At 57.7% G+C, this 43,628-nt stretch carries 39 protein-coding genes, 1 rRNA gene and 1 pseudogene (1 of these 41 cut by a window edge); 35 read left to right on the top strand and 6 right to left on the bottom strand.

Annotated elements, in window-relative coordinates; translation table 11 throughout:
• Positions 1-116 precede the first annotated feature (116 nt).
• A 5S ribosomal RNA gene (gene rrf, locus G439_RS0105030) occupies positions 117-235 on the top strand.
• Positions 236-393: 158 nt separating this feature from the next.
• On the opposite strand, the pseudogene G439_RS12750 reads toward rrf, so the two are convergent.
• Positions 394-686, bottom strand: a pseudogene (locus tag G439_RS12750) (IS3 family transposase); the annotation flags it as partial.
• Positions 687-861: 175 nt separating this feature from the next.
• Here G439_RS12750 and G439_RS0105020 point away from each other — a divergent pair.
• Positions 862-1,389: a DUF6591 domain-containing protein gene (locus G439_RS0105020; protein ID WP_022868095.1), complete on the top strand. Its 528-nt coding sequence runs from the start codon at positions 862-864 to the stop codon at positions 1,387-1,389.
• A gap of 197 nt (positions 1,390-1,586) precedes the next feature.
• On the opposite strand, the gene G439_RS0105015 is transcribed toward G439_RS0105020, so the two are convergent.
• Positions 1,587-3,179, bottom strand: coding sequence for an aspartate:alanine exchanger family transporter (locus G439_RS0105015; protein WP_022868094.1), 1,593 nt, complete (start codon positions 3,177-3,179; stop codon positions 1,587-1,589).
• A gap of 365 nt (positions 3,180-3,544) precedes the next feature.
• Between G439_RS0105015 and G439_RS0105010 the strand changes: the two genes are divergently transcribed.
• The 4 genes from G439_RS0105010 to G439_RS0104995 all read left to right on the top strand — a co-directional run bounded on the left by G439_RS0105010 (position 3,545) and on the right by G439_RS0104995 (position 8,117).
• Positions 3,545-5,311, top strand: a complete 1,767-nt coding sequence (locus tag G439_RS0105010) for an acetolactate synthase large subunit (RefSeq protein ID WP_022868093.1) — start codon at positions 3,545-3,547, stop codon at positions 5,309-5,311.
• 2 nt (positions 5,312-5,313) lie between these two features.
• Positions 5,314-5,826: an acetolactate synthase small subunit gene (gene ilvN / locus G439_RS0105005; RefSeq protein WP_022868092.1), complete on the top strand. Its 513-nt coding sequence runs from the start codon at positions 5,314-5,316 to the stop codon at positions 5,824-5,826.
• A gap of 2 nt (positions 5,827-5,828) precedes the next feature.
• Positions 5,829-6,857, top strand: coding sequence for a ketol-acid reductoisomerase (ilvC, locus tag G439_RS0105000; RefSeq protein ID WP_026459408.1), 1,029 nt, complete (start codon positions 5,829-5,831; stop codon positions 6,855-6,857).
• Between the two features lie 201 nt (positions 6,858-7,058).
• Positions 7,059-8,117, top strand: a complete 1,059-nt coding sequence (locus G439_RS0104995) for a 3-isopropylmalate dehydrogenase (RefSeq protein ID WP_022868090.1) — start codon at positions 7,059-7,061, stop codon at positions 8,115-8,117.
• 78 nt (positions 8,118-8,195) lie between these two features.
• Here G439_RS0104995 and G439_RS11195 read toward each other — a convergent pair whose 3' ends face one another.
• A complete protein-coding gene (locus G439_RS11195; protein ID WP_022868089.1) occupies positions 8,196-9,287 on the bottom strand; it encodes a hypothetical protein in 1,092 nt (363 codons plus the stop codon).
• An 82-nt stretch (positions 9,288-9,369) separates the two neighbouring features.
• Here G439_RS11195 and G439_RS0104985 point away from each other — a divergent pair, with 82 nt between their 5' ends.
• The 26 genes from G439_RS0104985 (at position 9,370) to miaB (ending at position 37,349) form a co-directional block, all read left to right on the top strand.
• Entirely contained in the window at positions 9,370-9,840 is a 471-nt protein-coding gene (locus tag G439_RS0104985) for a ribosome maturation factor RimP (protein ID WP_022868088.1), read from the top strand.
• A gap of 7 nt (positions 9,841-9,847) precedes the next feature.
• The gene (nusA, locus tag G439_RS0104980) at positions 9,848-10,909 is read left to right on the top strand and encodes a transcription termination factor NusA (RefSeq protein WP_022868087.1); all 1,062 of its coding nucleotides are present in this window, start codon (positions 9,848-9,850) and stop codon (positions 10,907-10,909) included.
• A gap of 11 nt (positions 10,910-10,920) precedes the next feature.
• Positions 10,921-11,247 carry a DUF448 domain-containing protein gene (locus G439_RS0104975; RefSeq protein WP_022868086.1) on the top strand — a complete coding sequence of 109 codons (327 nt, stop codon included), beginning with the start codon at positions 10,921-10,923 and terminating at the stop codon, positions 11,245-11,247.
• Between the two features lie 108 nt (positions 11,248-11,355).
• Entirely contained in the window at positions 11,356-14,157 is a 2,802-nt protein-coding gene (gene infB, locus G439_RS0104970) for a translation initiation factor IF-2 (protein ID WP_022868085.1), read from the top strand.
• 216 nt (positions 14,158-14,373) lie between these two features.
• Positions 14,374-14,853 carry a 30S ribosome-binding factor RbfA gene (gene rbfA / locus G439_RS0104965; RefSeq protein WP_022868084.1) on the top strand — a complete coding sequence of 160 codons (480 nt, stop codon included), beginning with the start codon at positions 14,374-14,376 and terminating at the stop codon, positions 14,851-14,853.
• Between the two features lie 2 nt (positions 14,854-14,855).
• The gene (gene truB / locus G439_RS0104960; protein WP_022868083.1) at positions 14,856-15,890 is read left to right on the top strand and encodes a tRNA pseudouridine(55) synthase TruB; all 1,035 of its coding nucleotides are present in this window, start codon (positions 14,856-14,858) and stop codon (positions 15,888-15,890) included.
• Positions 15,890-16,879 (top strand): bifunctional riboflavin kinase/FAD synthetase, encoded by a 990-nt coding sequence (locus tag G439_RS0104955; protein ID WP_022868082.1) that lies wholly within the window; start codon positions 15,890-15,892, stop codon positions 16,877-16,879. Before truB ends, G439_RS0104955 begins: the two co-directional genes overlap by 1 nt.
• Positions 16,880-16,988: 109 nt before the next feature.
• A complete protein-coding gene (locus G439_RS0104950; protein ID WP_022868081.1) occupies positions 16,989-17,297 on the top strand; it encodes a hypothetical protein in 309 nt (102 codons plus the stop codon).
• A complete protein-coding gene (locus G439_RS0104945) occupies positions 17,294-18,655 on the top strand; it encodes a hypothetical protein (RefSeq protein ID WP_022868080.1) in 1,362 nt (453 codons plus the stop codon). Before G439_RS0104950 ends, G439_RS0104945 begins: the two co-directional genes overlap by 4 nt.
• Before the next feature lie 17 nt (positions 18,656-18,672).
• A complete protein-coding gene (locus G439_RS0104940) occupies positions 18,673-18,999 on the top strand; it encodes a hypothetical protein (RefSeq protein WP_022868079.1) in 327 nt (108 codons plus the stop codon).
• A gap of 243 nt (positions 19,000-19,242) precedes the next feature.
• Complete coding sequence (rpsO, locus tag G439_RS0104935; RefSeq protein WP_022868078.1) at positions 19,243-19,512, top strand: 30S ribosomal protein S15; 270 nt, start codon at positions 19,243-19,245, stop codon at positions 19,510-19,512.
• Positions 19,513-19,757: 245 nt separating this feature from the next.
• Positions 19,758-22,124, top strand: a complete 2,367-nt coding sequence (locus tag G439_RS0104930) for a polyribonucleotide nucleotidyltransferase (RefSeq protein ID WP_022868077.1) — start codon at positions 19,758-19,760, stop codon at positions 22,122-22,124.
• 147 nt (positions 22,125-22,271) lie between these two features.
• Positions 22,272-23,591 (top strand): M16 family metallopeptidase, encoded by a 1,320-nt coding sequence (locus G439_RS0104925; protein WP_022868076.1) that lies wholly within the window; start codon positions 22,272-22,274, stop codon positions 23,589-23,591.
• Positions 23,592-23,686: 95 nt separating this feature from the next.
• Positions 23,687-24,427, top strand: a complete 741-nt coding sequence (dapB, locus tag G439_RS0104920; RefSeq protein WP_022868075.1) for a 4-hydroxy-tetrahydrodipicolinate reductase — start codon at positions 23,687-23,689, stop codon at positions 24,425-24,427.
• Positions 24,424-25,023: a GNAT family N-acetyltransferase gene (locus G439_RS0104915; RefSeq protein ID WP_083940788.1), complete on the top strand. Its 600-nt coding sequence runs from the start codon at positions 24,424-24,426 to the stop codon at positions 25,021-25,023. Before dapB ends, G439_RS0104915 begins: the two co-directional genes overlap by 4 nt.
• 84 nt (positions 25,024-25,107) lie before the next feature.
• Complete coding sequence (dapA, locus tag G439_RS0104910; RefSeq protein WP_026459406.1) at positions 25,108-26,004, top strand: 4-hydroxy-tetrahydrodipicolinate synthase; 897 nt, start codon at positions 25,108-25,110, stop codon at positions 26,002-26,004.
• A 75-nt stretch (positions 26,005-26,079) separates the two neighbouring features.
• Positions 26,080-27,771, top strand: a complete 1,692-nt coding sequence (locus tag G439_RS0104905; RefSeq protein WP_022868072.1) for a ribonuclease J — start codon at positions 26,080-26,082, stop codon at positions 27,769-27,771.
• A gap of 49 nt (positions 27,772-27,820) precedes the next feature.
• Positions 27,821-28,765, top strand: coding sequence for a PfkB family carbohydrate kinase (locus G439_RS0104900; protein WP_022868071.1), 945 nt, complete (start codon positions 27,821-27,823; stop codon positions 28,763-28,765).
• Positions 28,766-28,832: 67 nt separating this feature from the next.
• Entirely contained in the window at positions 28,833-31,631 is a 2,799-nt protein-coding gene (locus G439_RS0104895) for an FtsK/SpoIIIE family DNA translocase (RefSeq protein WP_022868070.1), read from the top strand.
• A 30-nt stretch (positions 31,632-31,661) separates the two neighbouring features.
• Complete coding sequence (gene pgsA, locus G439_RS11190) at positions 31,662-32,438, top strand: CDP-diacylglycerol--glycerol-3-phosphate 3-phosphatidyltransferase (protein ID WP_022868069.1); 777 nt, start codon at positions 31,662-31,664, stop codon at positions 32,436-32,438.
• Positions 32,439-32,632: 194 nt separating this feature from the next.
• Positions 32,633-32,947: a helix-turn-helix domain-containing protein gene (locus G439_RS0104885; protein ID WP_022868068.1), complete on the top strand. Its 315-nt coding sequence runs from the start codon at positions 32,633-32,635 to the stop codon at positions 32,945-32,947.
• Between the two features lie 19 nt (positions 32,948-32,966).
• Positions 32,967-33,188, top strand: coding sequence for a DUF3046 domain-containing protein (locus G439_RS0104880; protein WP_022868067.1), 222 nt, complete (start codon positions 32,967-32,969; stop codon positions 33,186-33,188).
• A gap of 283 nt (positions 33,189-33,471) precedes the next feature.
• Complete coding sequence (gene recA, locus G439_RS0104875) at positions 33,472-34,578, top strand: recombinase RecA (protein ID WP_022868066.1); 1,107 nt, start codon at positions 33,472-33,474, stop codon at positions 34,576-34,578.
• A 9-nt stretch (positions 34,579-34,587) separates the two neighbouring features.
• Complete coding sequence (locus tag G439_RS0104870) at positions 34,588-35,199, top strand: regulatory protein RecX (protein ID WP_022868065.1); 612 nt, start codon at positions 34,588-34,590, stop codon at positions 35,197-35,199.
• A 98-nt stretch (positions 35,200-35,297) separates the two neighbouring features.
• Positions 35,298-35,786 carry a CinA family protein gene (locus G439_RS0104865; RefSeq protein ID WP_022868064.1) on the top strand — a complete coding sequence of 163 codons (489 nt, stop codon included), beginning with the start codon at positions 35,298-35,300 and terminating at the stop codon, positions 35,784-35,786.
• 15 nt (positions 35,787-35,801) lie between these two features.
• The gene (gene miaB / locus G439_RS0104860; RefSeq protein ID WP_022868063.1) at positions 35,802-37,349 is read left to right on the top strand and encodes a tRNA (N6-isopentenyl adenosine(37)-C2)-methylthiotransferase MiaB; all 1,548 of its coding nucleotides are present in this window, start codon (positions 35,802-35,804) and stop codon (positions 37,347-37,349) included.
• A gap of 300 nt (positions 37,350-37,649) precedes the next feature.
• Here miaB and G439_RS0104855 read toward each other — a convergent pair whose 3' ends face one another.
• Both G439_RS0104855 and G439_RS0104850 read right to left on the bottom strand, forming a co-directional pair.
• A complete protein-coding gene (locus G439_RS0104855; RefSeq protein ID WP_022868062.1) occupies positions 37,650-38,243 on the bottom strand; it encodes a type III secretion system chaperone family protein in 594 nt (197 codons plus the stop codon).
• A gap of 3 nt (positions 38,244-38,246) precedes the next feature.
• Positions 38,247-38,684 carry a histidine kinase gene (locus G439_RS0104850; RefSeq protein WP_022868061.1) on the bottom strand — a complete coding sequence of 146 codons (438 nt, stop codon included), beginning with the start codon at positions 38,682-38,684 and terminating at the stop codon, positions 38,247-38,249.
• Positions 38,685-38,744: 60 nt separating this feature from the next.
• Between G439_RS0104850 and miaA the strand changes: the two genes are divergently transcribed.
• Complete coding sequence (gene miaA / locus G439_RS0104845) at positions 38,745-39,815, top strand: tRNA (adenosine(37)-N6)-dimethylallyltransferase MiaA (RefSeq protein WP_083940787.1); 1,071 nt, start codon at positions 38,745-38,747, stop codon at positions 39,813-39,815.
• Between the two features lie 11 nt (positions 39,816-39,826).
• Here the strand turns inward: miaA and G439_RS0104840 are convergent, their stop codons facing one another.
• On the bottom strand, positions 39,827-40,444 hold the full coding sequence (locus G439_RS0104840) for a class I SAM-dependent methyltransferase (protein WP_022868059.1): 618 nt from the start codon (positions 40,442-40,444) through the stop codon (positions 39,827-39,829).
• A gap of 127 nt (positions 40,445-40,571) precedes the next feature.
• Between G439_RS0104840 and hflX the strand changes: the two genes are divergently transcribed.
• Positions 40,572-42,092 (top strand): GTPase HflX, encoded by a 1,521-nt coding sequence (gene hflX, locus G439_RS0104835; RefSeq protein ID WP_022868058.1) that lies wholly within the window; start codon positions 40,572-40,574, stop codon positions 42,090-42,092.
• Positions 42,085-43,628, top strand: the 5' portion of a protein-coding gene (locus G439_RS0104830) for an ATP-dependent DNA helicase (protein WP_022868057.1). 412 nt of this gene lie beyond the right edge of the window; 1,544 of the gene's 1,956 nt are visible here — the first part of the coding sequence; the start codon lies at positions 42,085-42,087; its stop codon lies beyond the right edge, outside the window. The genes hflX and G439_RS0104830 overlap by 8 nt, the downstream gene beginning before the upstream one ends.

Raw genomic sequence — 43,628 nt, 5'->3', positions numbered from 1 at the left:
CCACTTATTGTGGGGACACAAACAAGCAAACAATGCTCGTTAACCACTATACGAATCACCACCAACCCACACAGCAAAACCCCGGCAACGGTAAACGGTGTGTGGACACATAGTTTTGTGGTGGTCATAGCGTAGGGGAAACGCCCAGCATCCCTTTCCGAACCTGGAAGCTAAGCCCTACAGCGCCGATGGTACTGCACCTGGGAGGGTGTGGGAGAGTAGGACACCGCCACAACCAAACCAAAATAACCAAGGGGGGGGCCGCAACCCGTCAACACAATGAACGACAAGTTGCGACCCCCCCTTGCTTTTGTTTCCAAAACACCCACAACAAACAACACAAAGCACACGAATCACGACAAGGGTTTGCTGCGAGTTTGGGTGACACGGGTTTTAGCCGCCAGTTACCTCCTGTTGGGATTGAATCATCTCGTACTCGATGGCTGTCAAGCGTCCGAGGTGGACTTGTCTGCGTCGGCGGTGGTAGGTCCGTTCGATCCAAGTCACGATCGCGCCCCTCAGCTGGTTGAAACAAGCCCAGCGGCAGCGGTTGAGGACTTTCTTTTGCAGTAGGGAGAAGAGGGACTCCATGGCGGCGTTGTCACCGGCCGCGCTGGCCCGGCTAGACCGTCCACGCGGATGGACTCCACGAAGCTACGCGACCAGAACTGTGAGTTTCGTTTCGATTGCGCACCAGCCAGCCACGTTCTGTCGCCCACCGCGCCTGGTGACAGCCTTCTGCAGCGCATCGACGGCCAGCCGAGGGCCACGACAGGAGACGCCACCCACACAGCACGCTATCGCTCCCAAAACCACACTATGCACCAATAACAAGCTGTGCGAATCACGCTGGCCACGTAGTTGACAAAAATAGCGGGGGGGGGGCACCTGCATCTTGAGCTGAAAAGTTCATTCATCAATGCAGAGAGGACACGCCATCGTGTTGAAGAAGCTAGCATCGTCATCGCAACAGCCGCACTTGCACTGTCACTGGCAGCCTGCGGAGGCTCGGACAAGAACAAAAGCGTAGAAGATACCAAACCAGTGCAGCCCACCGAGAGTCAGAGCGTTGAGGTCGCGCCCACAGAGGAAACCGAGCCCACACCGGAGGCGAACAGCTCTGAGGTACGTGAGTTCCTTGAATCCTACGAAGGATTTGTCGACGAGTACGTCGCTTTCAGCGAGAAGTATAAGTCGAGTGATGACCTGATATCGATGGCGCAGGAACTCACACAGGTACAGGCCAAGGCTGCAGAACTTGCTCGGGAGGCTGAGCAGTGGGAAAATGAGCAACTTGCTGCTGATGAGCTAGCGCTGTACACAGAAGTTATGGCCCGCTGCAATGAAAAGCTGGCGACAGCAATTCAAAACATTAGTGAAGCTGCATAAAGTTCATCGGCTGATACATTCACTGCTGTGGACGGTTCTCCCAGGGTAATTAATGTGCCAGCCACAGGAATTATGGTGTGACACATACTCGTATTAGATTGCAGTAGGGGAGAGAAAAATGTGGTTGGGACCTAGGCTCACTGAGCCTCGGTCCCAACCACATTCAGATGAACATTGCGAAAGAGCGTTTCAGTTGCTCACAGACCACCAAGGATCTGTGCGACGAAAATCTTGCCGATCATGGCAACCGGATAAACCAGCGCATATCCCAGTGCCACACGCGGATCCTGACCGGTACGACCGTTGGCGAAAGCCAAGACTGCGGGCTGCGTCTGAGCACCTGCGAGCAGACCGGAAAGCTGGGTGCCGCCCATCTTGAAGATCCAACGCATCGTGACATACAGGCCAACGGCCATGATCGAAGTGATGATGACACCAAGGATGAAGATATTGATCCAGGCGCCCGAGGTGAAAGCCTTCGAGATCTGACCACCGGCTGCTGTTCCTGCGCGAGCCAAGAACATCAGCAGACCCAATTCCTGCATCACCGATGCCGCCGTGAAAGGCAGAGCAGTCACCACCGGGCCCACGCGTCCAACGCGACCAAAAATCAAGCCAACGATCAGGGTTCCCGCAGCACCACCAATTGAGAAGGTCGAGCCGCCACCCATCGGAATCTGGATATGACCGATGAACAGGCCCAGAGCCATACCGATACCCAAAGCGATGGGGTTGATGTCCGACAGGCCGCGAGCGGAGTCACCGAAGAACTTTGTGATCTCACGCATTTTCGACGTCGGAGCAACGACGCGGACGCGGTCGCCTTGCTGAAGAACCAGACCAGGTTCGGCGATCATATCCGTGTCGCCTCGGCGCACGCGAGAAATAGTGGCGGAGAAACGCTTCGCCATATTCAGTTCGCCCACGGTGCGGCCAGCGATGTGAGGATCGGAGATCGTCATACGGCGGAAGTCCAAGTAGGAACGGTCCTGCATCAGCGAGTGAGAAGAGGCGTGGCCCAATTCGGTTGCTGCGCGAACGACGAGTTCGCGAGGTCCAACTACCGTCACGAGATCGCCCTTGTCTAAAGTGTCAGACATGGAAGGACGCGAAATGGGTCCTGTTTCGCCGCGACGTAGACGCGAGAAAGTGACCTTAGAACCGAGCTTCTCGTACAGGTCGCCAACGAAGGGGTGATCGTCGCGCTCAACGCGGATCGTACGGTTAGCCAACGGCGAAGGAGTGTCCTTGTCGCTCTTCGAGTAGGACAGGGCTGCCATTGCGGCAATGAGCATCCCGATGACACCAAAGAGGTACGCAATCGAGTAGCCGACCGTGGCGGTTGCCGGATCTCCGGAGGAATCGCTGGCGGCAGCCAGTGCGGGCGTATTGGTTGTTGCGCCGGCGAAAGTACCAGCGATCATCGCGATGTCCATGTTCATCGCCTTGCCGACACCCAGGCCGACACTGGCAGCGACGACGTAGAGCAGCACCATGGTGATCATGGGGCCAATGGCCGTCCTCAAGTTATGGAAGAACGAGGCGCCGGAGTTCACTCCGATAGCGAATGTGAAGAGGGCCAAGCCTAAAGCACTGATCTCTTCGGGGACTTCGATGGTTACGCCCGAGGCCGTCGACCATGCGGCGACGATAATGGCGATGAATAGGACGGCTGCGGCGCCTAGGCCGATCCCCTTGATCTTGACGTGGCCGAACATCATGCCAATGCCGATCATCAGGAAGACGAAAAGCACCGGCTGACCAGCCAGGTATTCGAATACTGCTTCCACAGTGGAAACTCCGTAAAATTCGTCGGATAGTGAATGAGACGGGACAAAGTATCTCAGCCTTAACAGGCCGATCGTCAGTCCATCGTCCCGACTGTGGCAAGACACTCTTTCGTGGGGACCAGAGTCTCCCGTTTCTCTTCGAAGTTTCGGAGTATGAGACAACGAGGGCCAATCAGCAAACTGCGCCTACCGTAGGACACGTGCTCAACATTCACATTCTCGGAATCGACGTCCTGGTCCTCGTACCCGGGCGTGCGACTCCTGCCATGTGAACCCTGGATGGATCGCACGCCTTATCCCCAACGCTCAATAGCGACGGGGATTTTTTCATGCGATGTCTCCAAACGAAGTGAGAGGACCCTGCGGTGAAGACCACTGCTGAAACCCAAACGATGACCGGCGCTCAAGCAATCGTTGCGAGCCTCGAAGCGCTTGGCGTCACCGATGTCTTCGGTATGCCTGGCGGCGCTATTCTCCATCTCTACGATCCCCTAATGGCTTCGACGAAGATTCGTCACATCCTCGTGCGCCACGAGCAGGGGGCAGGGCATGCCGCCGAAGGCTACGCCCTGGCTACCGGCAAAGTTGGCTGCGCAATCGTCACCTCCGGTCCAGGAGCCACCAACATCCTGACCGCTCTAGCAGACGCAAATATGGATTCCGTACCGATGGTTGTGATCTCGGGTCAGGTGGGAGCCTCCCTTATTGGCACCGATGCTTTCCAGGAAGCCGACATTGTCGGAGCTTCCATGCCGCTGACAAAGCACGCTTTCCTCGTGACGGATCCTCAGGAAATTCCCGCTCGCATTGCCGAAGCCTTCCACTTGGCCCAAACCGGCCGTCCGGGGCCCGTCCTCGTTGATATTACGAAGTCTGCCCAGGGGGCGGAGATGGAGTTCTCTTGGCCGCCCAAGATGGAACTTCCCGGGTATCGACCCGCAGCCAAGCCACATAAGAAGCAGATCAAGACTGCGGCTACAACCATTCTCGAGGCCGAAGCTCCAGTGCTGTACGTCGGTGGTGGCATGATCCGTTCGAATGCCACTGCTGAACTTGCCAAACTTGTCGAGCTCACAGACGCCCCCGTGGTCACCACATTGACGGCCCGCGGTGCTTTCCCAGACTCTGACCGCCACAATCTGGGCATGCCGGGTATGCACGGCACCGTGCCGGCAGTTGGGGCCCTGCAACGCGCTGATGTCATCGTTGCCCTCGGTGCACGTTTCGATGACCGCGTCACCGGCCGCGTGGATTCATTCGCCCCCAGGGCGCGTGTTGTCCATATTGACATTGACGCCGTTGAGATTTCGAAGATCCGGTATGCGGATGTGCCGATCGTGGGTGATCTTGCCCAAGCTCTGCCAATGCTCAACCGAGAGATCAACGAGCAACTCAAAGATGTCAGCACCAGAAACCTGGCGGGCTGGTGGCGATACCTGAACCGCCTGCGTGACAAATACCCGATGGGGTGGCCAGAACCTGAAGATTCCATGATGGCTCCCCAAGATGTGCTCCAACGCCTCTCGAAGATCGCAGGGCCCGAAGCCGTGTACGTCACCGGCGTGGGTCAACACCAAATGTGGGCCGCCCAATTTATCCAACATGACAATCCCCGTCACTTCCTGTCCTCATCGGGCCTGGGAACCATGGGCTACTGTATTCCCTCTGCAATGGGTGCAAAGGTCGGAGCCCCCGACAAAGTCGTGTGGGCGATTGACGGCGACGGCTCCTTCCAAATGACCAATCAGGAGTTGGCTACCTGCACGATCAACAACATTCCGATCAAGGTCTGTCTGATTAACAACTCCGTGTTGGGAATGGTGCGCCAGTGGCAGTCCCTCTTCTACGGAAAGCGGTACTCAAATACCACTCTCAATCCTGTTGATGGTGAGCAGATCCCCAACTTCGAGATGCTGGCCAATGCCTACGGGGCAGCCGCGCGAACAGTTCGCTCAATTGACGAGGTCGACGAGGCCATCGAATGGGCAATGTCGATTAACGACCGTCCGGTGCTCATTGACTTTAGGGTCTCCAAAGACTCGATGGTTTGGCCCATGGTTGCCGCGGGCGTGTCCAACGATGAAATCAACTACGCCAGGGGAATGGCGCCCGACTGGGATGTGGAGGACTGATCATGGCTCAATTGCATACCCTTGCGGTGCTCGTTGAAAATAAGCCGGGCGTTCTGACTCGCGTGGCAGCCCTTTTTGCCCGCCGCGCGTTCAATATCAAGTCACTGACTGTGGGTGAAACTGAGCATCCCGAGGTCTCGCGGATGACCATCATTGTTGAGGCAGATGAACAGCCTTTCGAACAGATCACCAAACAGCTCAATAAGTTGGTCAACGTTCTCAAGATCGTTGAGCTCACGGCGCAGGATTCGGTGGAACGCCGACTCTTGCTGCTCAAAGTCCAGGCCGATGAAACACGTCGCACAGGGGTCCTGCAGGTCGTTGACCTTTTCCGCGCCCACGTCGTCGATGTGCAACCCGAATCGGTCGTCATTGAGTCAATCGGCTCTTTGTCCAAGTTGGAAGCACTGCTTAAGGCCATCGAGCCTTACGGTGTCACAGAAATCGTCCAGTCGGGCGCCGTGGCGATCGGCCGCGGATCGCGTTCGATCACCGATCAATTGAAGGAGAAATGACAATGGCAGCAGAAATCATCTACGACGACGGCGCTGATCTGTCGATCATCCAGTCGAAGACTGTGGCCATCATCGGCTACGGCTCGCAGGGACACGCTCATGCTCTTAACCTCAAGGACTCCGGCGTCAATGTCGTCGTGGGTCTGCGCCCGGGCTCATCCTCGTGGGAGAAAGCCGAATCCGCTGGGCTGACCGTCAAGGACGTTCCCGAGGCCGTTCGCGAGGGTGACGTCGTTATGATTCTGGTTCCCGACCAGGTCCAGCGCACCGTCTACTCCGAGCAGATCGCCCCTAACCTCAAGGACGATGCAGCACTGTTCTTCTCTCACGGATTCAATATCCGTTACGGCTACATCACTCCCGAAGCTGGCCACGATATCTGCATGGTTGCCCCCAAGGGCCCCGGTCATACGGTGCGTCGCCAGTACCAGGAAGGCAAGGGTGTCCCCGCCCTCGTCTGTGTTGAGCAGGATGCTTCGGGTTCTGCCCTTGACCTCGCTCTGTCCTACGCGAAGGGTATCGGTGGAACGCGAGCAGGTGTCATCAAGACCACCTTCACCGAGGAAACCGAAACCGACCTCTTCGGTGAGCAGGCTGTTTTGTGCGGTGGCGTCTCCAAGCTGATCCAGTACGGATACGAAACTTTGACTGAAGCTGGCTATATGCCGGAGATGGCTTACTTCGAGGTGTGCCATGAACTCAAGCTCATTGTCGATCTCATCAACGAGGGTGGCCTGACCAAGCAGCGTTGGTCCTGCTCTGACACGGCCGAATACGGCGACTACGTCTCTGGCCCCCGTGTCATTGGTCCTGAGGTCAAGGAGCACATGAAGGAGGTCCTGGCTGATATTCAGGACGGAACCTTTGCCAAGCGCTTCATTGCCGATCAGGACAATGGAGGCCTCGAATTCAAGGCTCTGCGCGCTGAAAATGAGTCGCACCCAATCGAGAAGACCGGTCAGAAGCTGCGTGCTGCCTTCGGCTGGACCTCGGTTGACTCCGACTACACGGATGGTTCTGCCGCTCGCTGAGTGAGAGTACGCCTGTCTGAGCGTGCATCACCTAGGCGTGCTGTTCATTGAGACATTTGCCGCCCTCGTTTTGCTTATTTGCAGACGAGGGCGGCCGTGTGTCGGCCGAGAACATTGTTGTCATGCGGCATGCTTCGACCATTGTGACCGTTTTACGAGACAATCCGTCCCAGAATGACTGCAGGTCATAGCCTCATTCCTATGGAAACCCTCAATCTCGCAGTGATTCCCGGTGACGGAATCGGTCAAGAAATTATCCCCGAAGGCCTTAAGGCGCTTCACGCCGCTTTGAATGATTCGGGCATGGAAGTTTCGACCACCACCTTTGACTTAGGTGCTCAACGTTGGCATCGCACGGGCGAGACTTTAACCGATGAGGATCTTGATGTAATCAAGAAACATGACGCCATTCTGCTGGGAGCCGTAGGGGACCCATCCGTTCCCTCTGGAGTTTTAGAACGCGGGCTGCTGCTCAAGCTGCGCTTCGCCCTCGATCACTATGTCAATCTTCGTCCCTCTAAGCTCTATCCAGGAGTTCCAAGTCCTCTGGCCAATCCCGGTCAGATCGACTTTGTCGTCGTGCGTGAAGGAACGGAAGGCCTGTACTGCGGAAATGGGGGAGCCGTTCGCACCGGAACCCCCCACGAGATCGCCACCGAAGTATCGGTCAACACTGCCTATGGAGTCGAGCGCGTCGTCCGATACGCATTCGAGCAAGCCCAGGGGCGAAAAAAGCACCTGACGCTGGTTCACAAACACAATGTTTTAGTCCATGCCGGCCACATGTGGCGGCGAATCGTCGACCAAGTTGGTCGCGAATACCCTGAGGTTGAGGTCGACTACTGTCACATCGACGCAGCCACGATTTACATGGTGACCGATCCTGGCCGCTTCGACGTCATCGTCACCGACAACCTCTTCGGGGATATATTGACAGACGAGGCCGGTGCCATCACCGGAGGCATCGGACTGTCGGCTTCTGGAAACCTCAACCCGTCAGGCGATTTTCCCTCTATGTTTGAGCCTGTCCACGGGTCTGCGCCAGATATTGCTGGGCAAGGAAAGGCCGACCCGACGGCGACGATCTTAGCGGTCGCACTTTTGCTGGAAAACGTTGGTTTAGTCGACGCAGCCCGCAGGATTACGCGCGCGGTGGAAGAGGACATGGTTGCCAGAGCCGAAGAGGCTGCTCGAGGAGAATCATTGGCACGGTCAACCAGCCAAATCGGTGACGATATCGTCGCCAAGATCCGTGCCTGAAAAGAGGGGGCTCATAGACTCGCAGGTGCCTGTGGCAACGAAGCTGCAGGCACCTGCGACATGAGTGGGGGAGATTGGCTAGCCGGCTTGAGTCACGCCAACGAGGGCGCCGAAAGCCTGGGGTGAGATCGTTTGGTAGTCAGAGATGTCTTCAAGTGCCGCATGCAGTCCCGTCAATCGAACAGCAGCGGATTCTGAATTGAGTAAAGAAATATCGGCGGCGATAAGGTTGCGGGCTAACTCTTCGACTTGCCTGGATTCAAGGGAGCATCGGGGGATCCGTTGATCGGCAACGCCCGTGTCAAGTATACGGTCGACCCGAACCATGAGACGGTCCGAACGAACTGTTGCATCTAAAGGCTGTCCGTCAAGAACTTCGGTGCGTGGCAGAGTCTGGGCCACGCAGTCCCACACGACGATTGCTTCAGCCAGTTCGGCCGAACCGCTCACACTTGAGTCACCTTCGACGTACTCAACAGCAGGCAGCGACTGATTGGATAAGAGATCGTCAGAACTTAAAGACCAAGTGCCAACATTGGTCTGTGCGATAAGTTCGGCTTCTTGCCGGCCGACAAGTCGCGAGTTAGCCGTGTTCAATGCCGCAGATCCGGCGAAAAGATCAACTCCATAGGCCTCTGATAATGCTCGGGCGTCGGCATACCGTCCCAGGGCTGTTGAAGCCAAAACAAGAGAGTCTTGCGAGTGTGTGACGGACGGATCGGCTGCCACGGCTAGGTCGCGCTGCGCGCCGGCAACCAGCCAGGAAATGAAGCTTTCGACGGTCATTGGCGCATCGGCTACAGCCGGGGGACGTTCAACATCCTCGTTGACATTGTCCTCCCAGGGTTGCCACACTCCGCCGAGCGTAGTGAGGCGCTGGGCAGAGTTCGTAGAAATTTCTTGCAGTGCGGTTGCGCACTGTGGGCACCGGTCATTGGTGAGTGCTTGAGCCAGGGAATCTGCTCGCTCAATTGCTGCGACTTCGGTGCGCACGGCCTCATCACGAATTTTGTCAATGCCGGTCAGGGCGGGCAAAACTCCGGGTTCGTTCGAGAAGTGGATGGTGCTCGAGTCGCATGCTGTTGTCAGTGCTGCAACGCTGAGAAAGAGGCTGAGACCAAGAGCTGTTCGGCGACGTGGAGGCCGTGACGTAGCGGATATGACATGCACCTGCGCATCATCCCACGCGGTGACACGGGTACGATGGGAGGACAGATGCCGTGTCGCACACCATTTTCATACAGGAGGTCCCGTGCCCAACCCCAAGCACTCCGACGAGCTCCAGGCTCTTCTTGAGCCGATCGTCCAGGAATCGGGGCTCGACCTTGATGACGTTCTTGTGACGAACCAATCCGGCACACCATTGGTTCGTGTCATTGTGGACGCTCCCGTTGGCATGGATGGGATTGACGCTGACACTCTGGCTGATGTTTCGCGAGCGATCTCCAAAGCAATGGATCAGGCTGACCCTATTGACTCTGAGTACCTGTTAGAAGTGTCGACGCCAGGTGCCGAGCGTGAACTGACACTGCCCAAACATTGGGCCAAGCAGGCCGGTCGTCTCGCTCAGGTCAAACTACGCGATGGGGATACGGTCGTGGGAAGGGTGCAAACAGCCAACGACGAGGCAGCCACCCTGGACATTGATGGTAAAGAAACGACGATTGCATACGCACAGATGAAGAAGGCGCGGGCACGCGTCGAATTCGGATCTATGGACTGAGGTCATTATGGAAATCGATATGACAGCACTGCGCATGGTGGAGACCGAAAAGGGAGTGTCTCTGGACACCCTGGTCGACGCCATCGAAGAAGCCCTCCTCAAGGCGTACCACAATATTCCTGGCGCAATCTCGCAGGCCCGAATCGAGATTGATAAGAAGACCGGTCGTGTCACCGTCATGGCGATGGACGAGGACGAGGACGGCAACCCGATCGGCGAATTCGATGACACCCCGAAGAACTTCGGGCGTATCGCACAGTCGACGGCTCGGTCCGTCATTATGCAGCGTCTACGTGATGCCGACGATCAGAAAGTCTTAGGTGACTTCGCTGATCGAGCCGGTCAGGTCATTACTGGAACCGTTCAGCAGTCGCGCGATGGACGCATCACGATTGTCCAAGTTTCTGATGATTTTGAAGCTGTCCTACCCGATTCTGAAAAGGCGCCGGGGGAGCAGTATCGCCACGGCGATCGCATTCGGGCTTTCGTCGTCAACGTCGAGCGTACCGACAAGGGGCCCCGGATCACGCTGTCACGGACCCACCCCGGCCTGGTCATGGGACTGTTCGAACGTGAAGTTCCCGAGATTCAACAGGGTCTGGTCAAAATCAAGGCTGTTGCACGCGAAGCCGGCCACCGCACGAAAATTGCGGTTGTGGCCACGCGGGAAGGAATCAACGCCAAGGGGGCATGTATCGGCCCGATGGGTTCGCGCGTGCGCGGCGTTATGACCGAACTTGGCGGAGAAAAGATTGACATTGTTGATTGGTCGGATGATCCCGGTCGTTTCGTGGCCAATTCACTGTCGCCGGCTCGTGTCACCAGGGTTGTTGTCCACTCCGTTGACAATAAGACTGCAACGGCGATTGTCCCCGATTTCCAACTCTCTCTCGCCATTGGCAAAGAAGGGCAGAATGCTCGACTTGCGGCGCGTTTAACCGGTTATCACATTGATATTCACTCCGATACGGAAACGGGAGATGACGCTACAGCCTCCAGATCGTCTATGCCTGATGACGTGACCAGTCGCTCACGTTCTGAGGTTCGGGACGAGCTGGAGCTCGACTAAACTGAATAATCGTGCCGCATCCTGCGCGTCTGCTGACCGACCCCGCTTCAGGGGAGGGCCCTATTCGGACGTGTGTTGGTTGCGGGAAGCGCCAGGCGCGCGCGGACCTGATTCGCGTGGTCGCCACACACGAGGGATCTGTCTCGATAGATTCCCGGCGCGATCTTCCTGGGCGCGGAGCGTGGCTACACCCCGACTCCGTGTGCGTTGAGAAGGCCCGTCACAGACGGAGCTTCCAGCGGGCCCTGCGCATACGCGCCGACATCGGCGAGGACGCGTGGGACAACCTAGAAAAGATCGCTCAGCAAGCGACGGCTAAGACGTCGACCATCGATTAGTGGAAGCGGGTTGGAAGCTGATGGGCACCCGATGAGTACCCAGCGATGAGCTGCCAGCAGTACAAGTAACGCGTCTCCGGTCCGGAGGCGCTTCCGGACAGGAGAAAAGTGGCTAAGTTGCGCGTCTCCGAGCTTGCCAAAGAGCTCGGCATCAAGAGTAAGGAACTCCTGGAGTTCCTGAACAACAACGGAGAGTATGTCAAAGCGGCATCCTCCGGTCTTGAATCACCCGTCGTCAGGAAGGTGCGCGAGCATTACGGCTCGTCGGCTTCCGCGGCACCCCAAAGTCAGCCTGCGGCCAAGAAGCCCACACCGAGTAAACCGGCTGCCCCCAAGCCGTCGGCAAGGAAGCCGGCTGCGCCTAAACCTACTAGCGTCCAATCGACGCAAGCCGCTGAGCAGCCTGAACAGCCATCGGCTCAACAACCACAGGAGACCACTCCTGCCAAACCGACCCCCGCAGCCAAACCGGCTCCGCGTTCAGCATCTAAGGACGCTACGGATGCTCCCCGACCCGGCGGCACCGGTGGGCCTCGCCCCGGTCCGCGTCCCTCGGGCCCACGGCCTGGCAATAACCCATATGCTTCAAGCCAGGGCATGCCTCGTCCGGGTGGTTCGGGCGGAGCACGCCCTGGACCTCGTCCGGGTGGACGCGGTGGTCAGGGCGAACGTCCGGCTCGTCCGGGCGCCGCGTCGGGCTCTCCTCGTCCCGGCGGTTCAGGTTCGTCCCCTCGTCCCGGCGGTCGTGGAGCTCAGGGAGGAAACCATCCTAACCCCGGCATGATGCCCGGTCAGGCGAACTTTGCTCGTCCCGGCGCTCCCGCTGGTGGCGAACGCGGCGGACGTGGTGGTGCTGGCGGCGGTCGAGGCCGCGGCTCGCGTCCCGGTGGTGGCGGTGGCGCAGGCGCACCAGGTACTCAGCCTGGCGGTGGCTTTGGTCCGCCTCGTGGAGGTGCTGGTGGCGGCCGCGGCGGACGCGGTTCAACCCCGGGCGCATTCGGTCGAGGTGGCGGCCGTAACCAGCGAGGCCGTAAGTCCAAGCGCGCCAAACGTCAAGAGTTCGAGCAGCAGAATGCACCCGTCATTGGCGGCGTTTCGATCCCTCGTGGCAACGGCCAGGAGATTCGGATCCGCCAGGGTGCATCCCTTGCCGACTTCGCGGAGAAGATCGAAGTCAATCCCGCGGCACTGGTCACCGTCCTGTTCCACTTGGGTGAAATGGCCACCGCCACTCAGTCCCTTGACCAGGACACCTTCGAAGCCCTGGGCGCTGAACTTGGCTACGACGTCAAGGTTGTTTCCCCCGAGGACGAAGACCGCGAGCTCCTCGAGTCCTTCGACATCGACCTTGAGGCCGAAGAACTCGATGACATTGAGAACATGGAGGCCCGTCCTCCGGTCGTCACCGTCATGGGTCACGTTGACCACGGTAAGACTAAGCTGCTGGACGCGATCCGTCACACCGATGTCGTTGACACCGAGCACGGTGGCATCACCCAGCATATTGGCGCCTACCAGGTCAAGGTTGAGCACGAGGGTAAGAAGCGTCCCATGACCTTCATCGATACCCCCGGTCACGAGGCCTTCACCGCCATGCGTGCCCGTGGTGCGCAGGTCACTGATATTGCGATTCTCGTGGTCGCTGCCGATGACGGCGTCATGCCTCAGACCGTTGAGGCGATCAACCACGCTCAGGCTGCAAATGTGCCGATCGTGGTTGCCGTCAACAAGGTCGATAAGGAAGATGCGAATCCGGCCAAGATTCGTTCGCAGCTCACCGAATACGGGCTGGTTGCTGAAGAATATGGCGGCGACGTCATGTTCGTCGACATTTCCGCCAAGCAGCGTCAGGGCATTCATGAACTCCTTGAAGCTGTCCTGCTGACAGCGGATGCGGCTCTCACTCTGGAAGCCAACCCGAACACTGCAGCTCGCGGTGTTGCCATCGAAGCCAACCTCGACAAGGGACGCGGCGCCGTGGCCACCATGCTGGTTCAGCGCGGCACCCTGCGCGTGGGCGACGCCCTCGTTGTGGGATCTTCCTACGGCCGCGTGCGTGCCATGTTCGACGACTCCGGTAACGATGTGGCAGAGGCCGGCCCCTCGCGTCCCGTCGCAGTGCTCGGCCTGAGCTCTGTACCGCGAGCAGGCGACGCCTTCCTCATTGCCTCCGACGACCGCACAGCCCGTCAAATCGCTGACAAACGTGAGGCCGCGGAACGTCAAGCAATGCTGGCTAAGCGCCGCAAGCGCGTTTCCCTGGAGGACTTTGACAAGGTCCTGGCCGAGGGCGAAGTTGACACCCTTAACCTCATCATCAAGGGTGACGTCTCCGGTGCCGTTGAGGCCCTGGAAGATTCGCTACTGCGCATCGAGGTCGGAGACGAGGTTGCTTTGCGCATCATTCACCGCGGTGTTGGTGCAATCACGCAGAACGACGTCAACCTTGCGACCATCGACAAGGCCGTCATCATCGGCTTCAACGTTCGTCCCGCCGAACGCGTTGCCGAGATGGCCGATGCCGAGGGCGTCGACATCAAGTACTACAACGTCATCTACTCTGCGATTGACGATGTTGAGGCGGCTCTTAAGGGCATGCTCAAGCCGATCTACGAAGAGGTCCAGCTGGGCAGCGCCGAGATTCGCCTGGTCTTCCGTTCTGGCAAGTTCGGAAACATCGCCGGTTCGATCATCCGTTCGGGCACGATCAAGCGAGGCACTAAGGCTCGCCTGGTCCGCGATGGCATCGTCGTTGCCGACAACCTCGAAATCGCCTCCTTGCGCCGTGAGAAGGACGACGTTACCGAGGTCCGCGAAGGCTACGAATGCGGTATTACGCTGGGTTACAAGGACATCGCCGAGGGCGACATCATTGAAACCTGGGAGATGCGCGAGAAGCCTCGCGACTGATCGAAGGATGAAAATCCACGACGTCGGCGCCTGGAGCTTGCGAGCTTCGGGCGCCGCCCTCCGTTTTCGGCCTAACCAATGCGAGCTTAGAGATGAAGACGGCTCAACCCTGACCTCGACTTCAAGTACGCCGGAGGCATGGCGACCTCGTAAGATAAGGCTAGACAAGACGAATGGCTGCCCGTTGGGTGCCGAACAGAAGTGCGGGAGGTATCGATGGCAGACGAAGCTCGCCAACGTAAGGTTCAGGATCGTATCCACCAGACGGTCGCCAGCATGCTTGGACGCAGGGTGAAAGATCCTCGCTTGAGTTTCGTAACCATTACCGATGTGCGCGTCACCGGTGACCTCCAGCATGCTTCGGTGTTCTACACGGTTCTCGGCGATGATGATGACCGTGCCGCAGCCGGACGAGCCTTCGAGTCAGCTAAGGGCATTATTCGCTCCGAGGTGGGTAAAGCCTTGGGTATCCGTTTGACTCCGACGCTGGAGTTCCTCCTTGATGGGCTTCCTGAATCTGCGGCCGCCCTCGAAGATGCCCTTGCCGCAGCCAAAGCCCGGGACGCTCAAATCGCCCAAGCGGCAGTGGGCGCCTCGTATGCAGGCGAAGAAGACCCGTATCGGCGTGACGACGAGGACGCAGAACTTGACGACGCGCAAGACGAAGATGACAGCGAAGAAGAGAACGCTCACTGACAATGGCTGCGCGCGTGGACAATCCGGTCCCTGGCCTCGTTGTCATTGATAAACCACAAGGCATCACAAGCCACGATGTCGTGTCGAAAGTTCGTAGGCTTGCCGCCACACGTAAGGTCGGCCATGCCGGCACCCTGGACCCCATGGCAACGGGTCTGCTGGTGTTAGGAATCGGCAAAGCAACAAAGCTGCTGACCTGGGTGACAGGGGATTCGAAAAGTTACCAGGCCACCATCCGGCTAGGTGCCACGACAACCACCGATGACGCCGAGGGCGAATACGCCCATATGGCCGGATGCCTCCAACTGGGCGAGCGAGAACTGGAAACAGCGATAGCGAAATTACGCGGAACAATACAGCAGGTTCCGTCCACGGTCTCCGCCATTAAAGTCAATGGCAAACGTGCCTACGCTTTGGCACGCGCAGGCCAAGAAGTCCATCTCAAAGCGCGCACCGTCACCATCGACCGTTTCGAGGTGGTCGGGCCGATCCTCCACACAACAGCACAACTGAGTGACGATGCAGATGCCGAGGCTATCCCCGTCGTCGATGTGCAGGTTGAAGTCGATTGCTCATCTGGAACGTATATTCGAGCTTTGGCTCGCGACCTCGGCCAGGACTTGGGGTGCGGTGCTCATCTGACGGCTTTGCGGCGCACGCGTGTTGGCCAATTTTGTATCGAAGACGCCCTCACCCTGGAGGAATTGGAAGAACGCTCCGCCCCAATTCTTGAGCGTGGACACCAGCCCGATCCCAGCGAAGCCGGGCATTCGCGCGTGCCGATTATCGACCTGGCAGACGCGGTCACCGCCATGTTCCCGATCCTTGAACTTGACGCCGATGAGGCTGGTCGATTCGTCCATGGGCAGGCACCGCGGCGTAGCCGCGCCCACATCGAAGCCCTCCAACAACCTAACGACAAGGGGAATGTGGCGACCCGCTACGCGGCTGTCGGCCCGAACTCCCAGGTCCTTGGCCTTGTCGAGATCGATAACGGACGATTGAAAACCACACTTGTCTTCCAAGGAGATCACTAATGCTCACATGGACTGACTGCTCTGAGGTCCCAGGAGCCCTGAAATCTGTAGTGACCATTGGCAACTTCGATGGGATGCACAACGGACACAAAAAGGTCATCGCCACCTGTGTTGATCGAGCCAAACGTCAGCATGTATCGGCCGTTGCCGTCACTTTCGATCCGCACCCCAGGCAGGTACACCGTCCTGAGGACGGTCTCCAATTGATCTGTGCCCTCCAAGATCGTCTTGACGCAATGGCAGCCTCAGGACTGGAGGCTACGCTGGTGGTCCACTATGACGCTTCGGTCTATTCCTTAGAACCCGAAGAGTTTGTCGTTGAGTACCTCGTTGACCGTCTGGGAGCGGTCGAGGTGGTGGTGGGAGAAGACTTCCGCTTTGGGCGAGGAAATTCCGGAACAGTCGAAACTTTGCGCGCCCTAGGTCGTGCCCACGGCTTCGACGTCGTCATGGTCACCGACATTGAAGCCGCTGAAGGCCGACGCTGGTCGTCCTCGTGGGTCAGGGAGTTACTGGAGCTGGGTGATGTGGCGGGAGCTGCGCGGGTACTGGGACATCTGCACAGGATTCACGGCGTTGTCGAACATGGTTTCAAGCGTGGACGTCAGCTGGGTTTTCCCACAGCAAACCTTGGCCAAGACATTGAAGGAGTCGTACCTGGCGACGGCGTGTACGCGGGATGGGTTGTGCGCCAGGTTCCCGGTACGGCATCGACGGAGTTTCTTCCCGCTGCAATCTCAGTGGGTACGAATCCGCACTTTGAAGGCAAGAATCGAACTGTCGAAGCGCATGTGCTCGGCCGATCAGACTTAAATCTCTACGGCGAGAAAATCGCTGTGACATTCGTGTCACGAATTCGCCCCATGCTGAGCTTTGATTCCTTAGATGGGTTGCTCGAGCAAATGGACGATGACCTGCGCAGGACGGCCTCGGTGCTGGGCGTGGCAGTGGCAGGTCGTGTTGATCCTCAGTCGGTCACTGCTCACTAGAACCCACCGAATACCGCGTGAATCACCATTTCCCGCCCTGATTCACAGGGAGTGGCCGTGTGAAACAGGTATAGTAACTGAGCAACGTGATTCGATCGAAAAGGAAGCGATGAGCGGGTTCTCACTCGATTCAGGCGAAATGGCTGAGCTGGCTAAACGCTTGGATGACATCAGTGCAGCAGCTCTTAATGAGCCAATTCCTGACGCTGCCGTTGCCGGTGTTTTTGGCAACGATCTGTTGGATGCGGCCTATGGGCGTTTTCTTGGATCAGTAGTTGAACGGACTCAGCTTGCTGCACAGTGGAGCGAGAACATCGCATCTTTCGTGCGCCACTCGGTGCGCGCCTCGACCGGCAACGAGGAAGACTTGGAAGCCTCCTTCAAGAAAACTGTGGCTCGGCTATCGGGGGAGCAGTGAGCAAGACCAACCTGATCGGCACCTACGTCGACGCGCTGCCAGGTATTCCTGGATCTTCGAGCAAAGTATTCGGTATTGAAGCCGAAGTGCAGGCACTTAAGGAAGCGCTTTCCGAAGAAGAAACGCGGATCCAAGATCTACCGCGGGTCGCTCAGTCCCTTGACGGTGCGGTCGCCGACTCCTTTTCTCAGCAGCACGAAACGATGCGGAAAGCGTGGATTGAGCTCGTCGACGGTGTAGATGCCGGAGCACAAGCCATTAACCGCTACGGATGGACACTGGAAGATCTTGAACGTCGTGCCAGCCAGCTAGAAGACCAGATGCTGGCCTACGACGCGCGGCTGACAGGGCTGCCGGTCGGTGAACGCATCGAACAGCTCCTCGACTGTTCTAACGAGGTTACGGCCATCCGAGCTGCCTACTTAGAACTCATTGAAAAAGCTAAAGAGGCGTCGCATGATTGCGCGAGGGAACTCGGAAAAGCTCTCGATCCAGACGATGTGATTGAAGAGCGCCAAGCCATGAGCATGGCGAATCGGACCGTTGCACTGACGTCTTCGGACTTCGAACGGATTAATACTGAGCTGGTGGCTCCCGACTACACCTCGGTGAGACAAGGGGGTATTGGTGACTGTCACCTGGTGTCGGTCGTCCAGGCCCTCATGGCTTCCAAGGTGGGACGTCGACACATCCGTTCGATTATGCGCCCACATTTCGATGCTCGCGGCGCTCAGGATGGATATACGGTGACGCTGCGCGATACGTCGTCTCGATCAGAATCCTCCTTCGAATACGACATCTTGGTCACCGAGGTTTACGCCAATGGTGTCCAAGGAAATGGTATCGGCGGGGCGAATGTTGCTGGCGTCCTCGAAGCGGCTGTCGGGCAGTACCATTCCTCAGGCGAAGCTGCATCCACGGGCAACTATGCCGGTTATGTGTGCGCAGTCTCTGACCTTCTGGTGGGCAGGTCGCAAGTCGTCTATGCAGGTGACGAAGACAGCGCGGGTGAGGCAGTGTACGGTGTGGATGCGCGCCAAGCGATCATCGAGGCCGTCCGATCCGGACAATGCGTGACTGCCTCGATGGGGCAATTTGGTTTTGGTGGGTCCCAGTCCAATGGGGGAGTTGGCATAGCCCATGTCCGCATTGATGGCAAGCCAGTCGCAGTTGAAATTGAGTCCATGCATTCATACGCAATTTTGGATGCCACCGCATCTGCGCTGACTTTGCACAACCCCTGGGGTGAGAACTGTCCGGTTGCCGGCAATACCGTCCTTGGTGGCACCTTCAGCATTGGGTGGGACGAATTCGGGCGCAACGCCGCAATGGCAGTCCTTGCGGACTGTAGGTTGTGATGGGTGGGCGAATATCCATGGACCACAGCAACGACAGAATCATTGTGATTGAAGTTTCCGGCCGATACTCACCGTCTCCGTCCGGATTCCCGTCCTACACCGTAAGCCGCACCTGGGTTCAAAATGGTGAGCTCGTCGCATCCGTTAGGGGTGTGGATCTCGATGGGGTCGGCGGTTTTCCTCGAACGATTTTGAGACTGGGCGATACCGTTGCCGATCCGAAAGCTGGAAGTTTCACGTTGATTGACGTGGTGCCATCGGTCATGCTTCCCGGCGAGGTTGGATCCGGTGGAGGATCCGCTACCTTCCGATACCAGCCGGCCGCAGAGTTCGACGCCATCTAATTTTGCCCGACGTTCCCCAGGGTCTAGTCAGAGCACTGGCATTGACTCGGCGAGTCAATGCAGGTGGAGCGACTCACGTTTGAGTGTGCGATCCCACAGTCGATGGTGACCGGAGCAACTGTCCAGCACAGAATTGCCGCGTCGGTGCCGTGTTAGCCTAGGGAGGCCGTCAGATCGGCCGCGGAATGTCCGCCTCGGGGAGTGGCCCCGGAGCCCCGCGCAACGAGTTATAAGGAGAAGCCTGTGCCGCTGAGCAAGGAAGTCAAGGACCAGATCATCGCCGAGTACGCGACTCACGAGGGCGACACTGGTTCTCCCGAGGTCCAGATTGCGCTGCTGTCGCGCCGCATCAAGGACCTGACCGAGCACTTCAAGACCCACAAGCATGACCACCACTCCCGTCGTGGCCTGCTTCTGCTGGTCGGACGACGCCGTCGTCTCCTCGGCTACCTGGCCGACATCGATATTGAGCGTTACCGCTCCCTCATCGAGCGTCTGGGCCTGCGCCGCTGACCCATTGCCGGCCCGATCCCTTCAAGGGACCGGGCCGGTTCGCTACGTCCGGCAAACGCCTTCACGGGCTCGATCCCTGCAGGGACATCTTTTGCCAGGACCCGAATCACAGTTCAAACCGCGCGTGGAAGCCGCCGGTTTTCGACAGTGGTTCACGGACAATCCGAAAAGGAATCGACGCCGTGGACTTCGATCGAAGGCCGAAGCAGAGCGCGCATTCGTTCGAAACAAGGAGAGATGCCACCATGATGGAAGGCACAGACATCGTCGCCGCAGAGGCGACTATTGACAATGGCAAGTTCGGCAAGCGCACAGTGCGCTTCGAGACCGGACGCCTCGCCAAGCAGGCCGCAGGTGCAGCCCTGGCGTACCTCGATGATGAGACCACCGTTCTGTCAGCTACGACAGTTGGCAAGAACCCCAAGGATCAATTCGATTTCTTCCCGCTGACCGTGGACGTTGAAGAACGTCAGTATGCGGCTGGCCGCATCCCCGGATCGTTCTTCCGCCGTGAAGGCCGCGCTGGAACCGAAGCTATTCTGGCAGCCCGCCTCATCGACCGACCCCTGCGCCCCGGATTCGTCAAGGGCCTGCGCAATGAGGTTCAGGTCGTTGAAACCGTTCTGACGATCCACCCCGACGACGCATACGACGTCCTGGCTATTAATGCCGCATCCATGTCCACTCAGATCGCAGGTCTGCCTTTCACCGGGCCGATCGGTGGCACCCGCCTGGCGCTCATCGATGACCAGTGGGTTGCTTTCCCGCGTTGGTCTGAGCTGGAGCGCTCCGTCTTCAACATTGTCGTCGCAGGCCGCGTCGTCACTAAGGAAGACGGCTCTGAAGACGTCGCCATCATGATGGTCGAGGCCGGCGGTGGCGCCAACGAGGTCGACCTCATTGAAGCGGGCGCCAAGGCCCCCACCGAAGAGGTTGTCGCAGACGGTCTTGAAGCCGCTAAGCCTTTCATTAAGGCCCTGTGTGAAGCTCAGATGCAGGTTGCTGCCAAGGCTTCGAAGGAAACTGTTGACTTCCCGCTCTTCCTTGACTACACCGACGAGCAGTACGCGGCCGTCGAGGACTACGTCGGCGATAAGCTCGCCAAGGCTCTGCTGACCGAAGGCAAGCTGGCTCGGGACGAGGCCTGCGATGCCGTCAAGCATGAAATGCTCGGTGCTTTGGACGAACGCTTCCCCGACTCGGAAAAGGAACTCAAGGCCGCCTTCCGTTCCCTCGAAAAGCAGACGATTCGCCAGCGCACTCTGCGCGAAGAAATCCGTATGGATGGACGCACCCCGCGTCAGATCCGCTCCCTGTCCGCTGAGGTTGAGGTCCTGCCGCGCGTCCACGGTTCGGCCCTGTTCCAGCGCGGTGAAACCCAGATTCTGGGTGTGACGACTCTGGCCATGCTGCGCATGGAGCAGCAGATCGACAACCTGTCGCCGGTCAACTCCAAACGCTACATGCACCAGTACAACTTCGCGCCCTTCTCCACCGGTGAGGTGGGCCGCGTGGGTTCGCCCAAGCGCCGCGAAATCGGTCACGGTGACCTGGCAGAGCGCGCCCTCGTGCCCGTCCTGCCTTCACGTGAAGACTTCCCCTACGCCATCCGTCAGGTCTCCGAAACTATGGGATCTAACGGCTCGTCCTCGATGGGATCGGTTTGCGCCTCGACCCTGTCGATGCTGCAAGCTGGCGTGCCGCTGCGCGCTCCCGTCGCAGGCATCGCAATGGGTCTGATGACCGGCGAGATTGACGGCGTCCAGAAGTCCGTCACTCTGACTGACATCCTGGGTGCTGAAGACGGCTTTGGCGACATGGACTTCAAGGTCGCCGGCACCAAGGACTTCATTACCGCCCTTCAGCTGGACACCAAGCTCGACGGCATTGACTCCCAGGTACTGCGCGCCGCGTTGGCCCAAGCCCGCGACGCCCGCCTGGCAATCCTCGATCTCATCAACCAAGCAATCGATGGTCCCGATGAGATGAGCGCCCACGCTCCTCGCATCATCACCGTCAAGGTGCCCGTCGACAAGATTGGCGAGGTCATTGGCCCCAAGGGCAAGATGATCAACCAGATCCAGGAAGACACTGGCGCTGACGTCACCATTGAAGACGACGGCACCGTCTACATCGCATCCGCCAACGGTGAATCCGCCGAGGCTGCTCGTGCGATGGTCAACCAGATCGCCAACCCGCAGATGCCTGAGGTGGGCGAACGCTTCGTGGGAACCGTCGTCAAGACGACCTCTTTCGGAGCCTTCGTTTCCTTGACCCCCGGCAAGGACGGCCTGCTGCACATTTCGCAGGTTCGTCGCCTAGTGGGCGGCAACCGCATCGAGTCGGTGGACGAGGTCCTCCAGGTCGGTCAGCAGGTCGAGGTTGAGATCGCCGAGATCGGTGACCGTGGAAAGCTCAGCTTGCACGCTGTTATCGAAGGTGAGGCCGCCGAGGCTGAGGCCGCTGCTCAAGAGAACAACGGTGGTGAACGCCGCGAACGTCGTGAACGCCGTGACCGTTCTGAGCGTCGTGAGCGTCGCCCCCGTACGCGTACCCGCCGTAAGCGCGAAGACTCCGATGAGTCGTCGCAGGGCGCTGACGACGCAGAGTGAGCGCCACATAAGGTGGTAGACCGCCTCGGAATTCAGGTGTAGGGGAGAGCCGTTGAGGCTCACCCCTACACCTGTCTATATACGCTGGCGAAATTGTGTGGCCTGCTTTATCAGCACAAGTGAAACAATCTTGGAGAACCCCCGAAAATGACACCTCCTATTGGATTACCGCTTGACCAGGGGCCGTCCTCGTCCTCCTTCGAAGACGCCGGAACCCGAGTCAAACGCACTGTTACCCTCGGTGGTACCCGGATCGTCACTCAGCGAGTGCCGGCAATGCAATCCGTGAGCCTGGGACTGTGGGTTCCGGTGGGGTCTCGTGATGAGACTAACGAGGGCGCTGGATCCACCCATTTCCTTGAACACTTGTTGTTCAAGGGGACTTCTCGACGTAGTGCTTTAGATATTGCGGTGGCATTTGACTGTGTCGGAGGCGAATCAAACGCGGAGACGGCCCGCGAGCACACTGCATATTGGGCACGTGTCCTGGGTGAAGACTTGCCGATGGCTATTGATGTCATTACCGATATGGTGGCTGATTCGCTGATCACTCCGGTGGACTTTGACATGGAAAAAGGGGTGATTCTTGACGAGTTAGCAATGTCGCAGGACAGTCCTATTGAAGTGATCCACGATGCTTTCCAGCTGGCAGTTCATGGGGATGTTCCTGCAGGTCGACCGATCGGTGGGACTTCTGATGCTATTCGAGCGGTTACCCGAGATGCCGTCTGGGACCACTACAAGCAGACCTATGGGCCAGACAATCTCGTGGTCACCGCTGCAGGCAACGTTGATCACCAACAGCTCGCGGAGCTCGTGGATCAGGCGTTGGCTCGGTCCTCTTGGAATGACATCCATTTACAAGCCCACCAGCCCAGGCCAAGGCGAATGACGAACGCCCCTGAACCAGTCGAACACGACGACGAAATCACACGGATCAGGGACGTTGAACAAGCCCACCTCATTTTGGGAACACGAGGCATGAAAGCGGATGATCCCAACGGACACATTATGTCCGTTCTGCTCAGCATCCTGGGAGGTTCACTATCGTCGCGCCTCTTCCAAGAGATCCGCGAGAAGAGGGGATTGGCTTACACGACCTACGCTTTTGAGTCGGCACTATCGGATTCGGGCACCTTTGGCATGTATGCGGGCACATCACGGCGCCACATTGACGAGGTTGCTCGCATCATGGTTGGTCAACTTGAAGATCTTGCTGCCAATGGCCCCACCGAAGAAGAACTCAGTCGGGTGCGCGGCCAGGTCCGCGGATCGGTAGCACTGGGACTAGAAGACAATTGGTCACGGATGATGCGTCTGGGGCGAGCGGAAATTTCTGGGACCTACCGCACCGTCGATGAGACTTTGACAAAAATTGATGGGGTCACAGCTCAGCAGGTCAGCGATATGGCGGCAGAGCTTGCTGGTCGCCACCGATATAAGGCTTTGGTTCTTCCACGTGAGTAAAAGCTCGACGATCCCAACTCGGTGGACGTGCGCGCGCGGATGAAGCCAGCAATGCCACAATCGATGCAGACATTAGCAAGGAACGGGGATGAACAATGATTCAGGTAGCAGTGACTGGCGCCCAGGGACGTATGGGCAAAACAGTCGTCGAGGCTGTTACAAAAGCCTCCGACATGAAGGTCGTTGCCATGCTTGATGCAGGCGATGCCATCAATGTCTCCGCTTTGAATGGTGCAACTGTTGCCGTGGACTTCTCAGTCCCTGCCGTTACAGAATCCAACGTCCACGCATTATTGGACGCGGGCCTCAATGTCGTGGTCGGAACCACCGGCTGGAGCGAAGAGTCCTACGAGCGTGTACGCGTACACGCCAACGAGGCTGGGCGCAGCGTCCTCATCGCTCCAAACTTTGCCATGGGCGCGGTCCTGGCTATGAAGTTCGCTGCCCTTGCTGCTCCCTACTTTGAGTCGGCAGAAGTGATCGAAATGCACCACCCCAATAAGGTGGATGCACCTTCGGGAACAGCCACCGCCACAGCCCGTGGGATTGCCGCTGCCCGCCAAAAGGCCGGCCTAGGTTCCATCCCAGATGCAACGCAGATCGACCCGGAAGGTACACGTGGAGGCCGGGTGGACGGTGTTCCCGTACATGCTGTGCGCTTGCGCGGGCTGACTGCGTCTGAAGAGATCCTTTTTGGTAACGAGGGCGAACAACTGGTCATCCGCACGGATTCTTTTGACCGGGTCTCTTTCATGCCCGGTGTTCTGCTGGCCATTCGCAAGGTAGCAGACCGTCCTGGATTGACCGTCGGCCTCGATCAGGTCCTGGGCCTATGAGCCTTGAAAGCGGGCAAAATATGGCGGGACATGAAGGACATACACATGCCTCCAACGGCGTGGATCGATCGGTCAGACCCGCGCAACCAGATGACGCTGCTCGAATCGCGCAACTTCAAGTGGCCTCGATCCTCAGCGTCACAGGCGTCGATGAGGCATCCACTCCTACGCTTGGAATCGATGCTGCCCAGATCACAGAGCAGTGGCACGCCTCCCTATCAGGACCCAAACCTGCAGGGGTACAAACGCTTGTTGCCTTGCATGGACACGGGATTGCAGGCTTTGCTTTCGCCGCACCAGGGGATGAAATCCGTGTCGATGGTGCCGACCCCATTCCAGCCGGAACCGACATCCACGAACTCTACGTCGACCCAGACTTTGCTCGATCCGGCCACGGATCACGCCTGCTTCAAGCTGTAGCAGACACTAGTTCGACCTCGTGTCTGCGGGTGTGGATCTCGAATGCGGACCAAGCGCGCATCCGCTTCTACCAGTCAGCAGGCTTCGCACCGACTCCTGTGCGCCGCCAGCTGGGGCCCAAGAATGTGCAGGAGGACGCCGCCCTCGTCCAACATCTTTGGTGGGCAACGCGTTAGACAGCCTCGAAGACGAGGAACGCTTTAGCGACCGCCAGGTGGTCAAGGACGAAGCTGGTGAACTAGGCCGCTATGCTCGATGTCATGAGCCACATTCCTGCACGCCAATTCGGATCCTTAGCTCCCGCACTCGTCACGCCTTTCCATGAGGACGGCTCCGTCGACCTTGAGTCGGCTCAACGTCTTGCCCGAAAGCTCGTTGATGACGGCTGCGACACGATCCTCGTGCACGGAACCACCGGAGAATCACCAACCACGCATCAGCCCGAAAAGAACGACCTGACGGTCGCCGTCAAAGAGGCCGTGGGGGACAAGGCCTTCATCCTGGCCGGAGCTGGCTCCAACGACACAGCGCACGCCGTGCGTATAGCCGAAGGCGCCCAAGAACACGGGGCTGACGGCTTGCTTGTGGTCGCGCCCTATTACAACCGCCCATCGCAGGCTGGCCTACGTGCACATGTGCACGCCATTACCGATGCCACCGACCTGCCGATCATGCTCTATGACATTCCCGGACGCACAGGCTTGGCGTTTTCTGACGAAACCCTTGATGACCTTGCCACTCACCCACGGATCAGCGCAGTCAAAGATGCCACGGGCAATGTCGAGCAGGGCGTCGAACGTATGCACCGTACCGGATTGGAATACTACTCGGGTGATGATGGTCTGAACTTTGCGTGGATGACAGGTGGGGCCTCCGGTTTTATTTCCGTTGTTGCTCACGTAGCGGGAAGCCAATACCGGCAGATGATTGACCTACTGGACGCAGACCAAGTGTGGGAAGCTCGTGAGCTCGCCTACTCCTTGCGTCCCCTCGTTGCAGCCATTATGGGTGGAGGCCAAGGGGCAGTCATGGCTAAGCACGCAGTCCATTTACAAGGGCTGATTGACAGTCCCGCTGTTCGCCTACCTCTGATGAGAGCCAGCGAGGATGAGATTTCTGCACTTCGCACAGCCATGGAGAACGCTTCGCTGCTGTGAGCGGCAACGGGCGTCGGCCAGTGGCGGGGCCGCTCGGTTCGGATACGTTAACGGAGAACATGGCACACTTGGACTATGAAGCCTCTGTACGAAAACCTGTCTGAACCCGCGCCCCTGGAAGGCGGCGCTATCCGCGTCATCCCCCTGGGTGGCCTCGGAGAAGTTGGCAGGAACATGAATGTCCTGGAATACCAGGGCAAGCTCCTGATCGTTGACTGCGGCGTCCTTTTCCCCGAAGAGACCCAACCCGGTGTCGACCTCATCCTCCCCGATTTCTCCTGGATCGAAGACCGCCTCGACGACGTCGTGGGCATGGTGCTGACCCACGGGCACGAAGACCACATCGGTGCAGTGCCTTACCTGTCGAAGCTGCGTGATGACATCCCCATGTACGGGTCTGATCTGACGCTCGCTTTCGTTGAACCCAAGCTCAAAGAGCACAGGCTTCCTGCCGAACACCTCTACGTGGTGGCCGAAGGCGACCGCATCACCGTGGGTCCCTTCGACCTCGAGTTTGTGTCGGTCACCCACTCGATCCCGGATGCGCTCGCGGTGTTCGTGCGCACCGAAGCCGGAAAGATCCTCATCACCGGCGACTTCAAGATGGACCAGCTGCCCTTGGACCGTCGCTTGACCGATCTGCGCTCCTTCGCGCGCTTTGGCGAGGAAGGAGTCGACCTATTCATGGTGGACTCCACTAACGCCGAGGTCCCCGGATTCATCACCCCAGAACGCGAGATCGGGCCCGTCCTTGACCGAGTCTTTGGCGAGGCCGATGGACAGATTGTGGTTGCTTCCTTTGCTTCCCACGTCCACCGCGTCCAGCAGGTGATCCATGCTGCCCACGCTCATGGCCGCAAGGTGGTGTTGGTGGGCCGCTCTATGGAACGCAATATGCGTATCGCCCAAGAAAAAGGCTATTTGACGGTGCCCGAGGGCGTCATTGTCGACCAGAAAACTATTGCTGAATTGCCTGCTCATGAGCGCGTCTACATGGCGACCGGCTCTCAGGGTGAGCCCATGGCTGCCTTGTCACGCATGAGCACAGGCTCCCATCGCACCGTGACCATTGAACCGGGGGATATGGTGGTCTTTGCGTCCTCGCTGATCCCTGGGAACGAAAACTCCGTGTACCGGGTTATCAACGAATTGACTAGGCTTGGCGCCAGAGTCGTCCATAAAGCCAATGCGAAGGTCCACGTGTCTGGCCATGCGTCAGCGGGCGAACTCATCTACTGCTACAACATCATCCAACCAACCAATGTTATGCCGATCCACGGCGAGGTTCGTCACCTTGTCGCCAACGGACAACTGGCCGTCAAGACCGGTATCTCGCCGGAAAATGTTGTCCTAGCCGAGGACGGCGTCACCGTTGATCTTAAGGATGGCCGTGCCCGCGTGTCGGGTATGGTTCCGTGCGAATATGTCTACGTTGATGGACGCTCCATTGGAGAGATTTCCGAGGACGAACTCGAGACGCGACGAACCCTGGGTTCGGAAGGCTTCATCAGCGTCTACGCGGTTGTCGAACATGACTCAGGCATGGTCTTGGCGGGGCCAACGATCCGTGCCATCGGTATGGCCGAGGACGATTCAGTCTTTGACGAAATCCTTCCCGACGTTGAAGCAGCGCTCAAGGATGCAGCAGCCCCCGGCAAACAGGATCCTTATGTCTTGCAGCAGGCTATGCGTCGAGTTATTGGTCGTTGGGTCGCTCGCCGACTGCGCCGCCGCCCCATGATTGTTCCGGTTGTCACCGAACAGTGAACGGACCCCAAGGAATGTGTGAGCTTCGCGAGCGTCAGGAGGCACCTCAATGACGGGACGTTTCATTTCAACGCACTCGGTGGTTCTGGTCCTGCCGATGAACATTTCATACATGCCGCCTCTAGGTGGATCGGTGCACGCGGACGCCGCCTCATCTCGACCCGGCGGTGGTTTCACGACTTTGTCAGCTGTGGCGGCTCTTGGAGTGCCGGCAGCTCTGGCTTCCCCGCTCGGAACTGGACCAAACTCCTTCACGGTCCGCCAGCTTCTGTCGGATGCGGGAGTCGATGTCATCACCCAGGAACTGGTCGGAGATATTGGAGTCGCTATCCAGTTGATTTCTGAAAACGGTTCAATGACGTCGATTGTGACAGCTGGAGTTGAATCAGAACCAGCGCGCGCCGTACTCGATCACCTCGTCCTGCAACCAGGGGATCTGATCCACGTAGCCGCATCGGATTTAACGAGCTCACATTCGGCCAAAGTCCTCTCAGGCTGGGCCGCGGCGTTACCCAGTTCAGTCAAGCTGGTGGTCTCTGTTTCTCCAGCGGTTGAGCAGGTGCCTGTCGAAGTATGGAAGCAGCTTTTCAAACGCGCTGACATTGTCACCATGAACATTCGTGAATATGCGGCGTTGACGAATATCCTCAACGACTTCGAACCGGGAGTAGGCATACGTCATCTGCTACGGCCAGAAGCAGCAACCGTGCGGCGGATGGGACGAAACGGCTGCGAAGTCCAAGAAAACGTGGATTCGCCCGTGATAAAAATTGATGCTTTCGACGCCGAAGTTGCCGACACTGCCGGGGTGGGGGATACGCATATCGCAACGATGTGCGCAGGCCTTTTGATGGGTGCGAATCTGCAGGAAGCATGCAGGATGGCCAATGCTGCTGCAGCGATCACAATCTCGCACGAATCGGCTCTTCCAGTGCCAACTCGAGAGCAGATCGATCGGGTCTTAGAGACCGGATCAGTGTCCAAGACCGCGTAACGGTGCGGTAAAAAGGCGGCGCGCCTGAAGCGTCGGCGGCATTGTCGCGGGTACCGTCACAAGCATCATGGCCTCAAAGTCTTCGTCTCCGTCATCATCGCGTTCTTCCTCCGGTCGCAAGAAGAGTGCTTCGGGAACGTCCTCGTCGCGAGCAGCGAATCAGAGGGCGTCTACGCAGCCGTCTTCGCAACTCAACGAACCGGGCCTGCTTGCGCGCCTATTTTCTGGCATTGGTCAGGCTGTGGTGGCGGCGACCAAAGCCTGGCGAGCCACTGATCCACAGGTCAAACGTGATGCCCTTGCCTTTGTCAGTGTCGCCGCTGCGATTGTCGTTGCACTGCGCGAATGGTTCCAAATCTCCGGCCAAGCAGGTGCATTCATTCACCATGGGGCCGCAGGCTCAGTCGGTATTTTTTCAGTGGTTGTTCCGCTCGCGCTTATCGGTTTTGCTGCCGAGCTGATCCGCGCTCGATCAGGTCAGCATGCGCTGCCGCATCACTTTGCCGGAGCCACCGGAGTGATCGTCGCTCTGACAGGCCTGGTCCACATTTCACAAGGTAACCCTCCGCTCAAGCCATTCGATCAGGTCGAAGCCGCTGGAGGCTTGATTGGTTGGTTTGTTGCGCGGCCTTTGACGAATCTCCTATCGGGTTGGGGAGCGGGTGCAATACTCATTCTTTTGCTCGCATACTCGCTTCTGCTTGCGACCCAAACACGTATTGGTGAAGCCCCCGTAAAGATCAGAAACTTCATTGCTCAACTTCTTGATCGTTCCCCGCGCGGCGAGAACGACGACCCCGATGAGGAAACACCTAGGCAGCGTGCCCGACGCGAGGCGCGTGAACAGCTTGCAGCCGGTGACGATGCCTTCCTGGACCAATACGACGGCGACGAACCCATGCGTCAAGCTCATGAAGTTGAGACAGTGGTTCAGCCTGTCAATGCGCTGAGCGAAACCCCAGATATTACAGCGCAAACCCCCGTCATTGCTGGAGTGCAGGATGCTCCAACGGAGGCGCTGACTCAAGTGCCTGTGGTTGGTCAAGAGTCTCAAACCAGTCAGCTCGTGGCGGCCGGCGACCTCGCTGAGGAAAGCGAGAACCTGGGTGCTCCGGAGTTCACACAAGCGCCTTCTGCGCCTGAATTTCAGTCCGCCCTCGACGAATCCATTACCTATGTGCTTCCCGATGAGGCGCTGCTCGTCGCGGGTCCCCCTCACAAGACCCGTTCTGCAGTCAACGACCAGGTTGTTCGTGCGCTTGCACAGGTGTTTGCAGACTTCAACATTGATGCGAAGGTTGTGGACTTTTCGCGAGGCCCCACGGTTACCCGCTACGAGGTCGTCCTGGGTGCTGGCGTCAAGGTCGATAAGCTGACAAACCTGTCGAAGAACATCGCCTATGCGGTGGCTTCAGCCGACGTTCGAATACTTGCGCCGATTCCCGGAAAGTCGGCTATCGGTATCGAGATCCCCAATACGGATCGAGAGAACGTCTCTCTGGGCGACGTGCTGCGTTCTGGTGCTGCTAAACGCAACCCGCATCCTCTTGTTGTGGGCGTAGGCAAAGATGTCGAAGGCTCGTACGTTGTGACGAATCTAGCCAAGACGCCGCACATGCTGGTCGCTGGCCAAACCGGATCAGGTAAGTCTTCCTTCATTAACTCAATGATTACCTCCATCATGATGCGTTCGACCCCCCAGGAGGTCCGAATGATCCTGGTGGACCCCAAGCGCGTTGAATTGACCATCTATGAGGGAATTCCGCACCTGATCTCTCCGATCATCACCGATCCGAAGAAAGCGGCTGAGGCTCTCGAATGGGTGGTTAAGGAGATGGACGCGCGCTACAACGATCTAGCGGACTACGGCTTCAAGCACATTGATGATTTCAATAAAGCAGTCAGTTCTGGACAGGTTCAGGCCAAACCTGGGTTGGAACGAAAACTGCATCCGTACCCTTATTTGCTTGTTGTTGTCGACGAGTTAGCAGACATGATGATGGTGGCTCCGCGCGACGTGGAAGCCTCAATTCAACGAATTACCCAGCTAGCCCGTGCAGCAGGAATCCACCTGGTTTTGGCCACCCAAAGGCCATCGGTTGACGTTGTTACCGGTTTAATTAAGGCGAATATCCCATCAAGGCTCGCATTTGCGACCTCGTCATTGACGGACTCGAGGACGATCCTTGACCAGCCTGGAGCTGAGAAGCTCATCGGCCAGGGTGATGCCCTGTATTTGCCTGCTGGAGCATCTAAACCGATGCGTGTTCAGGGTGCTTGGGTCTCTGAGTCGGAGATCCACAAGATCGTTGCGCATGTGAAAACTCAGATGGAGACGCATTACCGCGACGATGTTGTACCCGCTGAGCAAAAGGTTGCCAAGGTCGCTGAGGATATTGGAGACGACCTCGACGATCTTCTGCAGGCCGCGGAACTGGTGGTGTCGACTCAGCTGGGTTCGACCTCGATGTTGCAACGCAAGTTACGGGTTGGATTTGCCCGCGCTGGGCGCCTCATGGACCTGCTGGAATCACGTGAAATTGTTGGCCCATCGGAGGGGTCCAAGGCTCGACAGGTGCTGGTGACGCCCGAACAGTTGCCCGATGTCTTGGCTATGCTGCGCGGCGAACAGTCATCGCTGGGGCAGGAGCCTGCTGTCGTAGATCCTGATGAGGGCAAGTCCTATGACGAGGTCATGGCTGACATTCGCGCGCAGGCACAGCCAGGTGGCGGACAATCCGGCGAGGTTGCTGATTCTGGCGACAATGACCCGTACGCTGGACATGATTTCGGTGGACAAGCCCCCGATTGGGAGGATGACCATCCGGATGAGGACGAGGACGCCTGGCAGCTGACCGGTCGCTGACCGCGAAACTCCCGAAGAGAGGACACTGCGATGGATGAGAACGTATCGGCCCTGGAGCGCAAGCCCAAGGTCTCACCCGTCAACCTGCCTAATGCGCTGACTGTCCTTCGCCTCGTCCTCGTACCGATCTTTATCTGGCTGAAGTTTCAGCCCGAGTGGTCACTGCAGTGGATTGCCTTTGGTGTTTTTGCCATCGCTGCCATGACGGATCGCTTGGACGGTCAGATTGCACGAGCCCGAGGACTTGTCACAGATTTTGGTCGGATTGCCGATCCAATCGCCGACAAGGCCTTGACTCTGGGGGCTTTTGCCATGCTGTCATGGGAGGGGATTCTTCCCTGGTGGCTGACAATTCTCATCGCGGTTCGAGAACTGGGGATCACCGTGTGGCGAGGTTTCCTTCTGAGGCGCGGCATCGTTGTCGCGGCTAACTCGGGAGGCAAGCTCAAGACTGTTCTTCAGATCTTTGCTCTGGGAACACTATTAGTTCCGTGGGGCCACTTCGTAGCTATGGATGAATCCAACCTGTCATGGGCTGTGATGTTTGAGTATCTCGGCCTGGCTTTGGCCGGTGCCGCTTTAGCTGTGACCTTGTGGTCGGGCTTCGTGTACGTCCTGGAGGGGATGCGGCTGTGGAGAGTTGGCCCCGTCAAGGATCAGGCCGAGCTGGAGCAGGCTGTTGTAGCTGAGGAAAAAGAGGCTGAGGAGGAAGCGAGCGCTGTTGCCGAGGACGGTCTTGTTTCGCAGGCTCCGCTTCTCGAAGAGGCTGTTTTGCCAGATGTTTTAGGTAAGCGCCAAGAACACTGAAAACGAGCAAACCTATTAAAGTTGAGTGAGTTAGGCTCAACTTTAATGGGTTTTTTCGTTCGTGGGAATAAGTGTCTTTGCCTTGCAGTTTCAACGATATGGGCGTTAATCAATATCCGAATGAGCGAGTTTCCACCCGTCCGAAGAATGGTCTGTCGCTGCGAAAAAGCTCCAACGCGGGCTACAGTCGGACTATGGCGATGACTCAGAATCCTCAACCACTCCTGCGCAATGAGCTAGGCGATGTTCTACGCGGCCTGCGTCAAGACCAGGGGCGAACCCTGCGCGAGGTATCCTCTGTCGCTCAGGTGTCGCTGGGGTATCTTTCCGAAGTTGAGCGCGGTCAGAAGGAAGCGTCATCAGAACTGCTTGAGTCGATCTGTGCAGCTTTGCGTGTGCCGCTCTGGTTTGTTCTACGAGAGGTGTCGGATCGGATGGCTGTCATCGATGGAGTGGTTGTCCCAGATACGGTTCCAGACGACCTGGTTCCTGTCACGCTGATTTCCTAATCCTCGTATTTGCTTTTCAGTGAAGAATTCGGAGTTTTGGGAAGCTGTTGACACAGTCTTTGGATCGGCCCTTGGTCGTTCCTACGCCGCAGATCTTTATTTGGCGCCGCTGCACGCCACGGCTGTAGATGCCCTTGCGGCCGGTATTGAGCCTGACAGGGTCTGGGCCGCCCTCGTTGATGAAACTGGGCAAGATAAGCGAGCTCGGTGGATTCATCGAGTCGATCCCAAAGAGAGATGACTTTATTGGGTCCTCGGCACTGTCTCGTGTAGTCGGGCATAGTTGTGGCTCGACTAATGAAGAAGGCGCTAGCGGCGTGTCGCTCGCATCGAACATCTGTTCCATCTATTCTGTCCACTGGTGATCTCGGGCAGTCGATATCCACAGTTGGGAAATCTGCTGTCTGCAAATGCCCATGGTCAGGCATACGGTCACTGTGACGCCCCGGAGAGGGGAGGTCGCCTTACCCAGACCAGGACAATCGCAGAGCCGGAGAGGCTCAAGATACAGGGAGGATGCGCCCATGGCTGCTCCACGTAAGAATTCGTCATCAGGTGCCGTTGGCAATGATCGAAATAAGGCCCTTGAAGTTGCGTTGTCGCAAATCGACAAGCAATTCGGTAAAGGCTCTGTTATGCGCCTGGGCGACGATACGCGTCCTCCTGTCCAGGTGATTCCAACAGGATCTCTCGCCCTCGACGTTGCCCTGGGCATCGGTGGGCTGCCGCGCGGTCGTGTGATCGAAATCTACGGCCCTGAATCCTCAGGCAAGACAACTGTCGCCTTGCATGCTGTTGCAAACGCTCAAAAGGCTGGCGGTAACGCAGCTTTTATTGACGCGGAACACGCTCTTGATCCGGTGTATGCCAAAGCGCTGGGAGTCGACACCGACTCACTCCTTGTGTCTCAGCCCGACACCGGAGAGCAAGCTCTTGAAATCGCTGACATGCTGATTCGCTCAGGTGGCATCGACATTATTGTCATTGACTCTGTTGCAGCCCTGGTTCCTAAGGCTGAGATCGAGGGCGAAATGGGTGACTCTCATGTTGGTCTCCAAGCTCGTCTGATGAGCCAGGCACTCCGCAAGATCACAGGCGCACTGTCGGCTACAGGTACCACCGCGATCTTTATTAATCAGCTGCGTGAAAAGATCGGCGTATTCTTTGGCTCTCCTGAAACCACTACCGGTGGCAAGGCTTTGAAGTTCTATGCGTCAGTGCGTATCGACGTGCGACGTATCGAGACCCTCAAAGAGGCGGGGGCGCCGGTCGCCAACCGAACGCGAGCAAAGGTTGTCAAGAACAAGATGGCTCCGCCTTTCAAGCAGGCTGAGTTCGACATCGTCTACGGCAAGGGAATTTCGCGCGAGGGCTCCATCATCGATATGGGTGTCGATGCTGGCATTATCCGTAAGTCAGGATCCTGGTTTACCTACGGTGACGATCAACTTGGCCAAGGCAAAGAAAACGTGCGCCAGTTCCTCGTTGATAATCCTGAGCTCGCCAATGAGATCGAGAACAAGATCCTTGTCTCGCTGGGAGTTGGGGAAGGAGCGGGACAAGAAGCTGCCAATGAAGCAGCAGATCAGTTTGAGGCAGCGCTTGATCCAGCCGAGGATGCGGGTTTTTAAAGGTGAGTGATGGTTCGATACCTCGACCCTGAAGAACACCCTGAAACCGGTGACAAAAAGAGAAAATCCTCGCTCTCGCCCGCGGAGCGCCAAGCCCGTCTGCGCCAGAAGAACGCAGTTTTAACTGGAATTGAGGCCATTGAAGCAGCGCGCGAAGTCGCTCTGCGTCAGCTCGATACGAGGTCGCGGTCCAGAGGGGAACTCCTTTCGGCCATCACTGCACGGGGATTCTCAGACGAGATTGCTCAGGAAGTCCTCACCCGTCTCGAAAGGGTGGGATTGGTCGACGATGAGGCTTTCGCGAGGATGCTCGTCAGACAGCGATTCAATATGTCGGGCAAAACCGGACGAGCCCTGCGTGAGGATCTTCACCGCAAGGGCCTAGCGCAAGACGATATCGACCAGGCTCTGACTCAGATCGATCCTGATGATGAACGCTGTCGAGCCCGCGAATTGGTCGCACGGAAAATGCGATCGATGAGTGGTCAGTCTCGAGACGTTGCTTATCGACGTCTGGCGGGAATGCTCGCTCGGAAGGGTTATTCTCCGGCCGTAAGTTCGTCGGTGATTCGCGACGCCCTCGAACAGCGGAGCACAGATGATGACGGCGACGATCTCTAGCGCGCAATTTGGTGTCTTTGACATCAATTTGCAGGCCGCCTGTATCAGCGCCTAGCAACGCTGACAGACGGACTCTATCTACGACTACCCTGATCTCTATGACAGATGACGAACTCGCCGCAGTTCTGGAAAAGATGGCCAGTCAGGGCTGGACATTGGCTGTAGCTGAGTCCCTAACCGGTGGGGCGTTAAGTGCGCGAATCGTTGATATTACTGGAGCGTCGCGGGTCTTGCGTGGAAGTGTGTGTACCTACGCGACCGATCTCAAAGCTCAGATCCTTGGCGTGCCTGAAGAACGCTTGGAGGCCGTGGGCCCCGTTGACGGTGAGGTTGCGCAGGCGATGGCTTCGGGGGTCAGAAAGCTTATGAACGCCGATGTTGGAATTGCCACAACAGGAGTGGCGGGACCTGGGCAATCCGACGGACATCGTGCGGGCACTGTCTATGTCGCTCTTTCGCATGATCAAGACTCCACAAGCCAACTTCTTGACCTTTCAGGAGGGCGCTCGATGGTTCGACGACTAACAGTGGACGCGGCGCTGAGAATGCTGGCGGACTTCCTTGGAGTGCACTTACGCCAGAGCTGACTAGACTCATATCCGATGAATGCGCAGACCTTGACTCCTCAGACACCTGAACGCCAGCTTCCACGCACCTATGCGGTGCGCACCCTCGGCTGTCAAATGAATGAACACGACTCTGAACGCATGGCTGGTCTTCTTGAAGAAGCTGGTCTGATTCCTGTCGATCGAGTTCCCGAAGCCGCTCAGCGAGCCACAGACGCCGGTGATATGGGAGCAGATGTCGTTGTCATCAACACCTGCTCTGTTCGGGAGAACGCGGCAACGCGACTCTTTGGCAACCTCGGCCAACTTGCGTCGGTCAAACGTGAGCGGCCGGGGATGCAGATCGCGGTGGGTGGCTGTCTTGCTCAGCAGATGCGTGATGGAATCATCGAGAAGGCGCCGTGGGTCGATGCGGTCTTTGGAACCCATAACATTGACGTTTTGCCGGCTCTGCTTCGTCGGGCTGAACATAATCGTGAAGCTGCCGTCGAAATTGAAGAGTCTCTCAAGGTCTTTCCGTCGACGCTTCCCACTCATCGTGAGTCAGCCTACGCAGCATGGGTGTCGATCTCTGTGGGCTGCAATAACACCTGCACTTTCTGTATTGTGCCTCATCTTCGCGGTAAGGAACGTGATCGCAGGCCAGGGGAGATTCTCTCTGAGGTCCAGGCGGTCGTAGATCAGGGCGCCATCGAAGTGACTTTATTGGGTCAGAACGTGAATTCTTACGGTGTTGGTTTTGGGGAGAGAGGCGCTTTTGCCAAGCTGTTGCGTGCCACAGGTCAGATTGACGGTTTAGAACGTGTGCGTTTCACATCTCCGCACCCCGCTGCCTTCACCGATGATGTTATTGCTGCGATGGCTGAAACCCCCAATGTGATGCCGAGCCTACATATGCCCCTGCAGTCGGGTTCAGATGCGGTTCTACGCCAAATGCGCCGTTCCTATCGACGCGAGCGCTTTATGGGCATTCTCGACCGGGTGAGAGCAGCTATTCCGGATGCGGCCATCACCACCGACATCATTGTGGGATTCCCTGGCGAAACAGAAGACGACTTCGCGCAGACACTTGAAGTGGTTGAGCAAGCGCGCTTCACTTCCGCGTTCACATTCCTCTACTCGCCACGCCCGGGTACGCCTGCTGCTGATCGCGAAGATCAGGTTCCCCAGGATGTTGCACTCGAGCGTTATCAGAGGCTCATTGCTTTGCAGGAACGTATCTGCGCTGAAGACCATGCCCAGCTTGTTGGTAGTGAGGTTGAGGTCCTCGTGTCGCAGGGCGACGGTCGTAAGGACGGTGCCACCCTGAGGATCACGGGGCGTGCGCGTGACAATAGGCTGGTCCATGTTGGGTTGCCACTTGAACTCGGCGAGGGCGATCGTCCTCGTCCGGGGGATATGGTGTGCGCGGCTGTTACGTACGGGGCTCCGCACCACTTGATTGCGGACTCTGGTCTCGAGGGAGGACTCTTCCAGGTGCGCAGGACGAGAGCAGGAGATGCCTGGGAGGCCAGCCAAGCTCGAGACGAAGAAGAAACGGCGAAGGTGTCTTTGGGTATCCCCACACTGCGCGTGCGTTCCTAATCGGGAATCTTCGGCTTCGCCCAGGGTATTCCTGTGTCGCAGGGGGTGGATCTGAGGTCTGGGAGTTCACCCGAAATGCCAATCGTTTGGCATGATTTCGCGGCATTACGGATGTTGTAACGATTTTGTAACGAGCTATTGAACCCCAGTCGCAGACCCTGGATCCAGTTTTAATCTATCTGCAGTGGCGATCTCCACAACGGCGTGGGGGTCGGCCCGCTCGTTTCATTTCTGACCTTCGCATGTCTCCCAGATGCGCAGCGCTGTGCCCCGAACCGCCAGAGCGGCTCGGGGCTTTGATCAATCAGCGTTAGGTGTCAGATCCCCGGGAAGGGCTCGAATTGCCTGGATGGACACCGACAGGCCGCGTCTGATCATCGTGTGAATCTGTCGATCCGACATGCCTTCACCCACGAAGAAACGTGTGGCCAGGACGAATCCCCAGCGCTCATCGAAACGAACGGGGAAAACCGTTGGCTGCAGATGCTTGGTATTCCATTCATTTGCCGCAACGCGCAGGTCGTAGGCAGAAAACGACTGATCTTCTTCAGATAATTCGACGCGAGTTTCAATTTGAAGCCAAGGGCTATCGGCCGGTTCTCGATGGATTTGGATTCGATGTCCGTCAAGTTCGGTCAAGACCATCACTTCATTGGAGCCATGCGGTAGACCATCGCCAGCCACCACCTGTTCGATCCGTTCAATGGTAACGTCTTCAACCTTGGTGTCCCATTTGGCAGCCATTTGGTCAGCCTCCAACGAGGCGGCGCTGCTGGGCTCGGGCGTAGGTGAACTTTGTGGAGCTAATTCCTCGGCAGGAATGGAGAAAAATGGGGTCGACTCGTCCGAAGAGTCATCGGCCCCTCCAACGGTGAATGATTTCCACTCAGACATCTTTTATTCCCCCTGGCTCCACTGATCTGGATAACGATCGTTGAATTGTTTCGACATTGCCAGACATCCGGTTAAAAATCCTCGAATTTCCGCGGTGACTTGTTGAGCTGTGGCACCGACGGGCCAGTTGAAAACATGAGTCATGCGAATTGATACGGAACCGTCATCCGTAATGGAGGTTGTCAGCTTGGGCAGGTACACTGAGGCGTTGAGTGAGCTGACGGTTTCGGCAAGGTTTTCCCCGTGTTTGATGTCGAACTTTCGCGGGAGGTCGGCGATGCCCTGCGGTGGTCGACCGTGGGGGACAACAATGCGGATAGTTAACTGCGGGAAGATTGCTGCAACCTGCGCGTCTCCTGCGACAAAGGGCACAGCTCCAACTTCCTGGAGCGCTGACGCCACCCGTTCTAATGTCACGGGAGCAGTATCGTGATGAGTCATATCAACACCCTACCCGCCTGGACCAAGGGCAGGTGGGCGCGCGCCCGTAGACTGGGCGCCATGAGTGATGGATTGCAGCCTGGTCATGTGGCTGACGCTGCTTCGGCAGGTGCTTGCGAGCTACCTGTGCCTGATCAAGGCTGGAAACCGGAGCATTTGATTGTTGGTGTCGTCGGACCGACAGCGTCGGGTAAGTCGGATCTGTCTTTAGCTTTGGTCGAAGAATTGCCTGGACTTTTGGGTGGGAACGGAGTCGGCCAGATCGTTGGGGCGGACGCCCTTCAGTTGTATCGCGGTATGGATATTGGCACTGCGAAGACTCCGTTTGACCAGAGGCGGGGAATTACTCACCACCAGATTGATGTCCTAGATCTGATGGATGAAGCCTCTGTAGCCACCTACCAAACCAAGGCTCGCCGTGATATTGCTTTGATTCATGAGGCAGGAGATATTGCGGTTGTGGCGGGAGGCTCGGGCCTGTACCAACGCGCTCTCTTAGATGTCATCGAATTTCCCGGCAAGGATCCAAGTATTCGTGCTCGACTTGAGTTGGAAGCAGAGGGGCTGATGGGGTCGCGCGGGTTGCATGAGCGCCTGGCTGAACTTGACCCCGTTTCCGCTGGCCGAATTGACCCTCACAATGCCCGCAGAATTATCCGTGCCCTGGAGGTCATTGAGATTACCGGGAAGCCCTACTCTTCCCACATGCCTGACCATCGCTACGAAGCGCCTACCGTTGTGGTTGCTCTTCGGCGGGATATGGATGAGCTAGATGAGCGCATTAGCCGTCGAACAGCCAAGATGTTTGAGGACGGCTTACTCGAAGAGACTCGCTCCCTGGCGCAGCAGGGACTGCGTGAAGCCAAGACGGCTTCGCGAGCTACGGGTTATGCCCAAGCCCTTGCCGTCATTGATGGACAGATGAGTGTTGATGAGGCCATTGAATCCATCACCGTCGCCACCCGCCAGTTGGCGCGTCGCCAGATCAAGTGGCTGCGGCCTGATCCCAGAGTCATCTGGATTGACGTTGCCGATGGGGACGAGGACGAACGTATCGTCGGTAAGGCGGTTCAGGCGGTGACGAGGGCGGCCCAAGAATACGAAACGCTACGGGACGAGGCCCGTTCATAGTTGAGGTGCCCTCAGGATCGAGGGCGCACCTCGATAATGCGGTAGCCCTTCTTCGAAGCAATTTTCGAGGAGGCAAAGCCTTGGCCGTTGAGCCAAGCAATCAATGAGTCTGCTCCAAGATTGCGCTGCATGACGAGGTAAGCAACGCCCTCATTGGACAGAAGAGACAGCCAGTCGATCAGCATCTGATGCATGGCCGCTTTACCGATCCGTACCGGAGGATTGGACCAAATGACGTCGAAGGTCGTTCCGGATTTACGTGCGTGGTCCAGAGCCTCCTCGGATAGTTCAGCGGTCAGATGGGTCAGGCCATTGGTGTTGGCATTGCGTTTCGTTAAGTCGATGGCGCGTGAATTAACGTCAACTGCCCAGATTTTGGCTGCTGGAGACTCCAGGCCCATGGTGACAGCGATTGGTCCCCAGCCGCATCCCAGATCAAGGAAGGTGCCTTCTTCTGGTAGCGACGGAGCTTCATTCAGGAGTTGGCGGGTTCCCAGATCCAACTTCGATGTTGAAAACACTTTGGGGGAGACACTCATTTGAAGATCATGTCCGCGCACCTCGAAGAAAATGGTGCGCAGATCGTCCTCGGATGCAGGGGCCTGGTCGCTGAAATACTGTTGCTCCACACCCCCAGCCTACAGGCGTGGGCAGGCTAGCTGATTGCGCCCGGGGCGAAGAGAAGTCACCGTGGACGCCAAATGAGGGCGGTCCGTGACACACTGGCTACAGTGTTCCAGCTCGAAAGGTAAATGAATGACGCAACCCGACACCCCCTCTACTCACGGTCTACCTACAGAAGATGAACGTCGCGCCCAGGATGTCGTGGCACGAATCCTAGCGCGCCAAGGCACAGCCCTGGCGTCTACGGCGCAGCAGGACCATAGTGACGACGAGGGAGCTCTTGAAAGAGAAACTCGTACGGGGACTCGGCGTATTCAATCGGGCAACAAAGACCGCGAAGACATCTCAGAGGTGGAGTACCGCCAGGTCAGGCTTGAAAGAGTGGTCCTGGTGGGATTGCGTACCACCCAGACTGAGGAAGAAGCGGAAACGTCGCTGCGTGAGTTAGCGGCGCTGGCACAGACCGCTGGATCGGAAGTGTTAGACGGGATTATCCAAAAACGAGTCAAGCCTGACCCGGCCACATATTTGGGTTCAGGCAAAGCCAAAGAATTGGCTGACATTGTGCGCGCCGTGGAAGCTGACACCGTCATTGTTAACGAAGAGTTGGCACCGTCTCAAAGGCGTGGACTCGAAGACGTTGTCAACGCGAAGGTTGTGGATCGCACCGCCTTGATCCTTGATATTTTCGCTCAGCACGCCAAGTCTCGTGAAGGCAAGGCTCAAGTCGAGTTAGCACAGCTGGAATACCTACTGCCTCGTCTGCGAGGTTGGGGCGAATCCATGTCTCGTCAGGCCGGTGGACGTGTGGCAGCCGGCGCCGGAATTGGATCACGCGGTCCTGGTGAAACCAAGATTGAGTTGGATCGACGCCGGATCCGCACTCGCATGGCAAAGCTGCGAGAAGACATTAAGAAGATGGAGCCTGCGCGCCGCACGCAGCGGCTAGCCAGGCGCCGCGGTTCCGTCCCCTCGGTGGCGATTGCCGGATATACCAACGCAGGGAAGTCGACGTTGCTTAACCGCCTCACCGGCGCGGGCGTCCTCGTCGAAGATGCTCTCTTTGCCACCCTTGACCCGACCGTTCGTCGATCTGCCACCAGTGATGGGCGTGTTTACACGATCACAGACACCGTAGGCTTCGTGCGTAATTTACCCACCCAACTCGTTGAAGCCTTCCGTTCCACTCTTGAAGAGGTCGGAGAAGCTGACATCCTCGTACATGTGGTCGACGCTGCCCATCCTGATCCGGTCGGGCAGGTTGAAGCGGTTCGTGCCGTCTTGGATACGATTGAAGGAGCAGCGGATATTCCTGAGCTCATCGTGTTAAACAAAGCGGACTTGGCTGCGCCCGAACAATTAGCGGTCCTACGAACCACCTATCCCGACTCCGTTGCGGTTTCAGCGTTCTCCGGATTTGGCATTGAGCATCTCAAAGCGGTCCTAGAGGACATGTTGCCTCGTCCCAGTGTGCGCGTTGATGTTGTCGTGCCGTATTCGCGTGGGGATCTCATCCACCAAGTTCACGAGGACGGAGAGGTTGAACTCGAAGAATACGTTGACGCAGGTACCCGCATTGTGGCTCGCACGGATGAACAACTCGCAACGCGCCTGCGTGAGGCTGCGCTAGCTCAGGGTTCATCGGATGAGTGAGGATGCTCAATCTCTTGACGAGATGAGCGGGCGGGTTCTGAGCCACACCATTGAACAGATGGGTGGTTCGCTGCGCGAGGGCCAGCAAGAAATGGTGGCCCATATTGCCCAAAGCATCGACGAGCGTGGGCACCTCATGGTGCAGGCGGGTACGGGTACTGGTAAGTCCGTCGGCTACCTAGTGCCATTGCTCACCCACAGTGCGCTGTCAGGTCGAAGGAACCTGGTTTCTACAGCAACGCTGGCACTTCAACGCCAGGTGCTCACCAAAGATGCGCCGGTTGTGGTTGACGCCGTTGCAGCGTGTACTGGGATCAGGCCTAAAGTTGCAGTCCTTAAAGGCTGGTCAAACTATGTGTGTTTACATCGGATCTCGGGAGGCTATCCAACCGAGGGCACGCTCTTCGATGTAGCTCTCGACGATGATGCGCAGGAGGGATTGGCCTCGGAAATGGGGCGCGAGATCCTGCGAGTACGCCAGTGGGCCAGTGAGACTGACAGTGGTGACCGTGACGATTTAGTCCCCGGGGTGTCTGATCGGGTGTGGCACTATGCGTCCGTATCTAAGCGAGAGTGCCTTGGGAAATCGTGTCCACTGATTGATGAGTGTTTCGCCCAGTTGGCGCGCCAAAGCGCCCTCGATGCCGACCTCGTCGTCACGAATCATTCCCTTTTCGGAATTCACACCACCGCAGAATCTGATCTTTTTGGTGAGGTTGATGCGGTTGTCATTGATGAGGCCCACGAGTTAGCGGATCGGGTTCGCGACCAAGCCGCGTGTGAGCTCTCCCAGTCCATGGTGCTGCGAGTTGCGCGCGCCCTGCGCACCCACGCTAATGTCCCAAGTGAAGCGCTGGAACAAACAGCTGCCCTATTGGGTGCGGCGCTCAGTCCGGTCGAGGATGGTTTGCTCATGCAACGCCCGCCGGCTCTGGTTGATGCTATGAGGCAGGTTGATGACGAGGCGCGCCGAGCGTCCTCGTCAATCCAGCAAAGCGAGGCTGACGCGGCCGCCAAACTCTTGGCCCGCGGTGCCCTGGATGAGTTGATGGCGGCTTTGGATGCGTGGAGCCGCGAAGCTGAACGATCGATCACGTGGGTTTCACGCCTTGACGGGCAAGGAACCGAACGCTTGGTGATCGCACCTCTCGACGTCGCTTTGGCTCTGGGGACTGCCGGTTTTGGTGAGCGTCCGGCGGTGTTGACCTCTGCAACCCTGGCGTTGGGAGGGTCTTTTGATGCCATGGCTCGTGAATGCGGATTCATGGTGTCTGACACCCCGTGGCAAGGCATAGATGTCGGATCGCCTTTTAATCCAGCTAAACAGGGCATCTTTTATATTGCTGAGCATTTGCCTGACCCAAGTCCTTCGGGGCCGAGCCTGGAGGCGCTGGACGAATTGGTCGAGCTTGCTCAGGCGTCTTCGGGAGGAATGCTCGGCCTCTTCTCGTCGTGGCGGGCGGCCGAAGCAGGAGCTCAGGCCCTGCGTGAGCGCACCGATCTCGAAGTCCTTTTCCAGGGCGAGGAGACTATTTC

Origin of the sequence: Schaalia vaccimaxillae DSM 15804, from assembly GCF_000420425.1 — a bacterium.
In the GTDB taxonomy this organism is placed as follows: Bacteria; Actinomycetota; Actinomycetes; order Actinomycetales; family Actinomycetaceae; genus Pauljensenia; species Pauljensenia vaccimaxillae.
This window is presented reverse-complemented; position numbering and strand designations above follow the sequence as displayed.

Excerpts from the sequence above, each read along its gene's own strand:
- ilvN (WP_022868092.1), top strand. The coding sequence starts at position 5,314 with ATGGCTCAATTGCATACCCTTGCGGTGCTCGTTGAAAATAAGCCGGGC.
- ilvC (WP_026459408.1), top strand. The coding sequence starts at position 5,829 with ATGGCAGCAGAAATCATCTACGACGACGGCGCTGATCTGTCGATCATC.
- G439_RS0104995 (WP_022868090.1), top strand. The coding sequence starts at position 7,059 with ATGGAAACCCTCAATCTCGCAGTGATTCCCGGTGACGGAATCGGTCAA.
- nusA (WP_022868087.1), top strand. The coding sequence starts at position 9,848 with ATGGAAATCGATATGACAGCACTGCGCATGGTGGAGACCGAAAAGGGA.
- rbfA (WP_022868084.1), top strand. The coding sequence starts at position 14,374 with ATGGCAGACGAAGCTCGCCAACGTAAGGTTCAGGATCGTATCCACCAG.
- truB (WP_022868083.1), top strand. The coding sequence starts at position 14,856 with ATGGCTGCGCGCGTGGACAATCCGGTCCCTGGCCTCGTTGTCATTGAT.
- G439_RS0104955 (WP_022868082.1), top strand. The coding sequence starts at position 15,890 with ATGCTCACATGGACTGACTGCTCTGAGGTCCCAGGAGCCCTGAAATCT.
- G439_RS0104950 (WP_022868081.1), top strand. The coding sequence starts at position 16,989 with ATGAGCGGGTTCTCACTCGATTCAGGCGAAATGGCTGAGCTGGCTAAA.
- G439_RS0104940 (WP_022868079.1), top strand. The coding sequence starts at position 18,673 with ATGGACCACAGCAACGACAGAATCATTGTGATTGAAGTTTCCGGCCGA.
- G439_RS0104930 (WP_022868077.1), top strand. The coding sequence starts at position 19,758 with ATGATGGAAGGCACAGACATCGTCGCCGCAGAGGCGACTATTGACAAT.
- G439_RS0104925 (WP_022868076.1), top strand. The coding sequence starts at position 22,272 with ATGACACCTCCTATTGGATTACCGCTTGACCAGGGGCCGTCCTCGTCC.
- dapB (WP_022868075.1), top strand. The coding sequence starts at position 23,687 with ATGATTCAGGTAGCAGTGACTGGCGCCCAGGGACGTATGGGCAAAACA.
- G439_RS0104915 (WP_083940788.1), top strand. The coding sequence starts at position 24,424 with ATGAGCCTTGAAAGCGGGCAAAATATGGCGGGACATGAAGGACATACA.
- dapA (WP_026459406.1), top strand. The coding sequence starts at position 25,108 with ATGAGCCACATTCCTGCACGCCAATTCGGATCCTTAGCTCCCGCACTC.
- G439_RS0104905 (WP_022868072.1), top strand. The coding sequence starts at position 26,080 with ATGAAGCCTCTGTACGAAAACCTGTCTGAACCCGCGCCCCTGGAAGGC.
- G439_RS0104900 (WP_022868071.1), top strand. The coding sequence starts at position 27,821 with ATGACGGGACGTTTCATTTCAACGCACTCGGTGGTTCTGGTCCTGCCG.
- G439_RS0104895 (WP_022868070.1), top strand. The coding sequence starts at position 28,833 with ATGGCCTCAAAGTCTTCGTCTCCGTCATCATCGCGTTCTTCCTCCGGT.
- pgsA (WP_022868069.1), top strand. The coding sequence starts at position 31,662 with ATGGATGAGAACGTATCGGCCCTGGAGCGCAAGCCCAAGGTCTCACCC.
- G439_RS0104885 (WP_022868068.1), top strand. The coding sequence starts at position 32,633 with ATGGCGATGACTCAGAATCCTCAACCACTCCTGCGCAATGAGCTAGGC.
- recA (WP_022868066.1), top strand. The coding sequence starts at position 33,472 with ATGGCTGCTCCACGTAAGAATTCGTCATCAGGTGCCGTTGGCAATGAT.
- G439_RS0104870 (WP_022868065.1), top strand. The coding sequence starts at position 34,588 with ATGGTTCGATACCTCGACCCTGAAGAACACCCTGAAACCGGTGACAAA.
- G439_RS0104865 (WP_022868064.1), top strand. The coding sequence starts at position 35,298 with ATGACAGATGACGAACTCGCCGCAGTTCTGGAAAAGATGGCCAGTCAG.
- miaB (WP_022868063.1), top strand. The coding sequence starts at position 35,802 with ATGAATGCGCAGACCTTGACTCCTCAGACACCTGAACGCCAGCTTCCA.
- G439_RS0104855 (WP_022868062.1), bottom strand. The coding sequence starts at position 38,243 with ATGTCTGAGTGGAAATCATTCACCGTTGGAGGGGCCGATGACTCTTCG.
- G439_RS0104850 (WP_022868061.1), bottom strand. The coding sequence starts at position 38,684 with ATGACTCATCACGATACTGCTCCCGTGACATTAGAACGGGTGGCGTCA.
- miaA (WP_083940787.1), top strand. The coding sequence starts at position 38,745 with ATGAGTGATGGATTGCAGCCTGGTCATGTGGCTGACGCTGCTTCGGCA.
- hflX (WP_022868058.1), top strand. The coding sequence starts at position 40,572 with ATGACGCAACCCGACACCCCCTCTACTCACGGTCTACCTACAGAAGAT.